Origin of the sequence: Aeromonas sp. Y311-2 (genome assembly GCF_027706025.1) — a bacterium.
Lineage (GTDB): Bacteria > Pseudomonadota > Gammaproteobacteria > Enterobacterales > Aeromonadaceae > Aeromonas > Aeromonas veronii.
In genome coordinates, this window is record NZ_JAPDCL010000026.1 from 1 (window position 1) to 57,221 (window position 57,221).

At 59.1% G+C, this 57,221-nt stretch carries 49 protein-coding genes and 1 riboswitch (1 of these 50 running past the window's edge); of the genes, 27 read left to right on the forward strand and 22 right to left on the reverse strand.

From position 1 onward, the window contains the following. The first annotated feature begins 327 nt into the window (after positions 1-327). From codB to hemB, 11 genes are all read left to right on the forward strand, one after another. Complete coding sequence (gene codB, locus OKC42_RS19200) at positions 328-1,572, forward strand: cytosine permease (RefSeq protein WP_005355867.1); 1,245 nt, start codon at positions 328-330, stop codon at positions 1,570-1,572. Then, positions 1,566-2,831, forward strand: a complete 1,266-nt coding sequence (locus tag OKC42_RS19205) for a cytosine deaminase (RefSeq protein WP_270820651.1) — start codon at positions 1,566-1,568, stop codon at positions 2,829-2,831. The genes codB and OKC42_RS19205 overlap by 7 nt, the downstream gene beginning before the upstream one ends. Before the next feature lie 95 nt (positions 2,832-2,926). Beyond that, a complete protein-coding gene (gene crcB, locus OKC42_RS19210) occupies positions 2,927-3,304 on the forward strand; it encodes a fluoride efflux transporter CrcB (protein ID WP_005339378.1) in 378 nt (125 codons plus the stop codon). 65 nt (positions 3,305-3,369) lie between these two features. Beyond that, a complete protein-coding gene (gene ubiE, locus OKC42_RS19215; RefSeq protein WP_005342396.1) occupies positions 3,370-4,122 on the forward strand; it encodes a bifunctional demethylmenaquinone methyltransferase/2-methoxy-6-polyprenyl-1,4-benzoquinol methylase UbiE in 753 nt (250 codons plus the stop codon). 8 nt (positions 4,123-4,130) lie between these two features. Next, positions 4,131-4,739, forward strand: a complete 609-nt coding sequence (locus tag OKC42_RS19220; protein ID WP_270820652.1) for a ubiquinone biosynthesis accessory factor UbiJ — start codon at positions 4,131-4,133, stop codon at positions 4,737-4,739. Then, positions 4,739-6,379, forward strand: a complete 1,641-nt coding sequence (gene ubiB / locus OKC42_RS19225; RefSeq protein WP_257691700.1) for a ubiquinone biosynthesis regulatory protein kinase UbiB — start codon at positions 4,739-4,741, stop codon at positions 6,377-6,379. The genes OKC42_RS19220 and ubiB overlap by 1 nt, the downstream gene beginning before the upstream one ends. 42 nt (positions 6,380-6,421) lie before the next feature. Beyond that, positions 6,422-6,673 carry a Sec-independent protein translocase subunit TatA gene (gene tatA, locus OKC42_RS19230; RefSeq protein WP_005339385.1) on the forward strand — a complete coding sequence of 84 codons (252 nt, stop codon included), beginning with the start codon at positions 6,422-6,424 and terminating at the stop codon, positions 6,671-6,673. A 3-nt stretch (positions 6,674-6,676) separates the two neighbouring features. Then, on the forward strand, positions 6,677-7,141 hold the full coding sequence (gene tatB / locus OKC42_RS19235) for a Sec-independent protein translocase protein TatB (RefSeq protein ID WP_270820654.1): 465 nt from the start codon (positions 6,677-6,679) through the stop codon (positions 7,139-7,141). Beyond that, on the forward strand, positions 7,138-7,893 hold the full coding sequence (tatC, locus tag OKC42_RS19240; RefSeq protein ID WP_005342401.1) for a twin-arginine translocase subunit TatC: 756 nt from the start codon (positions 7,138-7,140) through the stop codon (positions 7,891-7,893). Before tatB ends, tatC begins: the two co-directional genes overlap by 4 nt. 188 nt (positions 7,894-8,081) lie before the next feature. Beyond that, positions 8,082-8,867, forward strand: a complete 786-nt coding sequence (locus tag OKC42_RS19245; protein ID WP_270820656.1) for a TatD family hydrolase — start codon at positions 8,082-8,084, stop codon at positions 8,865-8,867. 3 nt (positions 8,868-8,870) lie between these two features. Then, positions 8,871-9,887, forward strand: coding sequence for a porphobilinogen synthase (gene hemB / locus OKC42_RS19250; protein WP_005357271.1), 1,017 nt, complete (start codon positions 8,871-8,873; stop codon positions 9,885-9,887). A gap of 83 nt (positions 9,888-9,970) precedes the next feature. On the opposite strand, the gene OKC42_RS19255 is transcribed toward hemB, so the two are convergent. Then, on the reverse strand, positions 9,971-13,477 hold the full coding sequence (locus OKC42_RS19255; protein ID WP_270820658.1) for a hypothetical protein: 3,507 nt from the start codon (positions 13,475-13,477) through the stop codon (positions 9,971-9,973). A gap of 168 nt (positions 13,478-13,645) precedes the next feature. Beyond that, positions 13,646-15,835 carry an immunoglobulin-like domain-containing protein gene (locus OKC42_RS19260; RefSeq protein ID WP_270820659.1) on the reverse strand — a complete coding sequence of 730 codons (2,190 nt, stop codon included), beginning with the start codon at positions 15,833-15,835 and terminating at the stop codon, positions 13,646-13,648. Positions 15,836-15,885: 50 nt separating this feature from the next. Then, positions 15,886-15,971, reverse strand: a riboswitch (cyclic di-GMP riboswitch). A 436-nt stretch (positions 15,972-16,407) separates the two neighbouring features. On the opposite strand from OKC42_RS19260, the gene prlC reads away from it, so the two are divergent. The 3 genes from prlC to OKC42_RS19275 all read left to right on the forward strand — a co-directional run bounded on the left by prlC (position 16,408) and on the right by OKC42_RS19275 (position 22,023). Continuing rightward, positions 16,408-18,450 (forward strand): oligopeptidase A, encoded by a 2,043-nt coding sequence (gene prlC / locus OKC42_RS19265; protein ID WP_042054692.1) that lies wholly within the window; start codon positions 16,408-16,410, stop codon positions 18,448-18,450. Positions 18,451-18,657: 207 nt separating this feature from the next. Next, positions 18,658-21,207, forward strand: a complete 2,550-nt coding sequence (locus OKC42_RS19270) for a putative bifunctional diguanylate cyclase/phosphodiesterase (RefSeq protein WP_139410875.1) — start codon at positions 18,658-18,660, stop codon at positions 21,205-21,207. Positions 21,208-21,261: 54 nt separating this feature from the next. Further along, positions 21,262-22,023, forward strand: a complete 762-nt coding sequence (locus OKC42_RS19275; protein ID WP_423842126.1) for a class I SAM-dependent methyltransferase — start codon at positions 21,262-21,264, stop codon at positions 22,021-22,023. Between the two features lie 70 nt (positions 22,024-22,093). Here OKC42_RS19275 and OKC42_RS19280 read toward each other — a convergent pair whose 3' ends face one another. Genes OKC42_RS19280 through rhlB form a run of 3 tightly spaced genes read right to left on the reverse strand, consistent with a single transcriptional unit; the run spans position 22,094 to position 25,170 of the window. Continuing rightward, positions 22,094-22,348, reverse strand: a complete 255-nt coding sequence (locus OKC42_RS19280; RefSeq protein WP_031227423.1) for a Rho-binding antiterminator — start codon at positions 22,346-22,348, stop codon at positions 22,094-22,096. 30 nt (positions 22,349-22,378) lie between these two features. After that, positions 22,379-23,869, reverse strand: coding sequence for a guanosine-5'-triphosphate,3'-diphosphate diphosphatase (gene gppA, locus OKC42_RS19285; protein WP_021229247.1), 1,491 nt, complete (start codon positions 23,867-23,869; stop codon positions 22,379-22,381). A gap of 11 nt (positions 23,870-23,880) precedes the next feature. After that, positions 23,881-25,170 carry an ATP-dependent RNA helicase RhlB gene (gene rhlB, locus OKC42_RS19290; RefSeq protein WP_005339414.1) on the reverse strand — a complete coding sequence of 430 codons (1,290 nt, stop codon included), beginning with the start codon at positions 25,168-25,170 and terminating at the stop codon, positions 23,881-23,883. Positions 25,171-25,283: 113 nt separating this feature from the next. On the opposite strand from rhlB, the gene trxA reads away from it, so the two are divergent. From trxA to OKC42_RS19320, 6 genes are all read left to right on the forward strand, one after another. Further along, positions 25,284-25,610 carry a thioredoxin TrxA gene (trxA, locus tag OKC42_RS19295; protein WP_005339416.1) on the forward strand — a complete coding sequence of 109 codons (327 nt, stop codon included), beginning with the start codon at positions 25,284-25,286 and terminating at the stop codon, positions 25,608-25,610. Between the two features lie 204 nt (positions 25,611-25,814). Then, positions 25,815-27,080 carry a transcription termination factor Rho gene (rho, locus tag OKC42_RS19300; protein ID WP_005339417.1) on the forward strand — a complete coding sequence of 422 codons (1,266 nt, stop codon included), beginning with the start codon at positions 25,815-25,817 and terminating at the stop codon, positions 27,078-27,080. Between the two features lie 108 nt (positions 27,081-27,188). After that, the gene (locus OKC42_RS19305) at positions 27,189-28,181 is read left to right on the forward strand and encodes a hypothetical protein (protein WP_236357866.1); all 993 of its coding nucleotides are present in this window, start codon (positions 27,189-27,191) and stop codon (positions 28,179-28,181) included. Between the two features lie 33 nt (positions 28,182-28,214). Beyond that, entirely contained in the window at positions 28,215-29,684 is a 1,470-nt protein-coding gene (gene ubiD / locus OKC42_RS19310; protein ID WP_108541182.1) for a 4-hydroxy-3-polyprenylbenzoate decarboxylase, read from the forward strand. A 146-nt stretch (positions 29,685-29,830) separates the two neighbouring features. After that, positions 29,831-30,529, forward strand: coding sequence for an NAD(P)H-flavin reductase (gene fre / locus OKC42_RS19315; protein ID WP_005339423.1), 699 nt, complete (start codon positions 29,831-29,833; stop codon positions 30,527-30,529). Between the two features lie 219 nt (positions 30,530-30,748). Then, positions 30,749-31,762 carry a GGDEF domain-containing protein gene (locus tag OKC42_RS19320; RefSeq protein WP_244776119.1) on the forward strand — a complete coding sequence of 338 codons (1,014 nt, stop codon included), beginning with the start codon at positions 30,749-30,751 and terminating at the stop codon, positions 31,760-31,762. Between the two features lie 54 nt (positions 31,763-31,816). On the opposite strand, the gene ubiK is transcribed toward OKC42_RS19320, so the two are convergent. Continuing rightward, complete coding sequence (gene ubiK, locus OKC42_RS19325; RefSeq protein ID WP_270820663.1) at positions 31,817-32,074, reverse strand: ubiquinone biosynthesis accessory factor UbiK; 258 nt, start codon at positions 32,072-32,074, stop codon at positions 31,817-31,819. Positions 32,075-32,374: 300 nt separating this feature from the next. Between ubiK and OKC42_RS19330 the strand changes: the two genes are divergently transcribed. Further along, entirely contained in the window at positions 32,375-34,819 is a 2,445-nt protein-coding gene (locus OKC42_RS19330; protein ID WP_270820664.1) for a VolA/Pla-1 family phospholipase, read from the forward strand. Between the two features lie 65 nt (positions 34,820-34,884). On the opposite strand, the gene glpG is transcribed toward OKC42_RS19330, so the two are convergent. The 7 genes from glpG to OKC42_RS19365 all read right to left on the reverse strand — a co-directional run bounded on the left by glpG (position 34,885) and on the right by OKC42_RS19365 (position 41,025). After that, complete coding sequence (gene glpG, locus OKC42_RS19335; RefSeq protein ID WP_005339431.1) at positions 34,885-35,718, reverse strand: rhomboid family intramembrane serine protease GlpG; 834 nt, start codon at positions 35,716-35,718, stop codon at positions 34,885-34,887. Beyond that, entirely contained in the window at positions 35,715-36,038 is a 324-nt protein-coding gene (glpE, locus tag OKC42_RS19340; RefSeq protein ID WP_270820666.1) for a thiosulfate sulfurtransferase GlpE, read from the reverse strand. The genes glpG and glpE overlap by 4 nt, the downstream gene beginning before the upstream one ends. 122 nt (positions 36,039-36,160) lie before the next feature. Beyond that, positions 36,161-36,862: an ABC transporter ATP-binding protein gene (locus OKC42_RS19345; protein WP_005339433.1), complete on the reverse strand. Its 702-nt coding sequence runs from the start codon at positions 36,860-36,862 to the stop codon at positions 36,161-36,163. 10 nt (positions 36,863-36,872) lie between these two features. Beyond that, positions 36,873-37,646 (reverse strand): high-affinity branched-chain amino acid ABC transporter ATP-binding protein LivG, encoded by a 774-nt coding sequence (gene livG, locus OKC42_RS19350; protein ID WP_005339435.1) that lies wholly within the window; start codon positions 37,644-37,646, stop codon positions 36,873-36,875. Beyond that, positions 37,643-38,911: a high-affinity branched-chain amino acid ABC transporter permease LivM gene (locus OKC42_RS19355; protein WP_005355922.1), complete on the reverse strand. Its 1,269-nt coding sequence runs from the start codon at positions 38,909-38,911 to the stop codon at positions 37,643-37,645. Before OKC42_RS19355 ends, livG begins: the two co-directional genes overlap by 4 nt. Continuing rightward, a complete protein-coding gene (gene livH, locus OKC42_RS19360; protein WP_005339439.1) occupies positions 38,911-39,837 on the reverse strand; it encodes a high-affinity branched-chain amino acid ABC transporter permease LivH in 927 nt (308 codons plus the stop codon). Before livH ends, OKC42_RS19355 begins: the two co-directional genes overlap by 1 nt. Positions 39,838-39,903: 66 nt before the next feature. After that, the gene (locus OKC42_RS19365; protein WP_005339442.1) at positions 39,904-41,025 is read right to left on the reverse strand and encodes a branched-chain amino acid ABC transporter substrate-binding protein; all 1,122 of its coding nucleotides are present in this window, start codon (positions 41,023-41,025) and stop codon (positions 39,904-39,906) included. Positions 41,026-41,459: 434 nt separating this feature from the next. Here OKC42_RS19365 and OKC42_RS19370 point away from each other — a divergent pair, with 434 nt between their 5' ends. Beyond that, a complete protein-coding gene (locus tag OKC42_RS19370) occupies positions 41,460-42,464 on the forward strand; it encodes a substrate-binding domain-containing protein (RefSeq protein WP_005355925.1) in 1,005 nt (334 codons plus the stop codon). 251 nt (positions 42,465-42,715) lie between these two features. Beyond that, positions 42,716-44,980, forward strand: coding sequence for a methyl-accepting chemotaxis protein (locus OKC42_RS19375; protein ID WP_088868123.1), 2,265 nt, complete (start codon positions 42,716-42,718; stop codon positions 44,978-44,980). A 74-nt stretch (positions 44,981-45,054) separates the two neighbouring features. On the opposite strand, the gene OKC42_RS19380 is transcribed toward OKC42_RS19375, so the two are convergent. Together OKC42_RS19380 and OKC42_RS19385 are read right to left on the reverse strand one after the other, a co-directional pair. Further along, positions 45,055-45,549 carry a DM13 domain-containing protein gene (locus tag OKC42_RS19380; protein WP_236297792.1) on the reverse strand — a complete coding sequence of 165 codons (495 nt, stop codon included), beginning with the start codon at positions 45,547-45,549 and terminating at the stop codon, positions 45,055-45,057. Positions 45,550-46,037: 488 nt separating this feature from the next. Next, positions 46,038-46,925 carry an endonuclease/exonuclease/phosphatase family protein gene (locus tag OKC42_RS19385; RefSeq protein WP_005357351.1) on the reverse strand — a complete coding sequence of 296 codons (888 nt, stop codon included), beginning with the start codon at positions 46,923-46,925 and terminating at the stop codon, positions 46,038-46,040. Between the two features lie 590 nt (positions 46,926-47,515). Between OKC42_RS19385 and OKC42_RS19390 the strand changes: the two genes are divergently transcribed. Continuing rightward, on the forward strand, positions 47,516-48,127 hold the full coding sequence (locus tag OKC42_RS19390; RefSeq protein WP_270820667.1) for a biosynthetic peptidoglycan transglycosylase: 612 nt from the start codon (positions 47,516-47,518) through the stop codon (positions 48,125-48,127). Here the strand turns inward: OKC42_RS19390 and OKC42_RS19395 are convergent. From OKC42_RS19395 to glyQ, 3 genes are all read right to left on the reverse strand, one after another. Next, positions 48,071-48,724, reverse strand: a complete 654-nt coding sequence (locus OKC42_RS19395) for a hypothetical protein (protein ID WP_270820668.1) — start codon at positions 48,722-48,724, stop codon at positions 48,071-48,073. The genes OKC42_RS19390 and OKC42_RS19395 overlap by 57 nt on opposite strands. Positions 48,725-48,851: 127 nt before the next feature. Then, positions 48,852-50,921 carry a glycine--tRNA ligase subunit beta gene (glyS, locus tag OKC42_RS19400; protein WP_021229264.1) on the reverse strand — a complete coding sequence of 690 codons (2,070 nt, stop codon included), beginning with the start codon at positions 50,919-50,921 and terminating at the stop codon, positions 48,852-48,854. Between the two features lie 9 nt (positions 50,922-50,930). Next, a complete protein-coding gene (gene glyQ / locus OKC42_RS19405) occupies positions 50,931-51,854 on the reverse strand; it encodes a glycine--tRNA ligase subunit alpha (protein WP_005339464.1) in 924 nt (307 codons plus the stop codon). A gap of 222 nt (positions 51,855-52,076) precedes the next feature. Between glyQ and OKC42_RS19410 the strand changes: the two genes are divergently transcribed. Continuing rightward, positions 52,077-52,649, forward strand: a complete 573-nt coding sequence (locus OKC42_RS19410) for a DNA-3-methyladenine glycosylase I (protein WP_005339466.1) — start codon at positions 52,077-52,079, stop codon at positions 52,647-52,649. A 129-nt stretch (positions 52,650-52,778) separates the two neighbouring features. Continuing rightward, the gene (locus OKC42_RS19415) at positions 52,779-53,435 is read left to right on the forward strand and encodes an OmpA family lipoprotein (protein WP_005339468.1); all 657 of its coding nucleotides are present in this window, start codon (positions 52,779-52,781) and stop codon (positions 53,433-53,435) included. A 144-nt stretch (positions 53,436-53,579) separates the two neighbouring features. Here OKC42_RS19415 and OKC42_RS19420 read toward each other — a convergent pair whose 3' ends face one another. Both OKC42_RS19420 and tusA read right to left on the reverse strand, forming a co-directional pair. Continuing rightward, positions 53,580-53,927, reverse strand: a complete 348-nt coding sequence (locus tag OKC42_RS19420) for a RidA family protein (RefSeq protein ID WP_021229265.1) — start codon at positions 53,925-53,927, stop codon at positions 53,580-53,582. A gap of 21 nt (positions 53,928-53,948) precedes the next feature. Next, on the reverse strand, positions 53,949-54,194 hold the full coding sequence (gene tusA, locus OKC42_RS19425; RefSeq protein WP_005339470.1) for a sulfurtransferase TusA: 246 nt from the start codon (positions 54,192-54,194) through the stop codon (positions 53,949-53,951). A gap of 169 nt (positions 54,195-54,363) precedes the next feature. Here tusA and OKC42_RS19430 point away from each other — a divergent pair, with 169 nt between their 5' ends. Continuing rightward, positions 54,364-54,555, forward strand: a complete 192-nt coding sequence (locus tag OKC42_RS19430) for a hypothetical protein (protein ID WP_005339471.1) — start codon at positions 54,364-54,366, stop codon at positions 54,553-54,555. Positions 54,556-54,630: 75 nt separating this feature from the next. On the opposite strand, the gene OKC42_RS19435 is transcribed toward OKC42_RS19430, so the two are convergent. Together OKC42_RS19435 and OKC42_RS19440 are read right to left on the reverse strand one after the other, a co-directional pair. Then, positions 54,631-55,869: an ABC transporter substrate-binding protein gene (locus tag OKC42_RS19435; protein ID WP_270820669.1), complete on the reverse strand. Its 1,239-nt coding sequence runs from the start codon at positions 55,867-55,869 to the stop codon at positions 54,631-54,633. 4 nt (positions 55,870-55,873) lie between these two features. Beyond that, on the reverse strand, positions 55,874-57,221 hold the 3' portion of the coding sequence (locus tag OKC42_RS19440) for an ATP-binding protein (protein WP_005339474.1). 98 nt of this gene lie beyond the right edge of the window; the window shows 1,348 of its 1,446 coding nt (coding positions 99-1,446); its start codon lies off the right edge, out of view — the gene reads right to left on this strand; it ends in the stop codon at positions 55,874-55,876.

A 57,221-nucleotide genomic window follows, 5' to 3' on the forward strand; every position in this document is an offset into this window, starting at 1 on the left:
CTGATATGGCTCAGTCGGTAGAGCGCATCCTTGGTAAGGATGAGGTCCCCAGTTCGATTCTGGGTATCAGCACCATTAAATAGAAAGCCTCCCTGAAAAGGGAGGCTTTTTTGCATCTGTCATTTTTGTGATATCCCCTTACATTCCCTATTCCCGAAACCCCCTCTGCTTGCAGCCGACACTGTTTATCTGCTGGTTTGAGTCCTAATGTGTTACTCATTTGACTGATATTGATGGTTTTATCCAGAGATTTAACCATGATTGATTGACGTAAAACGTTTTACATGTAAAATCCGGCGCGTTTTGCCTATTACGTGGAGAGAGTGCATGGCGCAGGATAACGAATACTGTTTGGGGGCGGTACCCGCCAAAGGGCGCAAAGGTGTGCTGTCGCTGATGCTGGTGATGCTCGGCCTGACCTTCTTCTCTGCCAGTATGTGGACCGGTGGTGCGCTGGGTACCGGGCTGGTATTCGATGACTTCATCAAGGCGGTACTTATCGGCAACTTGTTGCTGGGTATCTACACCGCTTGTCTCGGTTATATCGGTGCCTCAACCGGCCTCTCTACCCATCTGCTGGCTCGTTACTCCTTTGGGGTGAAAGGTTCCTGGCTGCCATCCCTGCTGCTCGGCGGTACTCAGGTCGGCTGGTTTGGCGTTGGTGTGGCGATGTTTGCCCTGCCGGTGCAGAAGGCGACCGGCATAGATGTGAACTGGCTGATCGCCATTTCGGGCATGTTGATGACGGTGACCGTCTACTTCGGCATCTCCGCCCTGATGGTACTGAGCTTTGTGGCCGTACCGGCCATTGCACTGCTTGGCGGCTACTCGGTCTGGCTGGCGGTGACCTCGACCGGTGGCATGGCTGCACTGCAGCAGGTACAACCAAGTAATCCCATCGAGTTCACCACGGCGTTGACCATGGTGGTTGGTTCCTTTATCAGTGCAGGAACCCTGACCGCCGACTTTGTTCGCTTTGGTCGCAAACCCTGGGGCGCCGTCATGATTACCATGGTGGCGTTTTTTTTGGGCAACACGCTAATGTTCGTCTTCGGTGCTGCCGGTGCGGCGGTGACCGGGCAGGCCGATATATCGGAAGTGATGTTGATGCAGGGTTTACTGATCCCCGCCATTCTGGTGCTGGGTCTCAATATCTGGACCACCAATGACAACGCTCTCTACGCCTCCGGCCTCGGTTTTGCCAACATTACCGGCCTCAAGAGCAAGCCCCTCAGCGTGATCAACGGCCTCATCGGTACCGCTTGCGCCCTCTGGCTTTACAACAACTTTGTCGGCTGGCTGGCCTTTTTGAGTACGGCAATCCCGCCGATCGGTGGCATTATCATCATGGATTTCCTGCTCAATCGTGAGCGTTACCGTCAGTTTGCCGATCAGCAGTTCGAGACGGTGCGCTGGCAGGCGCTGGTCGCCACGGCAGTCGGGGTGGCTGTCGGCAAGTGGCTGCCGGGCATAGTGCCACTCAACGCGGTATTGGGCGCCGCCTTCACCTATTTCATTCTGGTTCGCCTCACCCAGCGGCCGGTTCTGGTACAGGAAGCTAACAAATGCTGATTCAACATATTCGTTTGGCCGATCGGGAAGGGTTGTGGCAGCTCCGTTGTCAGGATGGGGTCATCACCGCCATCGAACCCCATGATGAGCATGCCGTCGCCGGTCGGGTGCTGGACGGGGAGGGCGGTCTGGCGATTGCCCCATTTATCGAACCCCACATTCACCTCGATACCACCCAGACAGCGGGCGAGCCGAGCTGGAATCTCTCCGGCACTCTGTTCGAGGGGATCGAGCGCTGGGCCGAGCGCAAGGCGCTGCTGACCCATGAGGATGTGAAACAGCGTGCCATCCAGACGCTGAAGTGGCAGATCGCCAACGGCATCCAGTTCGTCCGTACTCACGTCGATGTCTCCGATCCCAATCTGGTGGCGCTCAAGGCGATGCTGGAGGCGCGGGAGGAGATGAAGGAGTGGGTGGAGCTGCAGATCGTCGCCTTCCCGCAGGAGGGGATCCTCTCCTACCCCGACGGTAAGGCACTGCTGGAGGAGGCGCTCAAGCTGGGTGCCGACGTGATTGGCGCGATCCCCCATTTCGAGTTTACCCGGGAATATGGGGTCGAAAGTCTGCACTACATCTTCGATCTTGCCGAGAAGTATCAGGTTCTGGTCGATGTGCACTGCGACGAGATCGATGATGAGCAGTCTCGTTTCATCGAGACGCTGGCGACCCTGGCCTACGAGCGGGGTATCGGTCATAGAGTCACCGCCAGCCACACCACTGCCATGCACTCCTACAATGGCGCTTATGCTTCCCGCCTGTTCCGGCTGCTCAAGATGGCAGGCATCAACTTCGTGGCCAATCCGCTGGTGAACATTCACCTGCAGGGACGGTTCGATACCTATCCCAAACGTCGCGGTATTACCCGGGTGAAGGAGATGCTGGAGGCGAACATCAACGTCTGCTTCGGTCACGACGACGTGTTCGATCCCTGGTATCCCATGGGCACCGCCAACATGTTGCAGGTGCTGCACATGGGGCTCCATGTCTGCCAGATCATGGGCTACGAGCAGATCAACGACGGCTTGAAGCTGATCAGCAGCCACAGCGCCCGCACCCTGAACGTGCAGGATCGCTATGGCATCGAGGTGGGCAAACCGGCCAACCTGTTGATCCTGCCTGCCGAGAACGGCTTCGATGCGGTGCGCCGTCAGGTGCCGGTGCGTTACTCGATCCGCCACGGCAAGGTGATTGCCCAGACCCGTCCGGCCCAGACCGAAATCGTGCTGGGTCAGCCAGAGCCCATCGATTTTCGCCGCTGAGATTTCAATCAGGCTGGATGTCGATTAGTTCCGCCTCTGGGCACAAGGGCCGCCATTGCGACATAATGGCGGCCTGACCCTGAGGGAGTGACACCATGCAAACCTGGTTCTATGTTGCTGCAGGGGGCGCCATCGGCGCCTGCCTTCGTTTTGGGATTGCCGAACTGATGGCCTTGCTGCTGGGGCGCCACTTTCCTTACGGGACTCTGGTGGTCAACGTGGTGGGCTCTTTCATCATGGGGGTGGCATTTGCCCTCATCAGTCATGGTCATGTGGTAGAACACCCGATGAAGCCGTTGCTGATGGTGGGGATCCTCGGTGCCCTGACAACTTTCTCTTCCTTTGCCCTCGATACGGTAGTGCTGGCTCAACATGGAGCCTATCTGAAAGCGCTGCTCAATATCGGTCTCAATCTCTTCCTCTGTCTGGCCATGGTGGTGCTGGGCATGCAGTTGGTTGCGAGCCGGGTTTAAGGTGTCCGGACGCCAGTGGCTCTGGTAAACTGGCGGCCATTCTTTGCTCTATGGGTGTTTAAGGGATGTCAGAACAAGCAACGACAACGCATTTTGGCTTTAAAACCGTGGCCGCGACCGAGAAGGAAACTCTGGTAGCAGGTGTCTTCCATTCGGTGGCAGCCAAGTATGATCTGATGAACGATCTGATGTCGTTCGGCATCCACCGCCTGTGGAAGCGCTTCACCATCGACTGTTCCGGTGTGCGCAAGGGCCAGAAGGTGCTGGATCTGGCCGGTGGTACCGGTGACTTGACCGCCAAGTTCTCCCGCATCGTCGGCGAGACCGGTCAGGTGGTGCTGGCGGATATCAACGACTCCATGCTGAAAGTGGGCCGCGACAAGCTGCGCAATCTGGGGGTCGCCAACAACGTCTCCTACGTGCAGGCCAATGCCGAGGCGCTCCCTTTCCCCGATAACCACTTCGACGTCATCACCATCGGCTTCGGCCTGCGCAACGTCACCGACAAGGACAAGGCGCTCGCCTCCATGTTCCGGGTGCTCAAGCCGGGTGGCCGTCTGCTGGTGCTGGAGTTCTCCAAGCCGGTCAGCGAAGTGATCGCCAAGCTCTATGACCTCTACTCCTTCAAACTGCTGCCGAAAATGGGCGAAATCGTCGCGAACGACAGTGAAAGCTACAAATATCTGGCAGAGTCCATCCGTATGCACCCGGATCAGCAGACCCTGGCTGGCATGATGGAAAATGTCGGTTTCGAGCAGGTGGAATACTTCAATCTGACCCAGGGTGTGGTCGCCCTGCACCGCGGTTACAAGTTTTAAGGTTGCCTATGCCGATGGATGCCATGGTCACCGCGGTGATCGAAACCAGCCTCAACCAGTTGCTGGCGCTGGACAAACAGAGCCCGGAGCGGCTGCGCAAACAGGTGGGCAAGGTGCTCAAGCTGGAGCTGCGTGAACTCAAGCCACTCTGGTTTGTCTTCTCCGAGCGTCGGCTGGATGTGCTGGCCCAGCATGAAGGGGAGGCCGATGCGGTGCTTAGCCTGTCGCTGACCGCCCTCGGTCTGCTGAAAGACCCGTCCGCCCTGACCCGTTATATCCGCGAGGAGAAACTGGATCTGAGCGGTGATCCCCAGCTGGTACAGGCATTCAGCGTGCTGCTGGGTGAGCTGGATATCGATTGGGAGGAGGAGCTGTCGCGCTATACCGGCGACGTGCTGGCCCACACCCTGCTGCGCGGTGCCCGTCAGGCGCGTCGTCTGGTCGGTCGGGAGCTGTGCCGCACCCGCAGCCAGCTGGCGGAATATCTGACCGAAGAGGCCCGCCTCGCCCCCGGCCCGCTGGAAGTGGCGAGTTTCAACGATGATGTCGAGGTGCTGGCCCAGCAGCTCAAGGCCGTCGAACTGCGGCTGGCCCGCTTCGAACAGCAGGTGACCTGATGACCCCGAAGGAGTTCAAACGCCTCTATCGCATCATCACCATCCTGCTGGAGCAGGGCATCGACGAACTGGTGCCCGCCCGCTATCAACCCTGGCCGGGTCGTCTGGCCCGTCGCTCCCTGTTCTGGCTCAAGAACAGGCAACCGGATCTCAGCCGCGGTGCCCGCATTCGCCTCGCCTTCGAGGCTCTTGGCCCCATCTTCATCAAGTTTGGCCAGATGCTCTCGACCCGCCGCGACCTGCTGCCGCCGGACATTGCCGAGGAGCTGGCCCTGCTGCAGGACAGGGTGCCCCCCTTCTGTGGTCAGGCGGCGCGCCAGCAGATTGAGCTGAGCCTGGGTTGTCCCATCGAAACCCTGTTTGACGACTTCGACGAGACGCCGCTGGCGTCGGCTTCCATCGCCCAGGTGCATACCGCCCGCTTGAAGGAGAGTGGCCGCGAGATCGTCATCAAGGTGATCCGTCCCGACATCGAGCCGGTTATCGAGGCTGACCTGCGGCTGATGCAGGCGCTGGCACGTCTGGTGGCCCGTTTTGTGCCCCAGAGCGCGCGGCTGCGACCCATCGAGGTGGTGGAGGAGTATCGCAAGACCATCCTCGACGAGCTGAATTTGATGCGCGAAGCGGCTAACGCCATCCAGCTGCGCCGCAACTTCACCGGCTCCGAGGCGCTCTATGTGCCTGAAATCATCACCGATCTCTGCCGCGAGCAGGTGCTGGTGATGGAGCGCATCTACGGTATTCCGGTCTCCGACATTCCTGCGCTGGAAGCCAACGGTACCAACATGAAGCTGCTGGCCGAGCGCGGGGTGGAGGTCTTCTTCACCCAGGTGTTCCGCGACAGCTTCTTCCACGCCGATATGCACCCGGGCAACATCTTCGTCTCTTACGAACACCCGGAAAACCCGCTCTGGATCGGCATCGACTGCGGCATCGTCGGTACCCTCAATCGGGAAGACAAACGCTATCTGGCGGAGAACTTCCTCGCCTTCTTCAACCGAGACTATCGTAGGGTGGCGGAGCTGCACGTGGAGTCGGGCTGGGTACCGGCAGACACCAAGGTGGACGAGTTCGAGTTCGCCATTCGCACCGTGCTGGAGCCCATCTTCGAGAAGCCGCTCTCCGAGATCTCGTTCGGTCACGTGCTGCTCAATCTGTTCAACACCGCGCGTCGCTTCCATATGACGGTGCAGCCGCAGCTGGTGCTGCTGCAAAAGACCCTGCTCTATGTGGAAGGGTTGGGGCGTCAGCTCTACCCGCAGCTCGATTTGTGGCAGACCGCCAAGCCGTTCCTCGAGAACTGGATGCACGAACAGGTCGGGCCCAAGTCGGTATTGAACGCCATCAAGGAGAAGGCGCCATTCTGGGCGGAGAAGCTGCCGGAGCTGCCGGAGCTGGTCTATGAGACTCTGCGCCAGACCCGTCATCAGCAGCGTCATTTCGACCAGATGTTTGCCGAGTTCCGCCGTCACAGCCGTCGGCAGGGGCAGGCCCGCTACCTCTTAGGGGTTGGAGCCAGCCTGCTATTGGCGGGTGTATTCTTGCTGACCCAAAAACAACACATTGAGTGGGGACAAGCCAGTCTCGCCGGTGCAGCCCTCTGCTGGCTGGTCGGCTGGTTGCGAACCCGTTCCCATTAATCAACAACCGCGCCGTCAGGCGCCTGTTCTGGAGAGAAAATCATGGGTGGTATCAGTATTTGGCAATTGTTGATCATTGCAGTCATCGTCGTGCTGCTGTTCGGTACCAAGAAACTGCGCGGCATTGGCGGTGATCTGGGCGCGGCGGTCAAAGGGTTCAAGAAAGCCCTCTCCGACGAGCCGGCTGATGCCAAGGCCGAGCAGAAAGATGCCGAGTTTCCCCCGAAACAGCTGAACGAAGCGGCCACTCAGAGCAGTGAGACCGCCAAACAGAAAGACAAAGACCAGGCCTAAGCCATGTTCGATATCGGTTTTTGGGAGCTGGTCGTTATCGGTGTGGTAGCACTGGTGGTACTGGGGCCCGAGCGGCTGCCGGTTGCCATCCGCACGGCTACCCACTGGATCCGCCTCATTCGTTCGACCGCGAACTCGGTCAAGTCCGAGCTGGAGCAGGAGCTCAAGTTGCAAGAGCTGCATAACGACCTCAAGAAGGCCGAACAGTTGCAGATGAGCAACCTGAGCCCCGAGCTGCAGGAGTCCATCGAACAGCTCAAGGCGGCGGCCCAGTCGGTCAATCGCCCCTATCAGGTGGAGAACGAGATCCGTCCGCCGCGCCCCGATCCGGTCGCCCAGGCTGAGCCTGCCACGCCGGTGGAGCCTGCGGTGCAGCTGAGCCACGACGTGCCGCCGGTCAATAGCCAGCGAGAGAGTGAGCCGGTGCCGGTCAGCGACTCCACAGTAAAAGGGGAGGTGAAGCCATGAGTCAGGCCGAACAACCCCTGATCAGCCATCTGGTTGAGCTGAGAACCCGTTTGCTGCGCTCCATTACCGCCATCCTCGTGGTGTTTCTGGCGCTGATCTACTTCTCCAACAACATCTACGACTTCGTGGCCCAGCCGCTGCTCAGCCAGTTGCCGGAAGGGACCAGCATGATAGCGACGGATGTGGCGACCCCCTTCCTGACGCCGATCAAGCTGACCCTGGTGGTCTCCTTCTTCGTGGCGATCCCCTATCTGCTCTATCAGGCCTGGGCCTTTATCGCCCCCGGTCTGTACCAGCATGAGCGGCGCCTGATCATGCCGTTGGTGGTCTCCAGTGCCCTGCTGTTCTATGCAGGGATGGCGTTCGCCTACTACGTGGTGTTCCCGCTGGTGTTCGGTTTCTTCACCAGTACCGCACCCGCCGGGGTGACGGTGGCGACCGACATCGCCAGCTATCTGGACTTCGTACTGACCCTGTTCTTCGCGTTCGGGGTGGCGTTCGAAATTCCGGTGGCGACCATACTGCTCTGCTGGACTGGCGTGACCACACCGCAAAACCTGAAGGAGAAACGTCCTTACGTTGTCGTCGGGGTGTTTGTGGTCGGCATGCTGCTGACGCCGCCTGATGTCTTCTCCCAGACCCTGCTCGCCATCCCGATGTGGGCGCTGTGGGAGATAGGTCTGTTCTTCGCCCGCTTCTACGTGAAGAAAGAGGATGAAGAGCAACAGGAACAACCGGATGTGGAGAGCTGAGGCTCTGTTCGTCACCTGTTTGCCGGACGGCGAGAGGATGACGAAGTCCGCAGGAATAGCAGAACGAGGGGAGCTGAGGCTCCCTTCCTCTTTTCATGCTCCCGTTCGAGGCGTATGGTAAGACCCCATTCGGTAGATGGTTTTCAAATACCTGATATGTATTCCTTTTGTTCGGAACGTCTCATTCCATGATCGATATCGGTTTAAACCTGACCAGCAGCCAGTTCGCCGGTGAACAGCCTGAGCTGGTGGCCCGTGCCCGTGCCGCCGGAGTGGAGGCGCTGATCCTCACCGGTACCGATCTGGCTGGTAGCCGCGAGAGCGCCGAGTTGGCCGCCCGCTGGCCGGGCTACTGCTTCTCCACTGCCGGGGTCCATCCCCACGATGCCAAGAGTGTCGATGAGGCGACCCTGCCCGCCCTGCGAGAGCTGGCGGCCTTGCCGCAGGTGGTGGCCATCGGCGAGTGCGGTCTCGACTACAACCGCGACTTCTCCCCCCGCCCGGTGCAGGATGTGGTATTCGACGCCCAGCTGGCACTGGCTGCCGAGCTCGGGATGCCGGTGTTTCTCCACTGCCGCGATGCCCACGCCCGTTTTATCGAGATCCTCCGTCCCTGGTTGCCGAAACTACCGGGAGCCGTGCTGCACTGCTTCACCGGCTCCGACACCGAGCTGGACGAGTGTCTGGCGCTGGGGCTGCATATCGGGGTGACCGGCTGGCTCTGCGACGAGCGCCGTGGTCAGCTGCTGCGCGAACAGGTGGCTCGTATTCCGGCCGGTCGGCTGATGATCGAGACCGATGCCCCCTATCTGGTGCCGCGGGATCTGAAACCGCGCCCGAAACGCAACGAACCTGCTTTTTTGCCGTACATCGCCCAGGTGGTGGCGGCCTGTCGTGGTGAAGCGCCCGAGGCCTTGCTGGCCCATACCCGGGCCACCTCCGCCGCGTTCTTCCAACTTCCTCTCCAGGAGTGATTCATGGCTACAACTCTTCCGGGCGCCTTTCCGGGCCGCCGCCTGCGCCGTCTGCGCAAACATGATTTCAGCCGTCGTCTGGTGCGCGAGAACGTACTGACCGTCAACGATCTCATCTATCCGGTGTTCGTGCTGGAGGGGGAGAACCGTCGGGAAGCAGTTCCCTCCATGCCGGGGGTGGAGCGTCTTTCCATCGATCTGCTGCTGGAGGAGGCCGCTGAACTGGTGGAGCTGGGCGTACCTGCTATTGCCCTGTTCCCGGTCACCCCGCTGGAGAGCAAGAGCCTGATGGCGGAAGAGGCCTACAACCCGAACGGGCTGGCCCAGCGCACCGTGCGCGCCCTCAAGGCTCGCTTCCCGGAGCTCGGGGTGATCACCGACGTGGCGCTCGATCCGTTCACCACCCACGGTCAGGACGGCATCATCGATGACGAAGGCTATGTGCTGAACGACATCACCACCGAGATCCTGATCAAGCAGGCGCTCTCCCACGCCGAAGCCGGGGTCGATATAGTCGCGCCGTCCGACATGATGGATGGCCGCATCGGTGCCATCCGTGCCGCACTGGAAGAGAACGGCTTCATCAACACCCAGATCATGGCCTACTCCGCCAAGTACGCCTCCTGCTACTACGGCCCGTTCCGCGATGCGGTCGGCTCTGCCGGCAATCTCGGCAAGAGCAACAAGGCCACCTATCAGATGGATCCGGCCAACAGCAACGAAGCCCTGCACGAAGTGGCGCTGGATATTCAGGAAGGGGCCGACAGCGTGATGGTCAAGCCGGGCATGCCCTATCTGGACGTGGTTCGTCAGGTGAAGGATCAGTTCGGCGTGCCGACCTTTGCCTATCAGGTCAGCGGCGAGTACGCCATGCATATGGCGGCGATCCAGAACGGCTGGCTGAAAGAGAAGGAGACCATCATGGAGTCTCTGCTCTGCTTCAAGCGAGCCGGGGCCGACGGCATCCTTACCTACTTCGCCAAGCGCGTAGCGCAGTGGCTGAAGGAAGATGCCCGTTAAGCCGGGTTGAAGAGATAAACGAGAGGGGGAGCCGATGGCTCCCCCTCTATCGTTATGGCTCTCTTTTGGTCACGAGCGGATGATTACAGCTTGGTCCAGGCATCGCTCCAGTGGCTGCCGGTACCCGGTGCATAGTGGCTGGCCACACCACCGCACCAGCCACTGTAGGGCCAGGGTTTGCACTCGTAGTCGCCACCGGCATTGCTGACCCGTTCGCCACTCTGATAAGCGGTGCCCGCAACATAGGCCGGGTAGCTGCCGTTACTACCGTCATTGTCACCACCCGGAGCCTGTTCCACCAATGCCAGGGTGAAGCGGCGTTCGAAGCCCTGCTTGCTCCCCTCAGCCATGCCCGCCAGCAGCAGCTCGTAACTGCCGGCCGCTAGGCCCGACTGCGTAAGCTGCAGGGAACCCTGACCATCGATCAGGGCGCTGCCGGTGGCGACCGGATTGCCATCTTGCAAAAGGGTCGCGGTGACGGTCACCGGGTTGGCGGTGGTCAGCGTCAGGCTGAAGTCGATCGCGCCGTTGACGATGAGATATTCGGCCGCCAGATCGGTGACGGTGAAGTCACTGCTGCTACCGGTCGTGGGCAGAATGAAGTCTCCGCTCAGGTAGGTCAGACCGGTCCAGCCGGAGCTGGTCAGCCAGTGCTTGCCATTGGTCTGATAGACGTTGGGCAACTGGGTGCACTGTTTGTTGTCATTAACGAAGCCGATACCGTAAAAGCCCGCCACATTCTTGTAGCAGAGCTGGCGACCATTCTGGTGCAGCACTGGCTGATCCAGCTTGCCCTTGTGGTGGAGTGACAGCCAGTCAAACTGGTTGATGGCCGAGACCAGCGGCACAAACTGGCCATCGGGCTGACGATAACGGATCAGGGATCCGGCATCACAGAGCAGACCATCAGCCTGCTGTTCGACGTAGCCGTAGTACTGCTCGCCATCCTGGAAGGTGAACCGGCAGAGATTGCCTTTCTCCGACTCCTTGGGGATCCAGCCCATCAGCAGTCGCTCCTGATTGTTCAGGGCCGCCAGCTGCCCGGCACTGAAGTCGCTGCCGTTGGCTACCCAGCCTTGCGGCATGGTGGAGAATTGCATGAAGTAGTGGTCGGTATAGTACATGTGGCTGTCAGCGCGATGCTTGCGAGCCCCCTGGCTGACCGAGTTGTAGCGATAGATGTCGTTTTCCGGCTTGTGGAAACCGTTGAGATCATCGTCCAGATAGGGCAGGTCGCCCTTGCGGATATGGTAGTTGGCCATACCCGTCATCAGCGGATGCCAGCCGTGGCTGCCACGGGCAAACGCGCTCTCATGGCTGTAGGACTTCCCATCGAAGCCGTGGCCAAATTCGTGGGCAATGATGCCCCAGCCGCCGTAGTAGTGGCTGACAAAGTTAAAGGTATCGACCCCGGTGATGCCACCACTCCCGAGCCCGCCCCCCATGGCGGTGATCCCCAGGTTGAGGTAGGGGCGCTTCATCAGGCTGTGGTAGTAGTAGTCATAATCGGCTGCCGTAAAGATCCCGTTCGGCACATAGCTGTTGCCGCCATTGCCGAACATCTCGTAGCCGTTCACCGCCTTGAAGTTGTACCAGACGTGTTTGAACTCCTCGGTCGAGACCATGTAGGCCAGGTTGGTGGCGATGATCAGCCATTCGCGGGCGTAGAGGGCATTGATGGGGCGCCAGGAGCCGCTGGTGTTGGTGGCGAAGCGCACGTTCCAGCTTGGCTTGAGGCGTGCCAGCTTCTGGGCAAACGGATCCGAGTTGGAGCTGAACCTGTGCTCGAACTGGGCGGGCAGATTGATGCTGTTGTCGAGCAGGTTGTTGAGATCAAACACGCCATCGCGGCTGGCGCTGTTGAAGCGTCCCTGCTCGCCAAAGGCGCTCAGTGGCAGGGTGATTTGGGCATAGGCGGGCAGGCGATCGAGCTGGCCCAGGATCAGCCACTTGTTGATACCGTTCAGGCGTGACTCGATATTGATGTCATGCAGCTCTCTGGCGGCATAGTTGGTGATGCGCACCGTGTCGTTATCAAGCAGCTCGGTCTTGACCAGCGAATTGATGTTGACCGAACGCTGGGCGCGATCGATCAGCACCTCGTAGGGTTCATCATTGCGCAGTATGTAGCTGACTGCGGCCGGCATCAGCTGATCGAAGATCAGCGGGCGAGCCGGCAACTGCTCGTCGGCCGTGAAGCTGATCTCCTTGCTCAGCAGCTGGTTGAAACCCAGGCCGCGTTCGTTGGCGGTGACAAGCGCCGAGCCCGCCAGCTGGAGATCTTTCAGTGCCGCCACGGGCTGCTGGTTGATCTCCCGGACAGTAAAGGTCGGGTTCTTGAACTGAAAGTCGTTGGCGATCAGGGTATCGACATCATGCCATTCGATGCGGTCCTTGAAGTTCACCACCAGTCGATCGCCATCCATGTCGATTTTTTGCAGATTGCTGTCGGCGATCACCTGCTCAGGCGCCAGCGGGGTGTTGCTGGCGATGGCATCAGCCAGTTTGCGCAGGTCATAGATGTAGTAGTTTTTGCCGGCGGTGTGGGCCAGCAGATAGTCACCCACCTGATGGAGTTGCACCAGACGGTGGCTGTATTTTCCTTCAAAGGCGAGCCGACCGGCGATGGGGGTCTTGAGGCTGTTCTCCGGCGTCACATCCTGCTGGCGGTAGACCTTGATCTCGCTCAGCGCATCGGCCACCAGCACGTAATCCTGATTGGCAAAGACGGCCTGGGCGCGGTGCAGGCTGTTGCTGCCGGAATCCCGACCGGTTCCCAGGGTGGTGACATGGCGATGTTCATCGGCCAGATCGAAGATATCGACCTGGTGCGAGTAGCGCGAGACCACGTAGAGCAGGTTGTTGCGGACAAACAGTTCACTGACCTGGTTGTAGGCCGTGGCACTGCCGGTTGCGGTGCCGCGGATCTCGCCAATCTGCTGACGGCTCGGGATATCGATAATGGCCACATGGCCCGGATTGCCGTTCTGGCTGACATAGAGCCGATCCTGATAGCGCTCGACCGCCGTGATCAGGCTGGCGTCCAGCCCCAGCTGGTCGGCCGTCAGCTCCTCGCCTTTGTCCAGATATTGCAGCGAGGTGGCAAACGAGTTGACGCTGCAGGAGCTGGTCTCCATCACCACCCGGGTGCGTTCGCCATTCTGGATCTGGCCGTGGGGGAAGTACTCCAGCAGACAGCCGTTGCCGTAGTCATAGTTGCCAAAGCGTTTGTTGACCGCGACGACCCCACCGTCGTACCAGGTCAGCTCCCACTCCTCATCGAAGAAATCAAAGACGTTACGAATGGCTGTTTCGTCGAAAAAGTGGGGTTTGGGCAGATCGAACAGGATGTGGTTATCCGCCGTCAGCGGGTAGAGCAGGCCGTTGATGGCAAGGTGGCGCTTGCCATCCTTGATGATCACGTTCTGCTCGTCAGCCGCACTCTGGTGCAGCGCGGCGAGGCGCGCCGTCATCTGCTCGTAGTGCTCCTGATAGGTTTGTTTGAAATAGGCTTGTTCGCGCTCATCGGCCACGACATGGGCCGACAGCAGCAGACCGAGCAGGGTGGCAAGCTTGGTGGTTCTTGGCATGGTGATTTCCTTATCTTGGTGGTTGTTGGACGTTTTTGGGTGGTTGGCAAGCATGTAAAAGAGAGGGGCTAACCCGTCCGGGTCAGTGCATCCAGCCCATCGGCAGCGTGGCCGACGGGCAGGATATGGGCGGGGGCCTGTCAGCCCCCGTTAGTGGTTGGGGCAAGGTCAGAGCTTGATCCAGGCATCGCTCCAGGCGCTGCCGGTACCCGGTGCATAGTGGCTGGTCGAGCCACCACACCAGCCACTGTAGGGCCAGGGTTTGCACTCGTAGTTGCCACCGGCATTGCTGACCCGATCACCGGCCTGATAGCCGGTGTTGGGGGCGTAGGCCGGGTAGTCACCTTCGCCACCCCCGCTGCTCTCTTCGGTCAGCGCAACCGGGAAGCGCTGTACTACCGGCTGCTGGCCGTCCGCCAGACCGGTGATGACCACTTCGTAGCTGCCATCGGTGACGTTGCTGCCCTGCAGTACCAGGGTGCTGGTGCCGTTCACCTGGCTGCTGGTGGTACCGTGGCTGTGGCCGCTCTGCTCCAGAGTTGCGGTGATCTGTACCGGGTTGGCGGTGGTCAGGTTGAAGCGGATGCTGACCTGACCGTTGACTATGGTGTACTCGCTCGCCATGGCGCTGACGGTGAAGTCGCTGCTGCCTTCGGCGGGGGGCGTTGTGCCGCCGCAGTCGTTGTCGCCCTGTACGCGCCAGACGCCCCAGTCACCCGTGGTGCCCGGCTCTTCGTTCTGGGTCCACCAGCCTGCCAGCCAGTTCTTGCCGTTGTGGCTGACGATGTCGCCGCCCACGTAGACCATCTTGGCATCCCAGCTGTTTTCACAGACGGCGCCCTGCTCCCTGACGGTCACGTTGCGCTGCTGGGTTACCTGCTGACCGGCGCTGTCGCTCACCTGATAGGTGAGGGTGTAGCGGCCGACCTTGCTGCTGTCGACGCTGCCGCTGACCTTGATTTGGGCGGTCAGGTCGCCATCTTCTTCATCATGGGCGCTGACGCCAGCCATCGGATCGAAGGGGGTACCCAGTTCCAGCGTGGTGTCGGTGACACCGCTGAATACCGGCTTCATGCTGTAGACCTCGATGGTGCGTACCTGCTCGGTGACGTTGTTGTCGCGATCGCTCACCTTGTAGGTGAGGGGGTAGAGGCCGATGCGCTGGCTGTCTACCGAGCCTTCTACCTGGATCTGGCCAGTCAGGTCGCCATCTTCCTTGTCGTTGGCGCTGACACCGGCCAGCGGATCAAAGGCGGTGCCCTGCTTGATGCGGGTATCGCTCAGGCCGCTGAACACCGGCTTGCCGTGCTCGTCCGGTGGAGTGATCTCCTGATCGTGGATGAAGGGGCCGTAGCTCTTGATGAAGGATTCGTTGTAGGACTGACCGGCGGCGTTGCGGCCCATGTCCCAGTTGATGGACCAGGTCATCACGCCACGCAGCGGTTGCCCCTCGCTCTTCAGGCGGTTGAAGGCGTTGTAGAGCTTCTGCGGATCCTGCACATAGCCGGTGGCGGCGGCGTCGATGTTGGTCGGAATGCCGAACACCAGCTTGTCATGGGGGATCTTGTAGAAGCCGCGGGTACCGTTGCTCAGCGAATCCGCCATGTAGTAGATGAACTCTTCTTTCAGGGCATCGTTGTTCTGGGCAATCCAGCCGATCCCATCGATGTAGATACCGTCGCCACCCTGGTTGTAGAACTGGGGGTTGATCCAGTCGTAGTACCCTTCCAGATTGCGGATATAGGGGATGTAGGCGCCAGTCTGGGTCAGATAGGGGAACTCCGGCGCCATGGTGATGAGGAAGTTTTTCCCCTGGGCGCGGTAGTGATCCTTGACCAGACGCAGGGCCGCCGGGATCACGGTCTGGTTGTCGGCGGCGGTGATGGCGGCCTGCTCCAGATCGATATCCAGCCCGTCGAAGCCGTAGGTCTCCACCAGACGGATGATCTCGTCGGCAAAGGCTTGCTCCTGACCTTTGCGCAGCTCGATGTGCGCATCGGCACCGCCCAGCGCCAGCAGCACGGCACGGCCCTGACGGTTCAGCTCGGCAATCTGCTCGATAAACTGGCTTTCGCTCATGCCGATGGCCGGGTCGAGTTTGAAGGTGGGGATGGGATCGCTGCCATACACCTTCATGAAGGAGACATCGACCACGTTGTATTGCGGGTTGACCTGATCGAGCTTGACGCAGGGGGCGATACCGCCCTTGTAGCCCGAGCCGTCACACCAGTTGTGCCAATAGCCGACCACTACGCCGGACTGGGGGTTGACCATCGCCTGACCGGCACTGGTGGCATATGCCATGGGGGCGCCCATGCCGAGCAGGCAGCCAAGCAGGGATAATTTGAGTTTGTTCATCGTCTCTCCGTACGGTGCAAATGGGGCGTCGGTTGTGACCGGATGTCCCCGGGGGCAGCCCCGCTGTCATAGGTGTTTTCCCTTAGACCGGTGGCTTTGCGTCGCGCCCTTTCGGGTCACTTTGCCTTTTTCACCCGATTTCTGTGCAGTACAGAGAATCAAGTGACCTGCATGGCAGGTTGCCTATGATAGATGCTTGAAAATAAATTAATCAATAGTTGGTTTTGATTCTAATTGACTGAAAAATATTGATAATTTGTTACAGTTGCCACATTTTTCCGTTTCCATGATTGGGCATGACGGTACTTGGCTGGCAGCTGTTGCGCCGGTAAATGGCGACTTTTTGCCCCTTGAAAGTAGCGGTAAGAGCCAAAAAAGGCCCACAGATTCATTCTGTTACTGGCTGTTGATGGCAAAACTGCAGCAACGGCAGAGATCCGGGTCGCAATGGCTGGAAAAGTACAGGGTTGCGGCGGATTCCCGCTTGATTATTGCGTGGCTTGGCCACATGTTAGAAAGCCATACAGAGCTGCTAAAGCGGTCTGTTCAAGACCAAACAAGAGGTAACCGGGATGAATAACCCTTTGCTGACAATGGATTCGCTGCCCCCTTTCAGCCAGATCAAGCCGGAGCAGGTTCAGCCTGCCGTGATTCAGGCGATTGCTGACTGCAAGCAGAAGATCAGCGATGTGCTGGCCCAGCGTGATCCCCATACCTGGGATAGCCTGATTGCCCCGCTGGAAGAGGTAAATGACCGTCTGTCACGGATCTGGTCACCGGTCAGCCACCTCAACTCCGTACTCAACAGCGAAGCGCTGCGCGAGGCCCATGATGCCTGCCTGCCGCTGCTCTCCGAATTCCAGACCTATGTCGGTCAGCATGAAGGGCTCTATCAGGCCTATCTGGCCCTCTCCCAGAGCGATGATTTCCCGCTGCTGAGTGGTGCCCAGCGCAAGGAGATCCAGAATACCCTGCGTGACTTCCGCCTCTCCGGCATCGGTCTGCCTGCCGAGGCGCAGCAGCGCTACGGCGAAATTCAGGCCCGCCTCTCCGAGCTGGCCTCCCGTTTCAGCAACAACGTGCTGGATGCCACCCAGGGCTGGCACAAGCTGGTGGCCGATGAAGCCGAATTGGCCGGTCTGCCTGACAGTGTGCGTGCCGCTGCCCGTCAGATGGCTGAACTTAAAGGCAAGGAGGGGTGGCTGTTCACGCTGGATATCCCTTCCTACCTGCCGGTGATGATGTACGCGGACAACCGCGAACTGCGCGCCGAGATGTATGAGGCCTTCACCACCCGCGCCTCCGATCAGGGCCCCAATGCGGGCAAGTGGGACAACTCCGCTATCATGAGCGAGCTGCTCACCCTGCGCCGTGAACTGGCTCAGTTGCTGGGGTTCGCCAACTATGCCGAGCTCTCCCTGGCCACCAAGATGGCGGACAAGACCGAACAGGTGGTGAGCTTCCTCACCGATCTGGCGGCCAAATCCCTGCCACAAGGCAAGGCCGAGCTGGAGGAGATCCGCGCCTTCGCCGCCGAGCAGCATGGTCAGAGCGAGCTGGCAGCCTGGGATCTCGCCTACTACGCCGAGAAGCTCAAGCAGCACAAGTTTTCCATCTCCGATGAGCAGCTGCGTCCCTACTTCCCCGCCAGCAAGGTGGTGAAGGGGCTGTTCGAAGTGGTGAAGCGGGTGTTCGGCATGAAGGTGCGCGAGCGCCTCGGTATCGACACCTGGCACCCGGACGTGCGCTTCTACGATATCTTCGATGCCGACGACGAGCTGCGCGGCAGCTTCTACCTAGACCTCTACGCTCGTGAGCACAAGCAGGGCGGGGCCTGGATGGATGTCTGTCTGGGTCGTCGCTACCGTCAGGATGGCTCGCTGCAAAAGCCGGTGGCCTACCTGACCTGCAACTTCAACGGCCCGGTGGATGGCAAGCCTGCGCTGTTCACCCACAACGAAGTGGTCACCCTGTTCCATGAGTTTGGCCACGGCATCCACCACATGCTGACCCGCATCGATGTGGCCGGTGTCGCCGGTATCAACGGCGTGGCCTGGGATGCGGTGGAGCTGCCGAGCCAGTTCCTGGAGAACTGGTGCTGGGAGTCCGAGGCGCTGGCCTTTATCTCCGGCCACTACGAGACCGGCGAGCCGCTGCCTGCCGATCTGCTGGAGAAGATGCTGACCGCCCGCAACTTCCAGGCGGCGATGCAGATGCTGCGCCAGCTGGAGTTCGCCCTGTTCGACTTCCGTCTCCATCAGGAGTTTGACCCGGCCAATCCGGCACAGCTTCCGGCGCTGCTGGATGAGGTACGCAGTCAGGTAGCCGTGATGACGCCACCGGCGTTCAATCGCTTCCAGCACAGCTTCTCCCACATCTTCGCGGGCGGCTATGCGGCGGGCTACTACAGCTACAAGTGGGCCGAGGTGCTCTCTGCCGATGCCTTCTCCCGCTTCGAGGAGGAGGGGATCTTCAACCCGGCGACCGGCCAATCCTTCCTGAAGAATATTCTGGAGAAGGGGGGCTCGAAGGAGCCGATGGAGCTGTTCCGAGCCTTCCGTGGTCGTGAGCCCAAGGTGGATGCGCTGTTGCGACACAGCGGGATCGCCGCCTGAGATTCCTGACCCGCCGCCTGTGTGAGCTTCAACCAGGTACACTATTTTGCGGCATAGTGGGATCGAGTCGTGATTTCTGCGACAAAAAGGGACCTTTTGGTCCCTTTTTTCAAGGCTTTTTAATATCTTGCTGATTGCATATTTGCACTGCCCACGGCTCTTCAGTAGAGTCGTGTTCTAACCTTCAAGGAGAGAAAGCCACTTGCCATGAGGCGAGCACTCGATTCCGTCTATCAAATCATCTCCAGTCTGGCTCATTCGAGCGGCCAGGGATATTTCGATACCTTTGTGAGTGAAATCGCCGCTGCTGTGATGGCTGATGTCGTCCTGATCGCCAGCAGGGAATCAAATGCTACCCACCTGACGGTTCAGGCTGCCCATCCCTCCTCTCTTGACCCCGATACCTTGACGCTGCCAATCACTGACTCTCCCGATGCCATTACCTGGCAGGAGGGGGAAGCCTGGTTCAGCGATCGTCTGTTGCAGCTGTTCCCCGCGATGCCGCTTGCCGATGCGTGGCAAGCCCAGGCCTACGCCGGGATCGCCCTCAAGGATGCGGATGGCGAGACCATAGGTATCTGCTGCCTGCTCTATCGTCAGCCGCAGGCAAATATGACCAAGGTGATGGGGCTGCTCCGGTTGCTGGGGCCGCTGGCCGGTCGCGAACTGGCGCTGATGCTGCAACGCCAGCTGCCGCAACTCTTGCCTGATACCCCCCATGTGCTGCAGAGCATGCTGTTTCAGGCCCCGGTGGGGATCGGCAAGCTCGATCTCACCGGCCGCATTCTCTGGGCCAATCCGGCTATCGAGAAGATGTTGGGCTATCCCCTCGACGAGCTGCTTCATCGCTCCATCTCCGACATCAATCACCCGGAGGATTGGCAGCGCAGCCTTGAGTGCTACGAAGAGATCCGGCGCGGCGAGCGCAGCAGTTTCACCCAGGAGAAGCGCTACTTCTGCAAGGGGGGCGAGATCCTGTGGGGGCGGGTGACTGTCACCCTGATCCGCGACGAGCAGCAGCAGCCGGACTACCTGATGGTGCTGCTGGAGAATATCGATCCCCTCAAGCGCCATGCGGAGCAGCTCAAGCTCTCCCACCGGGTCTACGACAACCTCTCAGAGGCCATTCTGGTGTGCGATGCCGACAGCCGCATCATCTCGGTCAACCCGGCCTTCGAGCAGATCACCGGCTACAGCAGCGACGAGGTGCGGGGCCAGCGTCCCAGCATGCTCAAGTCCGGGCTGCACGATCAGACCTTCTATGCCGACATGTACCACGCGCTGGAGCGGGTGGGGGTGTGGCGTGGCGAGGTGTGGAACAAGCGCAAGAACGGCAAGCTCTATCCGCAGCAGCTGATGATCAGCACCCTGCGTGAAGCCGGCAAAATCCAGCAATATATCGCCATTTTCAGCGATCTTTCCCAGACCAAAGTGGCAGAGCAGAAGATCGCGACCCAGGCCAACTACGACAACCTCACCAGCCTGCCCAACCGCTGGCTGTTTGGCCGCTGCCTCACCCGTTTCTGCGAGCGGGGCGAGCGCTTCGCGCTCATGGTGCTCGACCTCAACAACTTCAAGGCGGTCAACAACAGCATGGATCACCATGCTGGCGATGCCCTGCTGCGGGAGGTCTCGGATCGACTGGTGAGCCGGGTGCGCACCGAAGATCTGGTGGCCCGCATCGGTGGCGATGAGTTCGCGTTCCTGGTGCCCGGCATCGTCACCCGCCGTCAGGCCGAGGTGTTTGCCAAGCAGGTGATCGGCAGTTTCGCCCGCCCCTTTATGCTGGCCAACCAGCATCTCTATGTGACCGCGACCATCGGCATGACTCTCTGTCCGGTCGATGGCAGCGAGAGCGACGAGCTGCTGCGAAATGCCGAACAGGCGCTGTTTGCGGCCAAGCGGCAGGGACGGTTGCTCGGAGCCTACTGCTCATCCATGCGGGAAGAGGTGCGCCAGCGCCACCAGATGCAGCAGGATCTGGCCGAAGCGATCAAGCTGGAGCAGCTGACCATGGCCTACCAGCCGATCTGGGACAATCGCAGCGGACGGGTCGCCAAGCTGGAGGCGCTGGTGCGCTGGTATCACCCCCACTGGGGGCAGGTATCTCCTGCCGAGTTTATTCCGCTGGCGGAAGAGGCGGGATTGATTCAGGGGCTGGGTGCGCTGGTATTGTGGCAATCGTGCAGGGATCTGGCGCGGTTGCAGCAATCCGGCTTCCCTGATCTGCAGATGTCGATCAACCGCTCCACCATGGAGTTCCAGACCATCGACCCCGAGGCGAGTGAGTGGCTCAAGGTGATCCAGCACTTTGGGCTCGATCCTGCCGACATCGTCATCGAAATCACCGAATCTTTGCTGATGGAGAGCAGCGATCAGCACAGGGTGCGGATCGATGCCCTGCGCGAGGCGGGCTGCAAGCTGGCCATCGACGATTTCGGTACCGGCTACTCGGCCCTCAACTATCTGCGCACCTTCCCGGTCGATCTGGTCAAGATCGACCGCTCCTTCGTGCGCCATATCCCCTTCAATGAGCAGGATCGGATGCTGCTCGACGGCATCATCAACATAGTGCACAACCTCGGCATGCAGGTGGTGATCGAGGGGGTAGAGACCCGCGAGCAGCTCAACTTCCTCTGCCAGAAGGGGTGTGCCTTCACCCAAGGTTATCTGCTCAGCCGCCCGCTGGCCTATGACGATCTCATTGATTACCTCGCTCTCAACCGTCAGGGGATGAACCTCACTGTCGTGAGCTGATCCACCGCTTCTGTTATCATGGCCGCTTCTGTACGTGCCATGAGTCTGTCTCCTATGCCCCATATTCAGGTTTTCAGTGAAGTCCCCGCCCGTGATGGCGAGCTCGACGCCCTGCGTTTACGCCTTGCCGACGTGGAGTTTCCGGCTCCGTTTGCGCTGGTACTGACTGAAGAGAGACTGGAGCTGCGCAAGCTGGATGAGCCCAAGCTGGGTGCCGTCTATGTGGACTTCGTGGAAGGGGCGGTGGCACATCGCCGCAAGTTTGGCGGCGGTCGGGGCCAGTCCATCGCCAAGGCGGTGGGGCTCAAGGCCGGTGCCACACCGACCGTGGTGGATGCCACTGCCGGTCTGGGGCGCGACGCCTTCGTGCTCGCCTCCCTCGGTTGCAAGGTGACCCTGATCGAACGCAGCCCTGTGGTGGCTGCTCTGCTGCAGGATGGTCTGGCTCGAGCCGCCGAAGACCCGGAGATTGGCCCCTGGGTGCGTGAGCGGATGCAGTTGCTGCACGGCCCGGCGGTGGACAACTTGCTGGCGCTGCCGGAGCGGCCCGAGGTGATCTACCTCGACCCCATGTTCCCTCACAAGCAGAAGTCGGCGCTGGTGAAAAAAGAGATGCGGGTGTTCCAGTCGCTGGTGGGGCCGGATCTCGATGCGGATGCCTTGTTGCCGGCTGCCCTCAAGATGGCGAACAAGCGGGTGGTGGTGAAGCGGCCGGACTACGCCGGCTGGCTCAACGAACAGAAGCCCAGCATGGCCATCGAGACCAAGAGCAACCGCTTCGATGTCTATGTGATGGCGGCATTGGCGGCGGGTTAACGGCCGGTGCGAGCCGCAGATGCAAAAAGGAGGGCCAACGTCATGTTGTCCCTCCTTTTTCGTAATGGATTCAGTTGGTTGGCGCGAAGCGGATCAGCTTCTCTTCCCCTTGCCAGTTCAGGCGCAGGGTCGCCAGTTCTGCCAGACTGAGCAGCTCGCCACTGTGCAGCAACAGATACTCGACCCCTTCGCTGGCTTCGATGGTGCGGATCTTGTCATCCCGCTGGCGACCATCGCGGCTGGTGAGGGTCACCGGCAGTTGCCAGCTGGCAGCAATTTCGAGCCAGTCGTAGAGATCGCAGCTGATGGGTTGATAATCGGGCATGATCGGCTCCAAAACAGGTAGGTTGCTGAGTCAGGCTTCCTGTACTCGGGTCGGCCAGCCCATCTTCTGCTGGCGTTCCACTTCAAAGCGCAGCTCGCTGGCACGCAGGTAGTGTTCATCCATCCAGCCCTTGGGCAGGGTCAGGGTCAGTGACTCCTCTTCTGCCTGCAGGGTGAAGCTGGGCACTGTGCCCTGGGTGCGGCGCATGCAGAGGATCAGCGCGATGCGCAGGATACGGGCCAGGCGGATCGCCTGACGACCGGTGACTGCACCCTGTTTCTCCAGCGGTTCCAGCTTGAATTCGTCCCGCTGGTTGAACAGCAGGGCCGACAACAGCTTCTTTTGCGCAGGGGTAAAGCCCGGCATGTCGATGTTGTCGATGATGTAGGCGGCGTGTTGCGGCGCCTTCTTGTATTCGATACAGAGGCCGATCTCGTGCAGCAGGGCGGCATAACGCAAGATCGGGCGACCGTAGCGTTTGGAGAGTCGCCAGGCCGGTTGCAGCTGGTTGAACGCCTCGACGGCGGTATCGCGCACCCGTTCGGCGTGCTCTTTATCCAGCTGATAGCGGCTGATCAGGCTGTCGGCGGTGCGATCCCGGGCATCACAGTCGTGATTGTTGCCCAGCAGACCGTAGATCAGTCCTTCACGCAGGGCGCCACCCGCGAGGGTCATGCTCTCGATATCGAGGGTTTCGAAGATGGCAATCAGGATGGCGAGGCCGGAGGGGAACACGGTCAGCCGTTCGGCCGCCAGCCCTTCCAGCTGCAGCCGGTCGAGCTTGCCGCAGGCGATGGCCTGACCCATCAGTTCCTGCAGTTTCGGCAGGGTGACCCGTTCGCTCTTCCCTTGCGCCAGCATGATCTCTTGCAGCGCCTGTACCGTGCCTGAGGCGCCAACGCAGGTGCGCCAGCCGAGGATGCGGTAATCTTCCGCCACCTTCTCCAGCACCGCCTTGGCGGCAGCAATCGCCTGCTCGAAACGGGCTTCAGAGAGCTCGCCATCACCAAAGTGATTGTTGAGCCAAGTGACGCAGCCCATGTGCAGGCTGTTGAGCAGTTTTGCTTCGCTATGTTCGCCAATCACCAGTTCGGTACTGGCACCGCCGATGTCGATCACCAGCCGGTTGCCTTCCCCGGCAGAGGTCCAGGAGACCCCTTCATAGATGGTCTTGGCCTCTTCCTCGCCCGAGATGATCTCGATGCTGTGGTTGAGCACCCGTTCCGCTTCGCTGAGGAACTCGTCGACGTTGGTGGCAAGCCGCAAGGTTGCGGTGCCCACCACCCGGATGTTGTCGGCCGGAATGTCCTGCAACTGTTCGGAGAAGAGACGCAAACAGTCCCAGCCCCGCTCCATGGCGGCACGGCTGAGACGAAATTCCGGATCGAGCCCGGCTGCGAGGCGAACCTTGCGCTTGACCTTGGCGACGGTGCGCAGGGCACCGGCGACCTCGCGCACCACCAGCATATGAAAGCTGTTGGAGCCGAGGTCGATAGCGGCATAGAGAGGCGAGTTGTGCAACGGGCCTGTCCTTAGCTCTTGCGCGGCGGACGACGACGGTTGTTGCTGTTGCCACCGCCCTGACGATCCCGCATGTTGCGGTTCACCGGCTGACGGTTGCGGAACACCCGTTTCGGCGGGGTCACATCATCCAGCAGCGCTTCGCGATCATATTTGCTGACCGGAATGGCGTGGTGGATGTACTCCTCGATGGCCGGCAGGTTGAAGGCATAGTCTTCACAGGCCAGGCTGATGGAGTGACCGCTCTTGCCGGCACGACCGGTACGACCGATACGGTGTACATAGTCTTCGGCGTCGTCGGGCAGGTCATAGTTGAAGACGTGGGTCACGTCAGGGATGTGCAGACCACGGGCGGCCACGTCGGTGGCGACCAGAATATCGAGCGCACCCTTGGTGAAATCCTCGAGGATCTTCATCCGCTTCTTCTGCGGCACGTCACCGGTCAGCAGACCGACGCGGTGGCCGTCATTCTCCAGCCAGGCATGGACGTCTTCACAGACATGCTTGGTGTTGGCGAAGACGATGGCTTTTTCCGGCCACTCCTCTTCCATCAGGGAGAGCAGCAGCAACATCTTGTCTTCGTTGGAGGGGTAGAACAGCTCCTCCTTGATCCGCACGCCGGTCATCTGCTCCGGCTCGACCTGCACATGTTCCGGATGGTTCATGTGTTCGTAGGCCAGCTCCTGCACACGCAGGGAGAGGGTTGCGGAAAACAGCATGCTCAGACGCTCGGTCGCGGGCGGCATGCGGCGGAACAGGAAGCGGATGTCCTTGATGAAGCCCAGATCGAACATGCGATCCGCTTCGTCCAGTACCACGACCTGAATGTTGCTCAGATCGATCACCTTGGATTTGAAGTAGTCGATGATGCGGCCGGTGGTGCCGATCAGGATGTCGACGCCCTGCTCCAGCACGGCCAGCTGCTTGTCGTAACCTTCGCCACCGTAGGCGAGGCCGAGTTTCAGGCCGGTAGAAGCAGCGATGCTGTCGGCATCGTTATAGATCTGTACTGCCAGTTCCCGGGTGGGTGCCATGATGATGGCTCTGGGTTGATTAACCAGACGGGGCTTGGTCAGCGGGTGAGTCAGCAAATAGTTGAATGTCGCGGCCAGGAAGGCAATGGTCTTGCCGGTTCCTGTCTGGGCCTGACCGGCGAGGTCATGACCTTCTACCAGCAGTGGCAGAGACAGTGCCTGGATGGGCGTGCAATAGTGAAATCCCTTTGATTCCAGACCAGCCAGAACTTCGGGTTCGAGGCCCATTTGGGCGAATTTGTCGGTCGTTAAGTGTGTTTTGCTCATGGCGGTAGGTTATCAGGTTAGGCTTGCAATAATAAACAGGATCATTTCAAATAGGGCAACTATTGCCTTTGTTGATATGTCAATAAAGCCTTAATTACTGACTGGAGTTGGAGATGAGTGACAAGATTGTTCAGCTGAGCGATGCCAGCTTCGAGGCAGATGTAATCAAAGCCGATGGCGCCGTTCTGGTCGACTTCTGGGCCGAGTGGTGTGGTCCGTGCAAGATGATTGCCCCGATCCTGGAAGAAGTTGCCCAAGAGTACGAAGGTCGCGTGACCGTAGCCAAACTGAACATCGACCATAACTCTGATACTCCGCCCAAGTACGGCATTCGTGGTATCCCGACCCTCTTGCTGTTCAAGAATGGCGAAGTGGCAGCGACTAAGGTCGGTGCACTGTCCAAGACTCAGCTGAAAGAGTTCTTGGACGGCAACCTGTAATAATTAAAGAGGAGCGCATTGCAATAATGCGCTCCTTGTGTTTTATCACCTAGACGCTCATCCCGATTGGTGCTAGTTTATCGCTCGTTTGCTAACCTTTTTGCCTGACTCTTTGCTAACCACAGCCTGGCAATCAAATCCGATCAGCATCAATCCAGCAGACTGTCTCCTCATTTCAATCCTTGCTTACAGACTTTCACCACTATGAATCTGACTGAATTAAAGAACACTCCTGTGTCCGAGCTGGTCAAGCTTGGCGAATCCATGGGGTTGGAAAATCTGGCTCGGGCGCACAAGAAAGATATTATTTTTGCAATCCTCAAGGCGCACGCCAAGGGTGGTGAAGATATCTTTGGCGACGGTGTGCTGGAAATCCTGACCGATGGTTTCGGCTTCCTGCGCAGTGCAGACGGCTCCTATCTGGCAGGCCCGGACGATATCTACGTCTCCCCGAGCCAGATCCGCCGCTTCAACCTGCGTACCGGCGATACCATCTCCGGCAAGATCCGGCCACCGAAAGAGGGCGAACGCTACTTCGCACTGCTCAAGGTCAATGAGGTCAACTACGACCGTCCGGAAAACTCCCGCAACAAGATCCTGTTTGAAAACCTTACCCCCCTGCATGCCAACGAACGTCTGCGTATGGAACGGGGTAATGGCTCTACCGAAGATATCACCGCCCGTGTACTGGACCTGGCTTCCCCCATCGGTAAAGGCCAGCGTGGCCTGATCGTGGCGCCGCCCAAGGCCGGTAAGACCATGCTGCTGCAGAACATCGCCCAGAGCATCGCCTACAACCACCCGGACTGTGAACTGATCGTTCTGCTGATCGACGAGCGTCCGGAAGAGGTGACCGAGATGCAGCGGATGGTGAAAGGTGAAGTGATCGCTTCCACCTTTGACGAACCTGCTTCCCGTCACGTTCAGGTTGCCGAAATGGTGATCGAGAAGGCCAAGCGCCTGGTCGAACACAAGAAAGACGTGGTGATCCTGCTGGACTCCATCACCCGTTTGGCCCGTGCCTACAACACCGTTATCCCGTCATCCGGCAAGGTACTGACCGGTGGTGTGGATGCCAACGCCCTGCACCGTCCCAAGCGCTTCTTCGGCGCCGCGCGTAATGTTGAAGAGGGCGGCAGCCTGACCATCATCGCTACCGCGCTGATCGATACCGGTTCCAAAATGGACGAGGTTATCTACGAAGAGTTCAAGGGTACCGGCAACATGGAACTGCATCTCTCGCGCAAGATTGCCGAGAAGCGCGTCTACCCGGCCATCGACATCACCCGCTCAGGCACCCGTAAGGAAGAGCTGCTCACCTCAGGTGACGAGCTGCAGAAGATGTGGATCCTGCGCAAGATTGTCCACCCGATGGGCGAGATCGACGGTATCGAATTCCTCATCGACAAGCTGGCGATGACCAAGACCAACGACGAGTTCTTCGACGCCATGCGGCGCCAGCAGAAGTAAGTCCGGTCAGAAAATGACGAAACCGCGGCTCTGGTCGCGGTTTTTGTTTATCTGTTTTCCGGTCGCCCTAGTAGTATGAGATCCCGATGTCACATGGATGGAGACGTCATGAAGCCTGTTTTCTGGTTATTGTTGGGGTTGCTGAGTGCAATGCTTGCCTGCGCGCAGAGTGCTCCGGTCGCGGTGACAGCCGAGACGTTGCAGACGCACCAGCGCTATCTGGCGGGCCGTCTGCAGGAGGGGCAATTTGCAGCCATCGACTCTCTGCTGGCGACCCTGAGTCGCGAGCGGCGGGAGTTCCTGCTGTTGCAACTGCTGCGGGATATTCCCGCTACCACCCCTGCATCCCCTGCGTTGCAACAGTGGGTCGAGGCTCAGGCCGACAAGGCCCCCGAGTGGCTCATGGAGCAGCAGGTCGACGGTTTTCTGGTGCAGCAACCTGTCTATGATTTTGCCGCGCAGGCCCGTCAGCTGCTGGGGGAGTGGCAGCTGCAATCACTGATGCACCGCTATCGACAGCAGCTTGTCCAGGGCAGCTTCCAGCTAAAGTCCATCTACTACAGCAGTAACCCCGATCTCGCCATGCAGCAGCAAGCCCTGTTGCTGGCCCTCGACACCTTGCCGCAGCCGATCTGGATGCGGGAGGCGCAAGCGCTGGCCAGCCAAAATATCTATCTGCCCGACAATCACCTGTTGTTCCATCTGTTGCAGCGCACCGGGGAACCGGCGCTCTATAGCATGCTGTGGCGGCGGCCGGCAGATCAGGATGCGCTGCGTGCACTCTCTACCATCAACCGCTTCCATCACGGCAGTGCTGCCAGCGATCTGCTGATTGCCGCCAGTGGCAACGAGGGATTGAAGGGGGCCGCCCTGCGTCAGCTGAGCGCGCTCTCGCCCTTGCCGCCGCAGGCCCAGAAATACCTGCTGGCGGAACTCTCCAACCGTCAATACGGGGCGCTGGTGGCCGGTCTGTTGATGGAGGTGGACGAGCCCCAGCTGCTCTCTGCGCTGGCCAGACGCCTCGGCCAGCGTGACATGCCACCCATTGCACCGAGTCTGCTGCCCGATTCGGGTACACCCGATGGGCAGCCAGGGTTATAATGCGTGACCTCCTGAACCCGGTTGGGAACTTGCATGAAATACAAGGATTTGCGTGATTTCATCGCGCAGCTGGAACAAAACGGACAACTCAAGCGCATCACCCGCGAGATAGATCCCTATCTGGAGATGACCGAGATCAGCGATCGCACCCTGCGTGCGGGTGGCCCGGCTCTGCTGTTCGAAAATCCCAAAGGCTACACCATGCCGGTGCTGACCAACCTGTTCGGTACCCCGGATCGGGTTGCCATGGGCATGGGCCAGCCCGATGTGGGCGCCCTGCGTCAGGTCGGGGTCTGGCTCTCCTATCTCAAGGAGCCCGAGCCGCCCAAGGGATTCAAGGAGCTGATGGAGAAGCTGCCGATCTTCAAGCAGGTGCTCAACATGCCGACCAAGCGCCTCTCTTCCGCCCCCTGCCAGCAGGTGGTGCAGGAGGGAGATGCGGTCGATCTCGACCAGATCCCGATCCAGCACTGCTGGCCCGGCGATGTGGCGCCGCTGGTCACCTGGGGCCTCACCATCACCCGTGGCCCCTACAAGAAGCGCCAGAACCTCGGCATCTATCGCCAGCAGAAGATCGCCAAAAACAAGCTGATCATGCGCTGGCTGGATCATCGTGGCGGTGCCATCGATTTTCGCGAGTGGCAGGAGGCCCATCCCGGTGAGCGATTTCCGGTGGTGGTGGCACTCGGTGCCGATCCCGCGACCATTCTCGGCGCGGTGACGCCGGTGCCGGATACTCTCTCCGAATATGCCTTTGCCGGTCTGCTGCGTGGCAGCCGTACCGAGGTGATCAAGGCCATCAGCTGCGATCTGGAGGTGCCCGCCAGCGCCGAGATCGTGCTGGAAGGGTATCTGGAGCCGGGTGAGATGGCGCCGGAAGGCCCTTATGGCGACCACACCGGCTACTACAACGAGGTGGACGACTTCCCGGTCTTCACCATCACCCACATCACCAAGCGGCGCGATGCCATCTATCACAGCACCTACACCGGCCGTCCGCCCGATGAACCGGCGGTGCTGGGTCTGGCGCTGAACGAGGTGTTCGTGCCGCTGCTGCAGAAGCAGTTCCCCGAGATTGTGGACTTCTATCTGCCGCCGGAGGGGTGCTCCTACCGGATGGCGGTGGTGACCATCAAGAAGCGTTACCCGGGCCACGCCAAGCGGGTGATGCTGGGAGTCTGGTCATTCCTGCGCCAGTTCATGTACACCAAGTTCGTGGTGGTGTGTGACGATGACGTCAACGCTCGCGACTGGAAGGATGTGATCTGGGCCATCACCACCCGGATGGACCCGGCACGGGACACCACCTTGATCGAGCACACCCCGATCGACTATCTGGACTTCGCCTCGCCGGTCTCCGGCCTCGGCTCCAAAATGGGGCTGGATGCCACCAACAAGTGGCCGGGAGAGACCAATCGGGAGTGGGGTCAGCCCATAGTTCAGGATGAGGCGGTGAAGCAGAAGGTCGATGCCATCTGGGATGAGCTCAATATCCTCGGATGAGGCGAACATGACAGCTTTGCTGCAAAAAGTGATGCGATCCGCACTGATTTGAGTATTCTCGACTGACGGGGCCAGGGCTGCTGGTCGTCACTCCATAGTGAAACAATGAGCGAAGCGGGCCGAGCGAGCCCGCCACAAGGACAAGAATGCAACGTATCAAATGCCGCGTAGAGGAACTGCGCGAATATGTCGACACCATCTGGCATGTGGCCCTGACGCCGCAGCAAGCGATCAGCTTCAAGCCGGGCCAGTATCTGCTGGTGGTGATGAGCGATTCGGACAAGCGCCCCTTCTCCATCGCCAACTCGCCGACCCGCCCGGGCGTGCTGGAGCTGCAAATCGGTGCTACTCCCGAGAACGCCTACGCCGGTCAGGTGCTGGCCCGCATGCGCGAGCAGGGGGAGATCGAGGTCGAATTGCCGGCTGGCAAGGCGTTCCTGCGCGATGAATCCCCCCGTCCGCTGATCCTGATGGCGGGCGGCACCGGTTTCTCTTACGCCCGCTCCATTCTGGAGTACCTGATCGACACGGGCAGCAAGCGTCCGGTGTTCTTCTACTGGGGTGTGCGTCAGGCTCACTGGCTCTATGAGCTGGAGCAGATGCAGCAGTGGGAGCGTGACTATGCACCGCTCACCTTCATTCCGGTGGTGCAGGAGCCTGAGGCTGACTGGACCGGCAAGAGCGGGCTGGTGCACAAGGCGATCATGGATGACTTCGTCAGCCTCCACGACTACGACATCTATGTCGCCGGCCGTTTCGAGATGGCGGGTGCCGCGCGGGAGGAGTTCAAGATCCTTGGCGCCGAGCCGGAGCGCATCTTTGGTGATGCCTACGAATTTATCTGACGGGATCCCCGTCTGGATGACGCAGCCCCCGGTTTGGCCGGGGGCTTTTGTTTTTAGGGCTGCCGCAGTACCGGATCATCCCGAATGAGCGGATTATCGCGGCGTTATCCCATTATTTTTCAATATTTTGGCTATGAGTGGCTACTAATCGAGCCTAGCTGATGGCATCTTTGTGGGGGATTGACAAGAGCATCCATAGAGCAAGCACAAGGAGGGGCAGTGTTGAGTGAAGAGGGCAGGGCATCTGCGGAGGATGACAGGGGAGAGACAGGCTCTGTCGAGCGGGTCGCAACGCTGATCCCGTCCCCTCATGGCGGTGAAATGGCCCGTTTGCAGGCAGAGATCGCCGCTTTGAAGCATGAAAATGGCTTGTTGCAGGAGAAGCTCAATGCCGCCCTCGATGGCACCGGCATTTGTCTCTGGCAGGGCACCATTCCCACCGGCGAGCTGCGGGTCTTCAATCTGCAGAACTTTCAGGCCGGTGACATGGCCCCTCATTTCGATCAGTGGAGCGCCAAGCTCCATCCCGACGATCGCGCCCATGCCATGGGCAACTACTTTGCCCACCTTGAGGGGAAAACCCCCTTCTATGAAGCCGAATACCGCACCATCAACCCGCAAGGCGAGGTCACCTGGCTGTGGGATAGGGGACGGGTCGTCGATCGGGATGGCGATGGCAAGCCGCTGCGGATCATGGGCTCCCATATCGATATCACCCAGCGCAAGGCTTATGAGCAACGACTGGCGGAGCGTGCCAACAGCGACGCGCTGACCGGCTTGCTCAACCGGCAGGGGTTTGGCAAGGCGTTTGCCCAGCTACAGCCGCAAGGGGCGGGGGCGCTGCTCTTTATCGATCTGGATGATTTCAAGGGGATCAATGACCAGCTGGGGCACGCCTGCGGCGATCTGGTGTTGCAGCAGATGGCGGACTGGCTGCGCCTTATTATGCCTGGCTCGGCGCTATGTGGCCGTTACGGCGGCGACGAGTTTGTGGTGCATCTGCACCGGGATGTGTCGAGCCATGGCCTGGCGCAACTGGCTGACGCCCTGATCAGCCGGATGCACGGCTATGTGCCCAAACCCGGTTGCCCGCAACGGGTGGGGCTGAGTATCGGCATCGCCCTGTGGGAAGAGGAGCCATTGAGCTTCCGGCAGGCATTGGAGGTTGCCGACCGTGCCATGTATGAGGCCAAGGCACGCGGCAAGCGGGCCTGGTATCTGCTTCAGGTGTGATGTTTTTTACAGGTTCAATACAAAGCAAAAACCCCAGCCGAGCTGGGGTTTTTGTTATTCGCCTTTGGCGCCGACCTGCTGCTCGAGCTGAGCCAGCTTGCTTTCGAGGGCGGCCAGTTTTTCACGGGTACGCAGCAGCACCTTGGTCTGCACGTCGAACTCTTCGCGGCTGACCAGATCCAGCTTGCCCAGCTGGGCCTGCAGTACCTGACGCATCTTCTTCTCGGCCTCTTCACCCATGCTGCGAATGCCGGGCGGCAGGGAGTTGTGCACCTGCTTGGCGATCTCTTCCAGTTTCTTCGGGTCGATCATGATGTCCTCCTTAAGCGTTGGCGGACATTCTACCGACAATTCCCTCACTTTGCCGAGATCGCGGCGGCTTTTTAGTCGTGATGGTGCCCGCTGGCTGGTCGGGTCTGGTGATGGGGCTACAACTGCTACCCTTGCGCCCCTTTGTTAACCTGAAACCATGACATGCACCACAAAGCTGAGCCAGAACTGTCCGGCATGAGTCTTATTTGGTGTTGGTTTTATGTTAACGTTTTGCAGTCGAGGTCGTGATGACCCCGTTGGCTTGTGATGGATAACAACCTTATAAAAAGAGAATAAAAAATGAAGAAGAAGCTAATTTATGCAGCTGTTGTCAGCGCCCTGCTGGCCGGATGTGGTGGAGATGACAACAAGGGAGACACCACCAGCTCCCTCGACTACGTCCTGAGTGGCGCCAACGGGGTGCGCCCGAGTGTGCTGGCCCCCCGAGCCAGCGACGGTACCCTGAAGTTTTCGACAGAAACGGCTGATCTGTCGAACCCGGTATCTGCCCTATCCACCCTTGATGGCTGGTCAACCACCCAACCCGTCCAGCTGGTACCGGCGACCGTGACCGGTGTCTCTGTGCCGGCACCGGCGGCCAGCGAGTATGCTTCTGCCGTTGCGCCCCTCTACCTGCTCGAGCTCACGCTGGATCCGGTCACTCTGCAACCCAACGGAGTCAAGGGCGGCAAGCCACTGGTTTATGGGACCGACTTTGTGGTCACTGGCGGGGACGGCAAGCTCAATCTGGTTCCGCTCAAGCCGCTCAATCCCTCTTCTTACTACATGATCGTGGCGACCGATGCCCTCAAGGACAGTCGCGGCACACCGCTCAGGGCGGGAGGCGATTACAGCAGCTTCAAATCGACAGCTGGCGCAACTACTCAGGAGCAGACCATCAACGGCCTGATCTCGCTGCAGGAAGGTCTGTTCAAAGCGGCCACCGGGATCACCAGCGATCGGGTGATCTTCTCCGACTGGTTTGCCACCCAATCTGGTGCCGATGTGCTGCTGGCAGTGAAAAGTGCCGCTGCTTCGGTGCTGAAGAGCCCGAGCCTGGACGCCGCGGTGCTGTGGAAACAGGATGCCAAGGGCAACACCAGCCTGCCAGCAACCTATACCATCAACGGTCTTAATGGCGGGGTGGATTTTCTGACCCAGCTGGCGAATGAGCAATTCTTGCCGCAGAAAGATCGTGATGCGATTGCTGCCGCTGTGGCGGCTAATGGCATCCTAAACGGGGTCGCAGCGGTGACCAAGGTGTATACCGGTACCGTCAAGCTCCCTTACTTCCTCTCTACTCCAGCGATAGCAGGCTCCTGGGACAAGGCCAAGACCCAATCCTGGCACGGCGCCATTCCCAGCCTCTATACCATCGCCAACGCGCTGAAAGCGGGTGATACCGAGGTGATCGGTGGGCTGGTCGGGGCGGGCGTGGACCCGGCATTGCTGGGTGAGCTGATCGCCGACCCGAGCCGTCAGAGTGAACTGCTGACCGAGGCGAGCAAGCTGATCGGGGTGACCCTCACCTCTGGTGGCAAGCCGCTGGATGCCGAGCGCAATATCGGCCGTTTCAACCCGTTGCCGACCCTGAGCGAAGTACAATCGGTACCGCTGCGGATCTTCGCACCGACGACCAACTTGAGCACTGTCACTGATGTGATCATCTATCAGCACGGCGTCACCTCCATCAAGGAGAACGCCTATGCGCTGGCGCTGGGCCAGATAGGTGCCGGGTTAGACCCATCAGTGAACAAGGTGGTTGCTGTGGTGGTGATCGATCACCCGCTGCACGGCGAACGTGGCTACGCCCTGAGCAACAGCATGGCGACGGTGACCACATCGGAGAACCCGCTCCCCTATCTGAACCTCAACTATCTGACGGTGGCGCGGGACAATCTGAAACAGAGCGTGGCCGATCTGCTGGGACTGCGACTGGCTGTCGGTCTGGCCAACACCCAGGGATTGGGTGGCCAATTGGGTGGTGCCGGTCTGAAAGTTCACTTCCTCGGTCACTCACTTGGTGCCATTACCGGGGCCAATCTGCTGGCTGTCGCCAACCAGACCACCGGCAGTGCTCAGGCTGATGCCTTGTTCAAGTTCGATACCGGTGGTCTGGCGATGCCGGGTGGCGGCATCGCGCCGCTGTTGCTCAACTCGCCGAGCTTCGGGCCGACCATCAAGATGAGCGTGCTTACCTCGGGCAGTCCGGCGCTGAAAGCGGGCTTTACCGCCTATGCACCTAATTGCAAAACGGCTGCCGCCACTTGCTTCGTCAACGAGTTCCTGCCCAGTCTGGATGCGGCCACGCAGGCGGGTGCGGCGAGCACCTTGCAGAGCTATACCTTTGCCGCCCAGTCAGTGCTGGACTCTGCGGACCCGATCAATCTGGGCAGTGGCGTCGCCAAGAGCTTCCCGCTGTTCGCCACCGAAATTGTGGGCGATGGTGCCCTCAACCTTCCGGATCAAGTGATCCCCAACAGCATCGCCTCTGCTCCGCTGGGTGGCACCGAGCCGCTGTTCCGGGTGTTGGGTTTGCAAGAGCTGAAAGGGTCCGGCGTGCTCCCGGCGGGTCACCATGCTGCGCGCTTCCTGAAAGGGGGCCATAGCTCGCTGCTGGCTCCTGACGAGAACTTCGATCAGGCTGGCGCGGTCACCACCGAGATCCAGACCCAGTTCGCCAGCTTCTTTATGAGTGGCGGTGCGGCGGTCAAGGTGACTGACGACACCCTGATCAAGCAGTAACTGCCCATCGCGTAAAAAACGCCGCCCCTCGGGGCGGCGTTCTCGTTTCTGCAACTGCTGAAAAATCAGGTCGGCTGGTGGTTGCGATCCAGCCAGCCTTGCAGCAGGCCGACCAGCAGGCCGGTCAGGTGGGCGATGTTGGCGGTGCTGGTGCCGAGCATGTCAAAGAAGCCGAGCACCATCCAGAACAGCATAAAGCCCATCAGCGCCGGTGGCAGAGTGAGGCCGCAGGCCGGTTGCAGCTTGCTGCGTAGCCAGCAGTAGCCGAGCAGGGCATAGACCACGCCGGAGAGACCGCCAAACAGCGGGCCGCTGGCAAAGAACTCGGCGATATTGGGCAGGGCGGCGCCCACCAGCAGCAGGATCAGCAGCTTGCCGCTGCCGAGGCGCTGCTCGATCTGGCCGCCGAGATACCACCACCACAGCAAGTTGAACACCAGATGGAGCACCGAGAAGTGGATCAGGGCGGGGGTGAAATAACGCCACGCCTGCCAGTCGGTGAACTGGGCCAGCGTCGGGTGGAATGCCAGTTCATCGTAGATTGGCAGGCCGATGGCCTCGATCCCGTAGATGGCGAGACAGGCGATGATCACCACCAGCGTCAGTGGCCCCGCCTGATGGAGGAAATCGGTGATGGGGTCCGTCATCCCCTTGCTGTAGTCGATGCGGGCATCGGCGCGGCCGGATTGCCAGGAGGCTTCCATATAGCGCGGGTGGCCCGGCTCGGCCAGAAAGCGCTTCACCTCCAGCTGGGCCTGAGCGAGGCGTTGCTCGTCCGCCAGCCAGATGGTGACCCCCAGCTCGGACTGGGTCAGCTCGCAGGAGATGCCCAGCGTCGCCAGATAGTCCACCAGCGCCTGCGCCATGCGGGCATTGTCGAGCACCAGCAGCTGGATCATGCCTCGCCTGCCTCGATGGGAAACTCCCGGCGCCACGCCTCGAAGCCGCCATCCATGCTGTAGACCTCGTCATAACCCTGTTGCAGCAGGTATTGGGCCGCCCCCTGACTGCTGTTGCCGTGATAGCACATCACGATGACCGGGGTATCGAAATCCACTTCATTCATAAAGCGCACCAGCGTGCCATTGGTGAGGTGGAAGGCGCCGACCGCGTGGGCCGCTTCAAAGGATTGCGGGTCGCGAATATCCACCAGACGGGCTTCACCCGAGCTCAGTTTCTGGTGGGCATCATGGGCATTGATATGGGCAAACTGGTCCATCGGGATGTCCTGCGAATAGGTTGATTACGGGCCAGTGTACCGCAAGCTTGGGCGCAAACTAACCCCACAAAAGATAAGGGAGCCAGCGGCTCCCTTGTTGATATGGCATGCGGGGCAGTGGGTTAACCGCCCAGATAGGCCTGCCGCACTGCCGGGTTGGCCAGCAGGGCGGCGCCCGTGTCTTGCAGCACCACGTGGCCGTTCTCCAGCACATAACCGCGGTCGGCCAGCTTGAGCGCCTGGTTGGCGTTCTGCTCCACCAGAAAGATGGTCATCCCCTTCTGGCGCAACTGCTCTATGGTGTCGAAGATCTGCTGGATGACGATGGGGGCCAGCCCCAGCGAGGGTTCATCCAGCAGCAGCAAGCGCGGCTTGCTCATCAGGGCGCGGCCGATGGCCAGCATCTGTTGCTCGCCGCCGGACATGGTGCCTGCCCGCTGTTCCAGTCGCTCATGCAGGCGCGGGAACAGGGTAAAAACCTGATCCAGCAGGCCATGCTGCTCGGCCTTGTCAACGAAGAAGGCGCCCATCAGCAGGTTCTCCTCCACCGTCAGGCGGGCGAAGATACGGCGCCCCTCCGGCACCACGGCGATATCCTTGCGCATGATGCGGGCGGTGGTGAGGGAGCTGATCTGTTCCCCCTCAAACCAGATGGAGCCGCTGCTGGGCTTGGGTTCGCCGCAGAGGGTCATCAGCAGGGTGGTCTTGCCTGCGCCGTTGGCGCCGATCAGGGTGACGATTTCCCCCTCTTTCACCTCGACGCTGACATCGTGCAATGCCTGAATTTTGCCGTAGTGGGTCGATACGTTGCGAAGTTCTAACATCTTGTTGTCCTTACGACTCGCCCAGATAGGCCTTGATCACTGCCGGGTTGTTACGGATCTCATCCGGCTTGCCATGGGCCAGCGGGGTGCCCTGGCTGACCACGAAGATGCGGTTGGAGATGCCCATCACCAGCTTCATATCGTGCTCGATCAGCAGCACCGAGACCCCGAACTCGTCCCGCAGGCTCATGATCAGCTCATCCAGCTCGTCGGTCTCCTTCGGGTTGAGACCGGCGGCCGGTTCGTCCAGCATCAGCAGCTCGGGACGGGTCGCCATGCAGCGGGCGATCTCGAGGCGGCGCTGCTGACCGTAGGCCAGATTACCGGCGGCGCGGTTGGCAAGATCTTTGAGGCCCACTTTATCCAGCCAGAAGGCGGCCCGCTCCAGCCCCTCCTGTTCCGCCCGGCGGAAGGCCGGGGTCTTGAACAGACCGGCGATAAAGCTGGTGTTGAGGTGCTGGTGCTGGGCAACCAGCAGGTTCTCCACCGCTGTCATCTCCTTGAACAGCCGCACGTGCTGGAAGGTACGCACAATCCCCTTGCGGGCGATGAGATGGCCGGGCAGCCCCTGGATCTCCTCACCCTTGTAGCGGATGGTGCCGCCGCTCGGACAGTAGAAGCCGGTCAGGCAGTTGAAGATGGTGGTCTTGCCCGCACCGTTGGGGCCGATGATGGAGATCACCTCGCCCTTGTCGATATCCAGTTTGACCCCGTTGACGGCCAGCAGGCCCCCGAAGCGCATCGACAGATCAGAGACTTCCATTAACTTCTGATGTGTACTCATTTCTTCAACTCCAGATGCGGACGGGTCATCGGCAGCAATCCCTGTGGCCGCCAGATCATCATGAACACCATCAAGAGGCCGAACATCAGCATGCGATACTCGTTGAACTCGCGGGCCAGCTCCGGCAGCACCGTCATCACGATGGCAGCCAGCACCACCCCGATCTGGGAGCCCATGCCACCCAGCACCACAATCGCCAGCACAATGGCCGATTCGATAAAGACGAAGGATTCCGGGCTGATAAAGCCCTGCCGCGAGGCAAAGAAGCTGCCGGCAAAGCCCGCGAAGGTGGCGCCTATGGTGAAGGCGGTCAGCTTGATGATGGTGGGGTTGAGCCCCAGCGATTTGCAGGCGATTTCGTCCTCCCGCAGCGCTTCCCAGGCGCGGCCAAGGGGCATCCGCAGCAGGCGGTTGATGACAAACAGGGTCACCACCACCAGCACCAGCGCCATCAGGTAGAGGAAGATCACCTTGTGGTTGGCGTTGTAGGTAATGCCGAAGAAGTTGTGGAAGGTATCAAAGCCCCCATCCTTGACGGTGCGGTTGAACTCCAGACCCCCCAGCGTCGGCTTGGGAATGCCGGATATACCGTTCGGGCCGCCGGTCAGGGTGGTCATATTGTTGAGCAGAATGCGGATGATCTCGCCAAAACCGAGGGTGACGATGGCCAGATAGTCCCCCCGCAGCCGCAGCACCGGGAAACCGAGCAGGAAGCCGAAGGTGGCGGCCATCAGTCCGGCGATGGGCAGGCACTCCCAGAAGCTCAGCCCGAAGTAGGTGTTGAGCAGGGCATAGCTGTAGGCGCCGACTGCGTAGAAGCCGACATAGCCGAGATCGAGCAGGCCGGCGAGGCCGACCACCACGTTCAGCCCCAGCCCCAGCATGATGTAAATCAGGGTAAGGGTGGCGAGATCGATGGCGCCGCGAGAGGCCATAAAGGGCCAGCTCACCGCGAACAGCAGTACCAGCACGGCGGTGAGGTTATAGAGCTTGGGCGCCTCTTCCGGGCTCGGTAGCACCAGCTTGGTGAAGCCGACCGAGAAACCGCTGATGGAGGCCTGAAACAGCTTGGCAATCTGGCCGCGCAGCATCTGGAACCAGAAAACGAGGGTGGCGCCCCCCAGTAGCCAGGCCAGCGACACATCGAGGCGGCTCACTACCTGCAGGCTGGAGCCATCGGTCTCCAGCTTGAAGCCGAGCAGCCAGAAGGAGAGCACCAGCAGCACCAGGCTTGCGATACAGGCGTGGATAAATTGATGTTTCATCACACTTTCTCCACTTCCGGACGACCCAGGATGCCAGTAGGCATAAAGAGCAGCACAAAAATGAGCAGGGCAAACGCCATCACATCCTTGTACTCGGTGCTGAGATAACCGGCGGTGAGCGCTTCAACCACACCGAGCAGCAGGCCGCCCAGTACGGCGCCCGGAATGCTGCCGATACCGCCCAATACAGCGGCAGTGAAGGCCTTCAGACCGGCCATAAAGCCGAGGTAGGGGTTGATGACGCCGTAATACATGCCGAGCAGCACCCCGGCGACGGCGGCCAGCGCGGCTCCCAGCACGAAGGTGATGGAGATGACCACGTGGGTGTCGATGCCCAGCAGGTTGGCCATCTTGATATCTTCCGAACAGGCGCGGCAGGCGCGCCCCATGCGGGAGCGGCCGATGAACTGGGTCAGCGCCAGCATGGTGATGAAAGTCACCACGAAGATGATCAGCTGCATATAGGAGAGGCTGGCCTGAAAACCATCCTCACCCCCCAGGGTCCAGCCACCGGAGATCAGGCTGGGCATGGCGATATCCCGCGAGCCCTGAGCCATCCGCATCATGTTCTGCAGGAAGATCGACATGCCGATGGCGGAGATGAGGGGGATCAGCCGGTTGCCACCGCGCAGTGGCCGGTAGGCGACCCGCTCGATGCTCCAGCCATAGGTGCCGGTGATGATAATACTGACCAGGAAGGCGCCTCCCAGCAGTAGAAAGGTGCTGTCGATGCCCATCATCATGAGCCCCGCCATCACCATAAAAGCGACATAGGAGCCGATCATGTACACCTCGCCGTGGGCGAAGTTGATCATGCCGATGATGCCATAGACCATGGTGTAGCCAATGGCGATCAACGCATAGGTGCTGCCTATAGTTAATCCGTTCAGCAGTTGCTGAACCAGATAGAGGAGGTGTTCGGACATACTGCGTTCCCTGTACTTGCCCGCAAAGAGAGGAGGGGGTGAGCGTACTCACCCCCGATCGGCAGATTATTTGACTTGGCTGGAAGTACCGTCAGCGTGCCACTGGAACACACCGAATTCGAAGCCTTTCAGGTCACCGTTCGGTGCCCAGGTCAGGGGGCCCATCACGGTATCGATCGGCGCAGCCTTGATGGCGGCGGCAACGGCGGCCGGGTCATCTTCACCCGCCTTGGCGATACCGGCTGCCAGGGTTTGCACCGCGGCATAGGTAGTCCAGACGAACGGGCCGGAGGAGTCCTGACCCTTGGCCTTGAACGCCGCTACCAGCGGGGCGTTGGCAGGCACCAGATCGTATTTGTTCGGCAGGGTCACCAGCAGGCCTTCGGAAGCCGGGCCGCCGATGGCGGAGATATCCTTGTTACCCACTCCTTCCGGGCCCATGAACTTGGCTTTCAGCCCCTTCTCGCCAGCCTGACGCAGGATCAGACCCAGCTCAGGGTGATAGCCGCCGTAGTAGACGAAATCGACGTTCTCTTTCTGCAGTTTGGCGATCAGGGCGGAGAAGTCCTTGTCACCGGCGGTGATCCCTTCAAAGGCCACCACTTTCACGCCAGCCTTGTCGAGCGCGGCTTTCACGCTGGAGGCTATGCCTTCGCCATACTGCTTCTTGTCGTGGATAACGGCCACGCGCTGGGGTTTGACCTGCTCGATGATGTACTTGGCGGCAGTCGGGCCCTGATCGCTATCCAGGCCGATGGTGCGCAAGGTCAGCTGGTAACCGCGCTCGGTGATCTTGGGGTTGGTGGAGGCGGGGGTGACCATCAGGATCCCCTCGTCTTCATAGATGTCGGAGGCGGGCAGGGTGTTGTCGGAGCAGAGGTGACCGACCACGAACTTGACGCCATCGTTCACCACCTTGTTGGCAACGGCCACCGCCTGCTTGGGATCGCAGGCATCGTCATAGACGACCGCTTCGATCTGCTTGCCATTGATGCCGCCAGCCTTGTTGATCTGCTCGACCGCCATCTTGCCGCCGGTGAACTGCATGTCCCCGTACTGGGCGACCGGGCCGGTGACCGGGCCTGCGATACCGATCTTGATGGTGTCTGCCGCGTGAGCGATGGAGATCGATCCAAACAGAGCCAAAGAAACCGCTGCGCCAACTGTGATTTTGCTCAACTTATGCATTGATTCGTCCCTTAATCAGTGGATTGTTTCATTTCCGTGTGCCATTCCGGATCTACATCCCGTGCATCCGGCTATAGGTATGGTTCTATCATTCCTCACGGGGCAATAACAAGCTGTTAAAGATACTAACCAGAGGGGGTTGGATGGGTGGATTTTGAAATAAATGACCTGTTATTTTCTGCTAATCAGAGCTTAATTTTGATTTGTTGACTTAACATCTTGGTAACGAGAGGCTATTCTGACAAACGCCAGAGGATTAATCTGGCGATATTTTACTCTGACAGCGCTCCCATTTTGACCAGAATCCATTTGCGCAAACAGAAATGAGCGCCTAAATTAGCCGGCATTGACAATTCCGTGGCAGAGCTCGTTAAAACCAAGCCTTTATTCGGGAAATCTGCTAATGTTCCGCCTTTGACAGTCAGGAGACAGAGATGGCCACTATCAAGGATGTCGCCTCGCGCGCAGGCGTATCCATCTCCACCGTCTCACATGTGCTCAACCACACTCGGCGGGTCAGCGAAGACGCGACCCAGAAAGTGATTGAGGCGGTGGCAGAACTCAACTACGCGCCCAACTCGGTAGCGCGCAGTCTTAAAATAAATTCGACCAAGACCATTGGTATGCTGGTGACCACCAGCGTAAACCCCTTCTTCGCAGAAGTGGTGCAAGGGGTTGAAGCGTACTGCTTCGAACAGGGCTACAGCCTGATCCTCTGCAACACCGAAAACCAGCCGCCTCGCCAACAGCATTATCTGAGAATGCTGATGGAAAAACGGGTGGATGGACTGCTGGTATTGGGTACCGATATCGACACCCCGTTGCGTGACATGCTGCGCATCCACAAGAACGTGCCGCAGGTGGTACTGGATTGGGGCACGGAGTGCGATTTCGCCAACGTTATCAACGACAACGCCCGCATCGGCGCCCGCATGGCCGTTCGCCATCTGCTGGAGCTGGGGCACCGCGACATCGTCTGCATCACTGGCCAGCTCTCCAAGCCGACCACCCAGCAGCGACTGGACGGGGTACGTGATGCGCTGGGCGAGCACGGTCTGACCCTCAAAGATGAACAGGTCTTTGAAGGGGACTACGAGAGCCAGAGCGGCTTCGATGCCATGCAGCGCATCCTGGCCCTGCAGCCTCGTCCGACCGCGGTCTTTGCCTTCGACGATCCCATGGCGATCGGCGCGATTTGCGCTGCCTGGGAAGCCGGAGTCAAGGTGCCGGACGATATCTCCATCATCGGCTACGACGATGTGGAGATGGCGCGCTTCTCCAGCCCGCCGCTGACCACCATCCGTCACCCGAAGGCCGAACTGGGCCAGCTGGCGGTGAAGCATCTGGTCAGCCGGATCCGCAACAAGGAGCTGGAAGTGGAATCGATGACGGTACAGCCCGAGCTGATTGTCCGTCGCTCGGTCAAACCGCTGCGTTAATCCACGCCCGTTGCCAACACGAAAAACCCCCTCTGTCACGAGGGGGTTTTTGTTTATGGGCTGGTTACTTTCAACCTGTGGCTCGCAGTGCCGATCTCGGCCTTGTGAGTGAATATTCCCCCCGTTTGACCCACCTCGCATTTTGCCTGTTAATCGTTTGATCAATATCAACAAAGGGTTAAGTTCTGATGGACTCCCGACTTAACCGTTCCATCCTGTAGGTTGGGTATGACTGTCAAGGATGGTGTCTTATGTTCCCCCCTCGCAAGCTGGGTCACCAGATCACGCTGCTGGCAATCGGCGGCATCGTATTGCTCGCCGTGGTGCTGCTTACCTTTAATCTGTTTGAAAATCGCCAGCGGGCGCTCGCGGCCGAGCAGGCTGCACTGCGGAGCCAGCTCCAGAACGTGGAAGCGGTGATCAAAAATACCAGCCATGAAACCGTGCTGGCGGCGACCCTGATCGCCCAGCGGCCGGATGCAGCCAAGGCGGTGGCCGACAAGGATTGGCAGACCCTCGCCAATCTGTTTGATCCGCTCTGGCCCGCCATCAAGGCGCAGGGGATCGAGCAGTTCCAGTTCCACCTGCCGCCAGCAACATCTCTTTATCGGGTACACAAGCCGGAAAAACACGGTGATGACCTCTCTGCCATTCGCCCCACTGTGGTTGAGGTGAATCGCGAGCATCATGCCGTTGGCGGGCTGGAGATTGGCGTGGCTGGTACCGGTTTGCGCGGGGTCGTGCCGGTCACCTTCAACGGGCAGCCGGTCGGTTCGGTGGAGTTCGGTCGTGCCCTGGATGAAAAGCTGTTTGGCCAACTGCTGGACAAGCAGGTACAGCTCGCCATCTATCTGTTTGAGCAGGGCAAGCTGGTGACGCTGGTTGGCACATCCCGGCTTGGTGAGGCGATGGAGTGGTATCAGCCGGTACTGGCCGGTGAGGAACGTTTCGTCAATATGACGCAACAGGGGAGTGATTTGCTGGTGATGGCGGCACCCCTGCGCGATTACTCCGGCAAGGCGGTCGGTATCATCGAGTTGACCCGGGATCACAGTCTGGTCGTGGCCGATCTGGCTCGTCAGGGCTGGCAGATGGCGATCATCTCTCTGGTCGGGGCTCTGGTGATTGCCATGGTGATGGCGTTCGCACTCAATCGCATCAATCGTCCGCTGCTCGACAGCGTCAAGGCGCTGGAGGCGCTGGCCAATGGCTCCGGCGATCTCGGCAGCAAGCTGCCGGTGGCGGGGCCGGAGGAGATCCGCCGCCTCGGGTCGGCGTTCAATGGCTTTGTTGCCAAGATCCGCGACACCATCAGCCAGCTCACCGCCACTCTGGGCGAACTGGCTGGCGAGAGCGAGCGGCTGTCGCGCAGTGCGGCGGGCAACCTTGGCAGCATGACGCGCCAGCAGGAGCAGACCACCCAGCTAGCCACCGCCATGACCGAGATGACCAGCACGGTACACGAGGTGGCCAACAACACGGCACAGGCGGCCGAAGCGGCCAACGAAGCGGACAATCAGGCGGTCACCGGTGATGAGGTGGTGCAGCAGAGCGTCAACATGATCGAACAGCTGGCGGAGGAGATCGCCAGCGCGGGCAACACGGTGAAAGAGGTCGCCAAGGCCAGCGAGCAGATTGGCTCTGTGCTGGCGGTGATCCAGTCCATCGCCGAGCAGACCAACCTGCTGGCCCTCAACGCCGCCATCGAGGCGGCCCGGGCCGGGGAACAGGGGCGCGGTTTTGCGGTGGTGGCCGACGAGGTGCGCTCGCTGGCCGGGCGCACCCAGCACTCCACCGCCGAGATCCGCGGCACCATCGAGCAGTTGCAACGGGCGGTGGGCACCACGGTGACCATGATCGAACACAGCGTCTCGCGGGCGGGGGAGTCGGTGGAGCGGGCCAATCAGGCGGGAGAAGCCCTAGGCCGGATCAAGGGGGCGGTCAACAGCATTCGCGACATGAACACCCAGATCGCCGCTGCCTCGGAGGAGCAATCCTCGGTGAGCGACGAGATCACCCGCAATATCGTCAGCGTCCACGAGATCTCCCAGGCCACCACGCTGGTGGCGCGGGATACCGCCCATATCGCCAGCCATGTGGCGACCCTGGTGGACAAGCTGGGGGATCTGGCCGGACAGTTCCAGGATGGTTCCAACGTGCGGATGGTGCTGAGTCGCGCCCGCGCCGCTCACATGGGCTGGAAGACCCGGGTGCGTGCCTATCTGGATGGGCAGGAGGGGCTGTCGCGCAGCGAGGCGGTCAGTGACAAGGAGTGCCGCCTTGGCCACTGGTACTTCAGCGAAGGGCAGGCATGCTGCGGCGATCAACCCGCCTTCAGGGCGATGGCCGCCCCCCACGCCAGATTGCATCAGGTGATCCAGCAGATTATCGAGCTGAAAAATCAGCACAAGCATGAAGAGGCGGAGGCGCTCTACCGCGAGATCGAGCAGAACTCAGAGCAGGTAGTGGGCTGCATCGATCAGCTGCTGCAGGAGATGACCAAGCCGGAGCGTTAATGACGAGCGGATCGGATAGCCAAAGGGCTGACAGCGATGTCAGCCCTTTTTCATGGTGCGGGTCTGGGGCGAGGTTACTGCTCCGGACGCAGATCCTGATAACGGGCGGCGGTGATGAACTGGCCGAAGGTTTCACACCAGACGATCACGCTGCTGTAGCGGGCCGGGTCGATCGTGGCGGGCAGCGGCACGATAAAGTTGTCGAAGGTCTTCACCGGCCCGACTCGCACCATCTGATCCTTGAGGCGGGCAAAATCGGCTTCGGTCTCGACAAACTCGGGGGAGAGGTAGAGCTGGTAGTCCGGCCCGGGGGCCAGCTTGCCCATCAGACTGATGGCATCCTGCCCTATGCTCACCTTGCCCTCCCCCCAGTGCAGCCGATCGCTGTCTTTCAGATCCCGGCGAAAGGTGCCGTGGAATCTCGCTTGCTGCTGGCTGGCCGCTACCAGCTCGGTATCAGGGGCGGGTGGCGCGATCAGGATTGGTAGGGTGTAGACACCGGCGGCAAACCCTGCCGCCGCGACCAGCAGATGGGTGCCCAGCAGCAGGGCCATGGTTTTGCGTTTCATGATATCTCGGTCGTTGATGAACAGGTGCCAGCATCATAGCAGTGGTGCTGGCTAAACCGCTTGTCATCCAGCGCTATGGAGCCGGATGTTTGCGCAGCCGCGGTTGATATGGCTTACAGGCTGGCGAAATCCACCTCGGGCAGGGTTTCGAAGCCGGGGCCATGATGGATTTGACAATGACCAATCAGTACCAAGTTGCATACTCCGCAGGCCTGTAGGTTCGCTTAGTGCAGCGCAATCGGACTCGCTAGGGGGTGTTGTCTCGGCTGTTTCAGTGAGTCAGTTGCGGCCAGCCGGAGGGGGGAAATCGGGGATAGCTGTAGAGGAAAGAGCGATATACAACAAGTCTTAATTAGATCTTCTGCTAATCAATGGCTATGGGTTGGCAAGAGGGATATGTCATAGCCCCGAGAGTATTTTCCTCTCGGGGCGTGATATCCAGAAGAGCATGCTATAAAAGCAAAAAGCCTCAGGAATTGACCACCAAATTACTGTTCGGTTAATTGCAGTGTCGCCATAATTGGCAAATGATCGCTGACGGTTGGCCAATTGATACCAGCATAAACACCAGTCTTGGCTGGAATGGTGACATTTTTTATATTCCAGCGCTGCGCATTGCTGGTAAAAATGTAATCAACCCCGATTTCAGGGTTATTTGCAGGCCATGTACGATGCTCCCGATTTAGTGGGGTGATCGAGTTCCAGTATTTTGTGACTTCCTTGATGCTGGTGGTTTCTGGCGTGTCATTAAAATCACCCATGAGCACTTTTATGCCACGAATTTCAATTGTCCGGTCATTAAGCTCCTGGATTTGGCCAATCCGTATTTCTGGATTCTCCTTGGTATCCAGATGGGTGTTGATTGCGGTAATAGTGGCCGGGAAGCCCGGCACGGAAACTTCGGTGATCAGCGCTATTCGTTGTTCTCTGTTACCGGATGGCAGTTGTACAATTTCTTTGGTTTTGATCGGATATTTTGACAAGAATGCCAAACCATATTTACCACCATCGAAGTCAATTGCTGCACCAAACACACCGTTCATGCCGGTGAGTTTTTTTAATTCAGCCAAGTGATCGATATTACCACTGCGCTTTGTTAGTTGATCAACTTCCTGCAATGCAACAATATCAGCTGAACTAGCCTTTATTGCTGCTGCAATAGAGCTGATATTTGACACTTTTGCCGCACCAATATTGAAAGTGGCAACAGTGATGGATGGACCTTTATTTTGTGCAAACACCTTGTTGGGTAACCCGTTCATGGCGCTGGCCACTTCACGGCTGTTCTGGTTGTTGTTGGCTCGCCCATCCTGAGCATTGGCACAGAGTGGAAGTGTTAGCGCCCCAATGAAAAAAAGACTGTATAGTTTGTTCATAAATATCTCTATAGAAAATGCTGTCTTTTGCGTGATTTTTTATCGGAAAAGGAATGATTTTATGGAGGTTTTTATATTCAACCTCTGATTTTTATACACTAAGTTTTCGATGAGAATTAACCAAGTTGTTTTTGCTGTTATTGTGATGCAGCCCACTATTCAGGAGTTTCAATTGCCCCATTATTAAGCAGGTATTTATAAAAAAAATAATAGCAGTGTGAATGGTGCCAGCCATAGTTGATCGGCGTCAGGCAGACATACCACAAGCTACCACTTTCTGTAGGTGCGATTAGCTCAGCGTAATCGGACGAACGAGAAGCTTTGATTGCGGTTGTTGCCGTGCAACAGCGTCGGCCAGCCGGAGGTGGAAATTCGGCTGGCGGTTATGGCGGGAGAGTCTATTTACGAGAACGTCCGATTACGCCTGACGGCTAATCGAACCTACAGGTTTCGTGATTCTATGAGTTATACAAACATAGTTTATGTGATGGTTAACTCTATCTCTATGAGGTGTAACGGATTGTTTTTAATAAATCTGTGAAGTAATATAAGACTCATTTATATCATGCGTGTTATAACAGGTTATAAATATGACTGCCCAACCATTTAATACTCGACATTATAGAAAATTCAGAAATCTATTAATTGATTTAAACAGAGACCTGTTATCTATTTCACATAAAATGTGCGAGTCAGATAAGTATGGGGAGTTTACCGAACTAGAGCATTATGTGATGGCCTTGGAAGACCGTCGATTTGTGAATCATTGTGGTTTTGATATCAAGGCATCTGCAAGAGAGCTGATCAAGAAAATACGAAGAAAAAAACATGGAGGTGCTAGTACTATAGATATGCAAATGGTTAGAACCATTACCAGATTTAAAGATATGACAATATATAGAAAGTTATATGAAACGCTACTGTCTTGGCTGGTCAATTTTCATTTCACAAAAAAACAAATAATACGCTGCTACTTAAAAAATGCTTTTTTTGGCTCTCGTCTCATAGGTGCAGAAAATGCAGCAAATGCACTATTTAATAAAGATCTGTCTATGCTAGAAAAGGATGAAAGTGCATTTATTGCGGCTATGTTATTGAGACCAAAGCCTTTAAATCCAAAAAATGAATGGTTTGAAATTGTTAAATCAAGAGCGTCTTATGCGCAGAGCGTTCGGGTTCTTGTTGAAGAGGGCTCGAAATAGAGTCCAAGTTGAAGCTTTTGTTAGATTATGCTCGGCCAAAGCTTCAGTATCGCCATCCATAATCTGTTTCCAACGACTATTGGAGTGTTTAATGATTTCTGAAGATATTCTTCTGGTTTCTGTAAAAGCAGAATCAAGATGTCTTTTACCCGAAATTATAGAGTCTATAGAGTGACCGTCTTTTATTAATTTGTAAATCGAATTGTGAGCATATCTAAAGTTATTATGAATATTTCTTTCAATATCTCTAGCGTAGTAATACATATCAATGCTGTAAAGCTCTATGAATAAAGGGTTTAAGTTTTCATTCCAATTGTTTTTAGCCTTTTTATATTCTTCCCTAGCTTGTTGTAATGTATCACTATCTTTTTTAAATTCTTTATCAGCCAGAGAGTCGAGAAGCAGGCGGCTATAATAAATACGCTCGCCAGACATTTTTTCTAATGACTTAGCTATTTCACGCAGCTTATCAATTTCTCGCTCTGAACGATTAGTCTTTATTTGATGTAGAAAGTTCTTCTCTTGGAAGCGACTTGATACATATAGACCAACGACACCGGTTAGAAAAAAGCTCACGATTATATTTGCTAGTTCCATCTTTACGGCTCATCCTAATTATATTTTGAACACTATATCTTTAGTTAAACGTATATTCAATATCATAAAGTGTTCAAAAAAAGGCGCCTTAACGGCGCCTTTTTTAATATCACCTACCCAACCAACATCACTGCAGCAGGGAGATATCCGCGACTTGCAGGAACAGGTTGCGCAGGTTGTTCAGCAGTGCCAGACGGTTGGCCTTGAGGGCTTCGTCGTCGGCCATCACCATCACTTCGTTGAAGAAGGTATCGACCGGCTCGCGCAGGGCGGCCAGACGGGTGAGGGCAGCCTGATAGTCACCGGCAGCGAACAGCGGGGCCAGTTCGGCTTGCAGTTCGGCAACCTGGGTGGCCAGCGCCTTCTCGGCGGCATCGACCAGCAGTTCCGGTTTGACGGCAGTCGGCAATTCGCCTTCGACCTTGGCCAGAATGTTGCTCACGCGCTTGTTGGCGGCAGCCAGAGCCAGTGCGGCATCCAGGGTGCGGAAGTGGCTGACGGCCTTGACGCGACGATCGAAGTCGAGCGGACGGGTCGGGCGGCGGGCCAGTACGGCCAGCACCACGTCGGCACCGATGCCTTCGTCCTGATAGGCGGCGCGGAAGCGGCCCAGCATAAAGTCGACCACGTCGGTAACGACGGTTTTGTTGGTTAGCTTGTCGCCGTAGACGCGTACCGCTTCTTCAACCAGTTCAACCAGATCCAGATCCAGCTGCTTCTCGGTCATGATGCGCAGGGCACCGATGGCGGCGCGACGCAGGGCGAACGGGTCTTTATCACCCTTCGGCAGCATGCCGATGCCGAAGATACCGGCCAGGGTGTCGAACTTGTCGGCCAGCGCGACGGCGCAGGCAACCAGACCGGACGGCAGGGCATCACCGGCAAAGCGCGGCATGTACTGCTCGTTGAGGGCCACGGCCACTGCTTCGTCTTCGCCATCGTGACGGGCGTAGTGCATCCCCATGACACCCTGGGTGTCGGTGAACTCGCCGACCATGTTGGTCATCAGGTCACACTTGGAGAGCAGACCGGCACGCTTGGCCTGAGCCACATCGGCGCCGATACGCTCGGCGATAAAGCCGGCGACGGTCTCGATACGCTCGACCTTGGCCTTGACGGTGCCCAGCTGCTGCTGGAACAGCACGGTTTCAAGGCGCGGCAGGCGGGAGGCCAGGGTCTGCTTGAGGTCGGTCTTGAAGAAGAACTCGGCGTCAGAGAGACGGGGGCGAACCACTTTCTCGTTGCCGCTGATGATCTGGCTCGGGTCTTTGGACTCGATGTTGGTGACGAAGATGAACTTCGGCAGCAGCTTGCCGTTTTTGTCGTAGACCGGGAAGTACTTCTGGTCACCCTTCATGGTGTGCACCAGCGCTTCTGCCGGCACGGCCAGGAACTTCTCTTCGAAGTTGGCGGTCAGCACCACCGGCCACTCGACCAGTGCGGTCACTTCTTCCAGCAGGGCGTCGTCCAGATCGGCCACGCCACCGAAGGCGGCTGCGGCCGCTTCGACGTCAGCCTTGATCTTGGCCTTGCGCGCCATAAAGTCGGCAATCACCATGCCGCGCTCCTGCAGGATCTGCGGGTACTGGCTGGCGTTGTCGATGGTGAATTCGCTCTCGCCCATAAAGCGGTGGCCGCGGATGGTGCGGGCAGAGTCGATACCCAGAATGTGGGCGGGGACCAGCTCGCCATCCAGCAGCAGGGTCACGGTGAAGACCGGACGCACGAACTGGATGGTCTTGTCGCCCCAGCGCATCATTTTCGGGATGGGCAGTTTGGCCAGTGCTTGGCTAACCAGCTCACCCAGCAGATCGACGGCCGGACGGCCTTCGACCTTGGCGGTGTGAACCAGCCACTCACCCTTGTCGGTGACCAGACGCTCGGCCTGCTCAACGGTGATGCCGTTGCCACGGGCCCAGCCTTCGGCTGCCTTGGTCGGCTTGCCTTCGGCATCGAACGCCTGAGCCACGGCCGGGCCGCGCTTTTCGACGCTCTTGCTCGGCTGTTCGCCCGCCAGCTCGCTCACTTTCAGCGCCAGACGGCGCGGTGAAGCAAACCACTCGACGTCGCCGAAGGCCAGATCGGCCTTGGTCAGTTCGGCTTTGAAGTTGTCGGCAAAGGCTTCGGCCAGGGAGCGCAGGGCTTTGGGCGGCAGCTCAGCAGTACCGATCTCTACCAGAAATGTATGTTGTGCCATGTCCGTTCCTTAACCTTGCTTGTTCTCACTGCGCTGACACATCGGGAAGCCCAGCGCTTCGCGGGAGGCGTAGTATGCCTCTGCCACGGCCTTGGTCAGGGTGCGAATGCGCAGGATGTAGCGCTGACGCTCGGTGACCGAGATGGCCTTGCGGGCATCCAGCAGGTTGAAGGAGTGAGCGGCTTTGAGGATGCGCTCGTAGGCAGGCAGCGGCAGCGGTTTTTCCAGTGCCAGCAGGTTCTGAGCTTCCTTCTCGTACTGCTCGAAGCAGTGGAACAGGAACTCCACATCGGCGTGTTCGAAGTTGTAGGTGGATTGCTCCACTTCGTTCTGGTGGAACACGTCGCCGTAGGTGGTCTTGCCCAGCGGGCCGTCAGACCAGACCAGATCGTAGACGCTGTCCACGCCCTGGATGTACATGGCCAGACGCTCGAGACCGTAGGTGATCTCGCCGGTGACCGGCTTGCACTCGAGGCCGCCAACTTGCTGGAAGTAGGTGAACTGGGTCACTTCCATGCCGTTCAGCCACACTTCCCAACCCAGACCCCAGGCACCCAGAGTCGGGTTTTCCCAGTTGTCTTCCACGAAGCGGATGTCGTGGATCTCGGGATCCATGCCCAGCTCTTTCAGGGAGCCCAGATAGAGTTCCTGAATGTTGTCGGGGGAAGGCTTGATGATCACCTGGAACTGGTAGTAGTGCTGCAGGCGGTTCGGGTTTTCACCGTAGCGGCCGTCAGTCGGACGGCGGGACGGTTGCACGTAAGCGCAGGCGATGGGCTCCGGGCCCAGGGCACGCAGACAGGTCATGGGGTGGGAAGTACCGGCACCCACTTCCATATCCAGCGGCTGAATGATGGTACAGCCCTGGCGGGACCAATAGTCCTGCAGCTGCAGGATCAGGCCCTGAAAGGTTTTGACATCGAATTTTTGCATAATTTTTTTCGCGCGAAGTGAAAATCAGAGCAAGATTTGCTGAATGTGAACCGAGGGAGTATACCGTCTGGCATGGTCGGATAATAGGCGAAATTGCAGCGGATTCGCGGGATGGTGCTGCGCCATGGCTGGTCGGGCGGGATGTCCGGTATATGATGTGAGCAGTGCCGCCTGCAGAGTGGGCAGGGTCGGGCAAGCCGCTGAAATAACGAGGGAGAGGAAATGGAACTGCGCTGCGCCTGGGTGACCAAGGACCCGGAATACATTGAATACCATGACAAACAGTGGGGCAGGCCGGTCTATGACGCCCGCGAGCTGTTTGCCAAGCTCTGCCTCGACGGCCAGCAGGCGGGGCTGTCGTGGATCACCATCCTCAAGCGTACCGAGAGCTACTACCGCGCCTATGCCGACTTTGATCCGGTGCAGATTGCCCGGTTCGACGAGCAGGATGTGGAGCGATTGATGCAGGACAGCGGCATTATCCGCAACCGGCTCAAGGTGCAGTCGATCATCAGAAATGCCCGCGCTTATCTGGCGTTGCAGGAGCAGGGGATCGACTTCGCCGACTACCTATGGGGCTTTGTTGGCGGCGCCCCCATCGTCAACCAGCGGCAGGGCAACGGCGATATTCCGGCCACCTCGCCGGAGTCGGATGCCATGTCGAAAGCGCTCAAGAAGCTCGGCTTCAACTTCGTCGGCAGCACTATCTGTTACGCCTTTATGCAGGCGGTGGGGATGGTGAACGATCATCTGGTCAGCTGTCCTTGCCACGCCGAGTGTCAGTTACCGCGCTGACAGCCCGCCGATTGCCCAAAAAAACACCACTCTCGCCATCTGTTCAGGCTTGCGTCAGACAATGGCGTGCCAGCGCGTTACAATCCGGCCCCCGGCATGGTGCCGGATTGTTTTCACAGAGGTTTTTTCATGCGAGCCAAGATCCTGGTGCCTGCTCTGGCACTGACCGTTGCCCTGAGCGGCTGTACCACCAACCCCTACACAGGTGAATCCCAGACCTCCAAAGGTGCCTGGGGCGCGCTGGCTGGCGCCGCTGCCGGTGCGGCCGTAGGTGCGCTCTCTTCCAGCAAGGGTGACCGCAAGAAGGGCATCCTGACCGGCGTTGCTGCCGGCGCGGCGCTGGGTGGCGGTATCGGCTACTACATGGACGTGCAGGAAGCCAAGCTGCGCGAGAAGCTGCAGGGCACCGGCGTCAGCGTGACCCGTAATGGCAATGAGCTGATCCTCAACATGCCGAACAACGTCACCTTCGACAGCTCCAGCTCCCAGCTGAAAGCGGCCGGAGCCAACACCCTCTCCGGTGTGGCCATGGTGGTTGCCGAGTTCGACAAGACCCGCCTGAACGTGGTCGGTCACACCGACAGCACTGGTTCCCGCGATCTGAACATGAAGCTCTCCCGCGATCGTGCCGATGCCGTTGCCGCCCAGCTGATTGGTCAGGGCGTAGCAGGTAGCCGCATTTCCACCACCGGCGTGGGCCCTGATCAGCCGGTTGCTACCAACAGCACAGCCGCTGGCAAAGCCCAGAACCGCCGCGTGACCATTACCCTGACCCCTACCGCCTAAGTCGCTCAGGTTTCGGTAACGAAAAGGCCCCGCCAGTGATGGCGGGGCCTTTCTATTGGCGCCGTGGCGAGCAATGACGCCTTGTTGTTTGCTCCCTTCTCCCCTCGTGGGAGAAGGGGCGGGGATGAGGGGGATAAGCGCCTCTTAGACAGCGGCAGTCAGCTGCACTTCCACCTTGTAGCCTTCATGGGCTAAGCGGGCTTGTACGCAGGCGCGCACGGGGGCGGTGCCAGCCGGGATCCAGGCATCCCACTGCTCGTTGAAGGCCGCGATGTCACCAATGTCTTTGAGATAGATGTTGGCCATCAGGATCTTGTCGACGCCGGAGCCGTTGGCTTCCAGCAGGCGCTGCAGGCTTGCCAGCACTTCGCGGGTCTGCTGGTGGATGTCGGCCTCTTCGCTGACGGGCACTTCCACCACGTAGAGGGTGCCATTGTGGATGACCACGTCTGACCAACGCTGGGTGGTGCCGATTCGGGTAATGGTTGTCATGGAGTGCTCCGGTACAGGGGCTTATTGACCCTTGCGGATCAGATAGCGGTAGGGGGCCTGCTCTGTCTCGCTGGCGACCAGGGTGTGATCCATAAAGCGGCAGAAACTGGGGATGTCGCGGGTGGTTGAAGGATCGTCGGCGCTGACCAGCAGGGTCTCGCCATCCGCCATCAGCCTCACTTTCTTGCGAACCATCATAACGGGTTCCGGGCAACGAAGCCCGATTGCGTCCAACTCATGAGTTGCGCCGCAGAATAAATCACTCATCTATTATCAACCTTCAACCTATTCGGCTGCCAATGATACTCAGGGCTAAAAAATAATCAAACAAACGACCCATTAACCAGCATATGTAACCGAAATGTTATTCGACCCTATCCAGCTTGCGCCGGACGAGTAATATAAAAATTGAACCATATTCAACAAGGAGGTGAATATGCAGGTCTCCTACGGCAGATTACAAGCCTATGCAGGCATGGGGTTCTTGTCCTTCGCCATGATAGTGATGGGCAGCCCGATCGGGAATACCGGTACCTGGTTCGGCTCCATGGTGATGGTCGGGTTGGGGCTCTGGATCGAGCTCAGCGATTACTATGACGAGGATGAGGACGAGAACGATCAATCCTGAATCGGATGACGATTCAACAACAAAGGCGGAGCAATTCCGCCTTTGTCATTTCTGCCGTTTGGCAATGTGCCCGGATCAGCGGGTCGAGCGCATCGCCCGCTCCAGATGCAGCGCCGTCTGCTCCGGGTTGGCCTTGGGGTCGTTGAAGAAGTTGCTCAGCACATCGAGGATTGCCTGCCGCATATTGGTCGGCGTCGCCATCCCCTCCGCCATGCTGGGCAGCAGGTTGTCCTGCTTTTCCGCCAGCAGGAAATCCTGATAGGAGCGGACGGCGCAGCGGTCGAACTTGCTCATGTCGGGATTGGTCAGCGCCGGGATCGACCCCTTCACCCGATTGAACTCTTCCTGGAATTTTGGCGTCATCAGCAGCTGGGCCAGATCCCCCTGCGCCTGCAGCTGGGCCGGATCCCGCTGTTTGAACATGGCGATGGAGTCGAGGTTGTAGCTGAACAGTCCGGCGCTGCCCGGGCTCGGCAGGCAGGCGATATCCTCACCCGGCCGGTAGTTGCCGGCGAGCAGCTCCCCTTTTACCCAGTCACCCATCACCTGCATGGCGGCGCCGCCGCTCTCCAGCAGATTGGTGGCCTGATGCCATTTCAGTCCGGCGTACTTTTGCGGTACGTAGGCGCGCAGCTGCTGGAAGCGGGTCAGGACCCGCACCATGTCGGGGCCGGTCAGGGTGGCGCTGTCCTGTTCCACAAAGGCTTTGCGATAGAACTGCTTGCCCCCTTCACCGAGCGCCACCGTTTCAAACAGGACGGCCAGCTGCCAGGGCTCGTTGCCGATGGCGAGCGGAGTGATGCCCCGCTTTTTAAGCTTGTCGGCGACCGTCACGAACTGGGCCCAGTCGGTGGGAGGGGTGAGCTTTTGTTGCTCGAACACCTTGCGGTTGAGCCACAACCAGTTGACCCGGTGGATGCCGGTCGGCACCGCCATCAGGGCGCCGTTCTGGCTGAGGGTAGCACGCACCATGGGCGGCATCTGACTGTACCAGCCTAGGTGCTCCGCCATGGGGGTGAGATCGCGCAAAAAGCCGAGTCCGGCCCACTCCTTGAGCTCGTAACCCTTGAGGTGGGCCGCTTCGGGCGGGTTGGCCGCCAGCGCCCGGCTCTTCAATACCGTCATGGCGCTCTTGCCGCCGCCGCCCTGTACCGCGAAGTCGTTCCACTGGTTGCCCTGTTTGGTCCACTCGGATTTGAGCACTTCGACCGCTTTCGCTTCGCCGCCGGACGTCCACCAGTGCAGCACTTCCACCTGGGAGGCGGCGACGGGAGCAGAGAGCAGGGCGATGACAGAAAAAGACAACCACTTCATAAGGTTACTGCCTTGGTAGGGAGAGCGTGGCCTGCAGGCCACCTTGCGGACGGTTTTCCAGCACCAGATCGCCGCCGTGGGCGTGGGCTATGTTGCGGGCGATGCCAAGACCGAGGCCGGTGCCGGCCTGATCGGTACTGAGCCGATAATAGGGTTCGAAAATGCGCTCGAACTGATCGTCCGGCAGGCCGGGGCCCTCATCCATGATAAAGAGGATCAGCATCTCCTCGTCATCCATGATGATGATGCGTACCCGCTGGCCGTACTTGATGCCGTTGTCTACCAGATTGCCGATGCAGCGCTTGAGCGCCAGCAGCTTGCCGCGATAGGGCCACTTGCAGTGGCCTTCGATGGTCAGCCGCTCGTCGTGCAGGTTCATCGACTCCGCCATCTGCTCCAGCAGGGCGTTGATGTCGATCTCCTCGATATTCTCGTGAATGTCGGTCTCTTTGACCGTCTGCAGCGCCCCTTTCACCATCAGCTCCAGTTCGTCGAGATCCTTGTTGAACTTGGCGATTTGCACCTCGTCATCGAGCAGCTCGACCCGCAGTCGCAGTCGGGTGATGGGGGTCTTGAGGTCGTGGGAGATGGAGCTGAACAGCCGCTCTCTATCGTCGATATAGCGACGAATGCGGTGCTGCATGATGTTGAAGGCGCGGGTGGCCGCCACGATTTCCGACGCCCCTTCCTCTTTGAGCGAAGGCTGGTCGATATCCTTGCCCAGATTGACCGCCGCCTTGGCGAGACGGCGCAGCGGCCGGGTCTGCCAGCGCACCAGCATAAAGGTGAAGAAGCAGAGGAACACCGTCATCAGGGCGATGAAACGCACCTGGTTGCTCGGCATCACGGTATCGTCGAGGGTCATGTAGGGGGCGGGCAGCAGGGCCGCCAGATAGAGCCACTCCCCCTTCTCAATCTCGATCTGGGTCACCAGTACCGGTGGATTGAGCGGTTCCAGCGACAGGGTGTAGCGGGCCCAGGAGGAGGGGAGATCCGCCAGCAAGGTGTCGTTGTTGAAGACGTGGAGGTCATCGGGTCGGGAGAAGTCCACCTTGATCGCCATGGCGTCGGAGAGCTTGCGGGTCAGCACTCCCTGCACCTCCTCCAGCACCTGCGTCTTGCGTTCGCTGTCGGGGATGGCGTTGATGTGGATCTCCTCTTCGTTGAGTGAGACGAAGAAGCGGCTGCCCCCCATGTTGCGCAGCTGGTCCAGCGCGATATGGCGATACTGCAGCGGCAGGGATTTGAAGAAGTTGACGGTGGAAGCGGCAGACATGGCGAGGTTGCGGGTGGTGCTGAGCATCCCCTCCAGTTCCCGCTTCTGGATCTGCTGCATCCAGATGCCGGTCAGA

Excerpts from the sequence above, each read along its gene's own strand:
- OKC42_RS19415 (WP_005339468.1), top strand. The coding sequence starts at position 52,779 with ATGCGAGCCAAGATCCTGGTGCCTGCTCTGGCACTGACCGTTGCCCTG.
- codB (WP_005355867.1), top strand. The coding sequence starts at position 328 with ATGGCGCAGGATAACGAATACTGTTTGGGGGCGGTACCCGCCAAAGGG.
- ubiE (WP_005342396.1), top strand. The coding sequence starts at position 3,370 with ATGTCAGAACAAGCAACGACAACGCATTTTGGCTTTAAAACCGTGGCC.
- OKC42_RS19280 (WP_031227423.1), bottom strand. The coding sequence starts at position 22,348 with ATGCCCGATTATCAACCCATCAGCTGCGATCTCTACGACTGGCTCGAA.
- crcB (WP_005339378.1), top strand. The coding sequence starts at position 2,927 with ATGCAAACCTGGTTCTATGTTGCTGCAGGGGGCGCCATCGGCGCCTGC.
- tatB (WP_270820654.1), top strand. The coding sequence starts at position 6,677 with ATGTTCGATATCGGTTTTTGGGAGCTGGTCGTTATCGGTGTGGTAGCA.
- OKC42_RS19390 (WP_270820667.1), top strand. The coding sequence starts at position 47,516 with ATGACTGCCCAACCATTTAATACTCGACATTATAGAAAATTCAGAAAT.
- fre (WP_005339423.1), top strand. The coding sequence starts at position 29,831 with ATGCAACGTATCAAATGCCGCGTAGAGGAACTGCGCGAATATGTCGAC.
- glyS (WP_021229264.1), bottom strand. The coding sequence starts at position 50,921 with ATGGCACAACATACATTTCTGGTAGAGATCGGTACTGCTGAGCTGCCG.
- OKC42_RS19430 (WP_005339471.1), top strand. The coding sequence starts at position 54,364 with ATGCAGGTCTCCTACGGCAGATTACAAGCCTATGCAGGCATGGGGTTC.
- ubiK (WP_270820663.1), bottom strand. The coding sequence starts at position 32,074 with ATGATCGACCCGAAGAAACTGGAAGAGATCGCCAAGCAGGTGCACAAC.
- livH (WP_005339439.1), bottom strand. The coding sequence starts at position 39,837 with ATGTCCGAACACCTCCTCTATCTGGTTCAGCAACTGCTGAACGGATTA.
- OKC42_RS19375 (WP_088868123.1), top strand. The coding sequence starts at position 42,716 with ATGTTCCCCCCTCGCAAGCTGGGTCACCAGATCACGCTGCTGGCAATC.
- OKC42_RS19330 (WP_270820664.1), top strand. The coding sequence starts at position 32,375 with ATGAAGAAGAAGCTAATTTATGCAGCTGTTGTCAGCGCCCTGCTGGCC.
- OKC42_RS19305 (WP_236357866.1), top strand. The coding sequence starts at position 27,189 with ATGAAGCCTGTTTTCTGGTTATTGTTGGGGTTGCTGAGTGCAATGCTT.
- tusA (WP_005339470.1), bottom strand. The coding sequence starts at position 54,194 with ATGAGTGATTTATTCTGCGGCGCAACTCATGAGTTGGACGCAATCGGG.
- glpE (WP_270820666.1), bottom strand. The coding sequence starts at position 36,038 with ATGGACCAGTTTGCCCATATCAATGCCCATGATGCCCACCAGAAACTG.
- OKC42_RS19255 (WP_270820658.1), bottom strand. The coding sequence starts at position 13,477 with ATGCCAAGAACCACCAAGCTTGCCACCCTGCTCGGTCTGCTGCTGTCG.
- OKC42_RS19275 (WP_423842126.1), top strand. The coding sequence starts at position 21,262 with ATGCCCCATATTCAGGTTTTCAGTGAAGTCCCCGCCCGTGATGGCGAG.
- OKC42_RS19420 (WP_021229265.1), bottom strand. The coding sequence starts at position 53,927 with ATGACAACCATTACCCGAATCGGCACCACCCAGCGTTGGTCAGACGTG.
- livG (WP_005339435.1), bottom strand. The coding sequence starts at position 37,646 with ATGAGTACACATCAGAAGTTAATGGAAGTCTCTGATCTGTCGATGCGC.
- glpG (WP_005339431.1), bottom strand. The coding sequence starts at position 35,718 with ATGATCCAGCTGCTGGTGCTCGACAATGCCCGCATGGCGCAGGCGCTG.
- OKC42_RS19410 (WP_005339466.1), top strand. The coding sequence starts at position 52,077 with ATGGAACTGCGCTGCGCCTGGGTGACCAAGGACCCGGAATACATTGAA.
- OKC42_RS19205 (WP_270820651.1), top strand. The coding sequence starts at position 1,566 with ATGCTGATTCAACATATTCGTTTGGCCGATCGGGAAGGGTTGTGGCAG.
- OKC42_RS19380 (WP_236297792.1), bottom strand. The coding sequence starts at position 45,549 with ATGAAACGCAAAACCATGGCCCTGCTGCTGGGCACCCATCTGCTGGTC.
- rhlB (WP_005339414.1), bottom strand. The coding sequence starts at position 25,170 with ATGAGCAAAACACACTTAACGACCGACAAATTCGCCCAAATGGGCCTC.
- hemB (WP_005357271.1), top strand. The coding sequence starts at position 8,871 with ATGGCTACAACTCTTCCGGGCGCCTTTCCGGGCCGCCGCCTGCGCCGT.
- tatA (WP_005339385.1), top strand. The coding sequence starts at position 6,422 with ATGGGTGGTATCAGTATTTGGCAATTGTTGATCATTGCAGTCATCGTC.
- OKC42_RS19270 (WP_139410875.1), top strand. The coding sequence starts at position 18,658 with ATGAGGCGAGCACTCGATTCCGTCTATCAAATCATCTCCAGTCTGGCT.
- OKC42_RS19260 (WP_270820659.1), bottom strand. The coding sequence starts at position 15,835 with ATGAACAAACTCAAATTATCCCTGCTTGGCTGCCTGCTCGGCATGGGC.
- prlC (WP_042054692.1), top strand. The coding sequence starts at position 16,408 with ATGAATAACCCTTTGCTGACAATGGATTCGCTGCCCCCTTTCAGCCAG.
- tatC (WP_005342401.1), top strand. The coding sequence starts at position 7,138 with ATGAGTCAGGCCGAACAACCCCTGATCAGCCATCTGGTTGAGCTGAGA.
- OKC42_RS19435 (WP_270820669.1), bottom strand. The coding sequence starts at position 55,869 with ATGAAGTGGTTGTCTTTTTCTGTCATCGCCCTGCTCTCTGCTCCCGTC.
- OKC42_RS19220 (WP_270820652.1), top strand. The coding sequence starts at position 4,131 with ATGCCGATGGATGCCATGGTCACCGCGGTGATCGAAACCAGCCTCAAC.
- OKC42_RS19370 (WP_005355925.1), top strand. The coding sequence starts at position 41,460 with ATGGCCACTATCAAGGATGTCGCCTCGCGCGCAGGCGTATCCATCTCC.
- trxA (WP_005339416.1), top strand. The coding sequence starts at position 25,284 with ATGAGTGACAAGATTGTTCAGCTGAGCGATGCCAGCTTCGAGGCAGAT.
- ubiD (WP_108541182.1), top strand. The coding sequence starts at position 28,215 with ATGAAATACAAGGATTTGCGTGATTTCATCGCGCAGCTGGAACAAAAC.
- OKC42_RS19245 (WP_270820656.1), top strand. The coding sequence starts at position 8,082 with ATGATCGATATCGGTTTAAACCTGACCAGCAGCCAGTTCGCCGGTGAA.
- ubiB (WP_257691700.1), top strand. The coding sequence starts at position 4,739 with ATGACCCCGAAGGAGTTCAAACGCCTCTATCGCATCATCACCATCCTG.
- OKC42_RS19355 (WP_005355922.1), bottom strand. The coding sequence starts at position 38,911 with ATGAAACATCAATTTATCCACGCCTGTATCGCAAGCCTGGTGCTGCTG.
- OKC42_RS19365 (WP_005339442.1), bottom strand. The coding sequence starts at position 41,025 with ATGCATAAGTTGAGCAAAATCACAGTTGGCGCAGCGGTTTCTTTGGCT.
- OKC42_RS19345 (WP_005339433.1), bottom strand. The coding sequence starts at position 36,862 with ATGTTAGAACTTCGCAACGTATCGACCCACTACGGCAAAATTCAGGCA.
- glyQ (WP_005339464.1), bottom strand. The coding sequence starts at position 51,854 with ATGCAAAAATTCGATGTCAAAACCTTTCAGGGCCTGATCCTGCAGCTG.
- OKC42_RS19395 (WP_270820668.1), bottom strand. The coding sequence starts at position 48,724 with ATGGAACTAGCAAATATAATCGTGAGCTTTTTTCTAACCGGTGTCGTT.
- rho (WP_005339417.1), top strand. The coding sequence starts at position 25,815 with ATGAATCTGACTGAATTAAAGAACACTCCTGTGTCCGAGCTGGTCAAG.
- OKC42_RS19385 (WP_005357351.1), bottom strand. The coding sequence starts at position 46,925 with ATGAACAAACTATACAGTCTTTTTTTCATTGGGGCGCTAACACTTCCA.